Annotated in this window: 57 protein-coding genes (2 of these 57 cut by a window edge); 24 read left to right on the top strand and 33 right to left on the bottom strand. The window is 58.1% G+C overall.

The annotated features are described in order from the left end of the window. On the top strand, positions 1–1,112 hold the 3' portion of the coding sequence (locus RD1_RS12235) for a glutamate-5-semialdehyde dehydrogenase (protein WP_011568822.1). The gene continues 154 nt to the left of window position 1, outside the view; only the last 1,112 of its 1,266 coding nucleotides appear in the window; the start codon falls outside the window, past its left edge; it ends in the stop codon at positions 1,110–1,112. A 99-nt stretch (positions 1,113–1,211) separates the two neighbouring features. Here RD1_RS12235 and RD1_RS12230 read toward each other — a convergent pair whose 3' ends face one another. Beyond that, a complete protein-coding gene (locus tag RD1_RS12230) occupies positions 1,212–1,808 on the bottom strand; it encodes a histidine phosphotransferase family protein (protein WP_011568821.1) in 597 nt (198 codons plus the stop codon). A gap of 27 nt (positions 1,809–1,835) precedes the next feature. Here RD1_RS12230 and RD1_RS20700 point away from each other — a divergent pair, with 27 nt between their 5' ends. The 3 genes from RD1_RS20700 to RD1_RS12220 all read left to right on the top strand — a co-directional run bounded on the left by RD1_RS20700 (position 1,836) and on the right by RD1_RS12220 (position 3,726). Then, positions 1,836–2,018 carry a DUF3553 domain-containing protein gene (locus tag RD1_RS20700; RefSeq protein WP_074958620.1) on the top strand — a complete coding sequence of 61 codons (183 nt, stop codon included), beginning with the start codon at positions 1,836–1,838 and terminating at the stop codon, positions 2,016–2,018. A gap of 125 nt (positions 2,019–2,143) precedes the next feature. Beyond that, positions 2,144–2,908: a GNAT family N-acetyltransferase gene (locus RD1_RS12225; RefSeq protein ID WP_011568820.1), complete on the top strand. Its 765-nt coding sequence runs from the start codon at positions 2,144–2,146 to the stop codon at positions 2,906–2,908. Continuing rightward, positions 2,905–3,726 (top strand): lysophospholipid acyltransferase family protein, encoded by an 822-nt coding sequence (locus RD1_RS12220; RefSeq protein ID WP_011568819.1) that lies wholly within the window; start codon positions 2,905–2,907, stop codon positions 3,724–3,726. Before RD1_RS12225 ends, RD1_RS12220 begins: the two co-directional genes overlap by 4 nt. A 7-nt stretch (positions 3,727–3,733) precedes the next feature. On the opposite strand, the gene RD1_RS12215 is transcribed toward RD1_RS12220, so the two are convergent. Next, on the bottom strand, positions 3,734–4,321 hold the full coding sequence (locus RD1_RS12215; protein ID WP_011568818.1) for a PA14 domain-containing protein: 588 nt from the start codon (positions 4,319–4,321) through the stop codon (positions 3,734–3,736). Positions 4,322–4,600: 279 nt separating this feature from the next. Here RD1_RS12215 and rpsB point away from each other — a divergent pair, with 279 nt between their 5' ends. Both rpsB and tsf read left to right on the top strand, forming a co-directional pair. Beyond that, a complete protein-coding gene (gene rpsB, locus RD1_RS12210; RefSeq protein WP_011568817.1) occupies positions 4,601–5,383 on the top strand; it encodes a 30S ribosomal protein S2 in 783 nt (260 codons plus the stop codon). A gap of 81 nt (positions 5,384–5,464) precedes the next feature. Then, positions 5,465–6,340, top strand: a complete 876-nt coding sequence (tsf, locus tag RD1_RS12205) for a translation elongation factor Ts (protein WP_011568816.1) — start codon at positions 5,465–5,467, stop codon at positions 6,338–6,340. Positions 6,341–6,420: 80 nt separating this feature from the next. Here the strand turns inward: tsf and aroQ are convergent, their stop codons facing one another. Continuing rightward, positions 6,421–6,858: a type II 3-dehydroquinate dehydratase gene (gene aroQ / locus RD1_RS12200; RefSeq protein WP_011568815.1), complete on the bottom strand. Its 438-nt coding sequence runs from the start codon at positions 6,856–6,858 to the stop codon at positions 6,421–6,423. Between the two features lie 177 nt (positions 6,859–7,035). Then, positions 7,036–8,028 carry an IS30 family transposase gene (locus RD1_RS12195; protein WP_011568814.1) on the bottom strand — a complete coding sequence of 331 codons (993 nt, stop codon included), beginning with the start codon at positions 8,026–8,028 and terminating at the stop codon, positions 7,036–7,038. A 242-nt stretch (positions 8,029–8,270) separates the two neighbouring features. On the opposite strand from RD1_RS12195, the gene RD1_RS12190 reads away from it, so the two are divergent. Beyond that, complete coding sequence (locus tag RD1_RS12190) at positions 8,271–9,107, top strand: 3-keto-5-aminohexanoate cleavage protein (RefSeq protein WP_011568813.1); 837 nt, start codon at positions 8,271–8,273, stop codon at positions 9,105–9,107. A gap of 5 nt (positions 9,108–9,112) precedes the next feature. Here the strand turns inward: RD1_RS12190 and phoB are convergent, their stop codons facing one another. From phoB to RD1_RS12135, 11 genes are all read right to left on the bottom strand, one after another. Then, positions 9,113–9,802 carry a phosphate regulon transcriptional regulator PhoB gene (gene phoB / locus RD1_RS12185; protein ID WP_011568812.1) on the bottom strand — a complete coding sequence of 230 codons (690 nt, stop codon included), beginning with the start codon at positions 9,800–9,802 and terminating at the stop codon, positions 9,113–9,115. A 5-nt stretch (positions 9,803–9,807) separates the two neighbouring features. Next, the gene (gene phoU, locus RD1_RS12180; RefSeq protein WP_011568811.1) at positions 9,808–10,518 is read right to left on the bottom strand and encodes a phosphate signaling complex protein PhoU; all 711 of its coding nucleotides are present in this window, start codon (positions 10,516–10,518) and stop codon (positions 9,808–9,810) included. Between the two features lie 4 nt (positions 10,519–10,522). Further along, on the bottom strand, positions 10,523–11,320 hold the full coding sequence (gene pstB, locus RD1_RS12175; RefSeq protein ID WP_011568810.1) for a phosphate ABC transporter ATP-binding protein PstB: 798 nt from the start codon (positions 11,318–11,320) through the stop codon (positions 10,523–10,525). 12 nt (positions 11,321–11,332) lie between these two features. Continuing rightward, on the bottom strand, positions 11,333–12,697 hold the full coding sequence (gene pstA, locus RD1_RS12170) for a phosphate ABC transporter permease PstA (protein WP_011568809.1): 1,365 nt from the start codon (positions 12,695–12,697) through the stop codon (positions 11,333–11,335). After that, entirely contained in the window at positions 12,694–14,181 is a 1,488-nt protein-coding gene (gene pstC, locus RD1_RS12165; RefSeq protein ID WP_044033126.1) for a phosphate ABC transporter permease subunit PstC, read from the bottom strand. Before pstC ends, pstA begins: the two co-directional genes overlap by 4 nt. A gap of 86 nt (positions 14,182–14,267) precedes the next feature. After that, on the bottom strand, positions 14,268–15,308 hold the full coding sequence (locus tag RD1_RS12160; protein ID WP_011568807.1) for a PstS family phosphate ABC transporter substrate-binding protein: 1,041 nt from the start codon (positions 15,306–15,308) through the stop codon (positions 14,268–14,270). Between the two features lie 194 nt (positions 15,309–15,502). After that, positions 15,503–16,546, bottom strand: a complete 1,044-nt coding sequence (locus RD1_RS12155) for a sensor histidine kinase (RefSeq protein WP_011568806.1) — start codon at positions 16,544–16,546, stop codon at positions 15,503–15,505. A gap of 18 nt (positions 16,547–16,564) precedes the next feature. After that, complete coding sequence (locus RD1_RS12150; protein ID WP_011568805.1) at positions 16,565–17,752, bottom strand: trans-sulfuration enzyme family protein; 1,188 nt, start codon at positions 17,750–17,752, stop codon at positions 16,565–16,567. 1 nt (position 17,753) lies between these two features. After that, positions 17,754–18,281 (bottom strand): gamma carbonic anhydrase family protein, encoded by a 528-nt coding sequence (locus RD1_RS12145; protein WP_011568804.1) that lies wholly within the window; start codon positions 18,279–18,281, stop codon positions 17,754–17,756. After that, positions 18,278–18,913 carry a guanylate kinase gene (gmk, locus tag RD1_RS12140; RefSeq protein WP_011568803.1) on the bottom strand — a complete coding sequence of 212 codons (636 nt, stop codon included), beginning with the start codon at positions 18,911–18,913 and terminating at the stop codon, positions 18,278–18,280. The genes RD1_RS12145 and gmk overlap by 4 nt, the downstream gene beginning before the upstream one ends. Positions 18,914–18,925: 12 nt before the next feature. Beyond that, complete coding sequence (locus RD1_RS12135) at positions 18,926–19,816, bottom strand: YicC/YloC family endoribonuclease (protein ID WP_011568802.1); 891 nt, start codon at positions 19,814–19,816, stop codon at positions 18,926–18,928. Between the two features lie 306 nt (positions 19,817–20,122). Here RD1_RS12135 and RD1_RS12130 point away from each other — a divergent pair, with 306 nt between their 5' ends. Beyond that, on the top strand, positions 20,123–20,797 hold the full coding sequence (locus RD1_RS12130; RefSeq protein ID WP_245897283.1) for a PAS domain-containing protein: 675 nt from the start codon (positions 20,123–20,125) through the stop codon (positions 20,795–20,797). 98 nt (positions 20,798–20,895) lie between these two features. On the opposite strand, the gene RD1_RS12125 is transcribed toward RD1_RS12130, so the two are convergent. Then, positions 20,896–22,266: a class II 3-deoxy-7-phosphoheptulonate synthase gene (locus tag RD1_RS12125; RefSeq protein WP_011568800.1), complete on the bottom strand. Its 1,371-nt coding sequence runs from the start codon at positions 22,264–22,266 to the stop codon at positions 20,896–20,898. 199 nt (positions 22,267–22,465) lie between these two features. On the opposite strand from RD1_RS12125, the gene RD1_RS12120 reads away from it, so the two are divergent. After that, a complete protein-coding gene (locus RD1_RS12120) occupies positions 22,466–23,470 on the top strand; it encodes a GlxA family transcriptional regulator (protein ID WP_044033124.1) in 1,005 nt (334 codons plus the stop codon). Positions 23,471–23,543: 73 nt separating this feature from the next. Here the strand turns inward: RD1_RS12120 and RD1_RS12115 are convergent, their stop codons facing one another. Next, entirely contained in the window at positions 23,544–24,632 is a 1,089-nt protein-coding gene (locus RD1_RS12115) for a PQQ-dependent sugar dehydrogenase (protein WP_011568798.1), read from the bottom strand. Between the two features lie 157 nt (positions 24,633–24,789). Here RD1_RS12115 and RD1_RS12110 point away from each other — a divergent pair, with 157 nt between their 5' ends. The 5 genes from RD1_RS12110 (at position 24,790) to RD1_RS12090 (ending at position 30,477) form a co-directional block, all read left to right on the top strand. Next, a complete protein-coding gene (locus tag RD1_RS12110; RefSeq protein WP_011568796.1) occupies positions 24,790–25,980 on the top strand; it encodes an ABC transporter substrate-binding protein in 1,191 nt (396 codons plus the stop codon). Positions 25,981–26,071: 91 nt separating this feature from the next. Continuing rightward, a complete protein-coding gene (locus RD1_RS12105; protein ID WP_044033450.1) occupies positions 26,072–26,854 on the top strand; it encodes an ABC transporter ATP-binding protein in 783 nt (260 codons plus the stop codon). Next, positions 26,851–27,675, top strand: a complete 825-nt coding sequence (locus RD1_RS12100; protein ID WP_011568794.1) for an ABC transporter ATP-binding protein — start codon at positions 26,851–26,853, stop codon at positions 27,673–27,675. The genes RD1_RS12105 and RD1_RS12100 overlap by 4 nt, the downstream gene beginning before the upstream one ends. Before the next feature lie 478 nt (positions 27,676–28,153). After that, on the top strand, positions 28,154–29,164 hold the full coding sequence (locus RD1_RS12095) for a branched-chain amino acid ABC transporter permease (RefSeq protein WP_011568793.1): 1,011 nt from the start codon (positions 28,154–28,156) through the stop codon (positions 29,162–29,164). Further along, positions 29,161–30,477, top strand: a complete 1,317-nt coding sequence (locus RD1_RS12090; RefSeq protein WP_011568792.1) for a branched-chain amino acid ABC transporter permease — start codon at positions 29,161–29,163, stop codon at positions 30,475–30,477. Before RD1_RS12095 ends, RD1_RS12090 begins: the two co-directional genes overlap by 4 nt. Before the next feature lie 10 nt (positions 30,478–30,487). On the opposite strand, the gene RD1_RS12085 is transcribed toward RD1_RS12090, so the two are convergent. After that, positions 30,488–32,059 carry a helicase HerA-like domain-containing protein gene (locus RD1_RS12085; RefSeq protein WP_245897281.1) on the bottom strand — a complete coding sequence of 524 codons (1,572 nt, stop codon included), beginning with the start codon at positions 32,057–32,059 and terminating at the stop codon, positions 30,488–30,490. Between the two features lie 459 nt (positions 32,060–32,518). On the opposite strand from RD1_RS12085, the gene RD1_RS12080 reads away from it, so the two are divergent. After that, positions 32,519–33,058, top strand: coding sequence for an invasion associated locus B family protein (locus tag RD1_RS12080; protein WP_245897279.1), 540 nt, complete (start codon positions 32,519–32,521; stop codon positions 33,056–33,058). A 20-nt stretch (positions 33,059–33,078) separates the two neighbouring features. On the opposite strand, the gene RD1_RS12075 is transcribed toward RD1_RS12080, so the two are convergent. Genes RD1_RS12075 through RD1_RS12060 form a run of 4 tightly spaced genes read right to left on the bottom strand, consistent with a single transcriptional unit; the run spans position 33,079 to position 37,332 of the window. Next, positions 33,079–34,287 carry a beta-ketoacyl-[acyl-carrier-protein] synthase family protein gene (locus RD1_RS12075; RefSeq protein ID WP_011568789.1) on the bottom strand — a complete coding sequence of 403 codons (1,209 nt, stop codon included), beginning with the start codon at positions 34,285–34,287 and terminating at the stop codon, positions 33,079–33,081. Between the two features lie 6 nt (positions 34,288–34,293). Then, positions 34,294–34,551, bottom strand: coding sequence for an acyl carrier protein (locus tag RD1_RS12070; protein WP_044033122.1), 258 nt, complete (start codon positions 34,549–34,551; stop codon positions 34,294–34,296). Between the two features lie 34 nt (positions 34,552–34,585). Further along, positions 34,586–35,686 carry a UDP-3-O-(3-hydroxymyristoyl)glucosamine N-acyltransferase gene (locus RD1_RS12065; protein WP_011568787.1) on the bottom strand — a complete coding sequence of 367 codons (1,101 nt, stop codon included), beginning with the start codon at positions 35,684–35,686 and terminating at the stop codon, positions 34,586–34,588. Positions 35,687–35,718: 32 nt separating this feature from the next. After that, a complete protein-coding gene (locus RD1_RS12060; protein ID WP_011568786.1) occupies positions 35,719–37,332 on the bottom strand; it encodes a L,D-transpeptidase family protein in 1,614 nt (537 codons plus the stop codon). A gap of 312 nt (positions 37,333–37,644) precedes the next feature. On the opposite strand from RD1_RS12060, the gene RD1_RS12055 reads away from it, so the two are divergent. Further along, a complete protein-coding gene (locus tag RD1_RS12055) occupies positions 37,645–38,214 on the top strand; it encodes a YcbK family protein (protein ID WP_011568784.1) in 570 nt (189 codons plus the stop codon). Positions 38,215–38,231: 17 nt separating this feature from the next. Here the strand turns inward: RD1_RS12055 and RD1_RS12050 are convergent, their stop codons facing one another. Genes RD1_RS12050 through RD1_RS12040 form a run of 3 tightly spaced genes read right to left on the bottom strand, consistent with a single transcriptional unit; the run spans position 38,232 to position 40,770 of the window. Next, positions 38,232–38,855 (bottom strand): TadE/TadG family type IV pilus assembly protein, encoded by a 624-nt coding sequence (locus RD1_RS12050; RefSeq protein ID WP_011568783.1) that lies wholly within the window; start codon positions 38,853–38,855, stop codon positions 38,232–38,234. After that, positions 38,852–39,397 (bottom strand): TadE/TadG family type IV pilus assembly protein, encoded by a 546-nt coding sequence (locus tag RD1_RS12045; protein ID WP_011568782.1) that lies wholly within the window; start codon positions 39,395–39,397, stop codon positions 38,852–38,854. The genes RD1_RS12050 and RD1_RS12045 overlap by 4 nt, the downstream gene beginning before the upstream one ends. Continuing rightward, complete coding sequence (locus RD1_RS12040; protein ID WP_245897277.1) at positions 39,394–40,770, bottom strand: pilus assembly protein TadG-related protein; 1,377 nt, start codon at positions 40,768–40,770, stop codon at positions 39,394–39,396. Before RD1_RS12040 ends, RD1_RS12045 begins: the two co-directional genes overlap by 4 nt. Before the next feature lie 664 nt (positions 40,771–41,434). On the opposite strand from RD1_RS12040, the gene rplM reads away from it, so the two are divergent. Together rplM and rpsI are read left to right on the top strand one after the other, a co-directional pair. Beyond that, complete coding sequence (rplM, locus tag RD1_RS12035) at positions 41,435–41,896, top strand: 50S ribosomal protein L13 (protein WP_011568780.1); 462 nt, start codon at positions 41,435–41,437, stop codon at positions 41,894–41,896. A 2-nt stretch (positions 41,897–41,898) separates the two neighbouring features. Next, positions 41,899–42,390: a 30S ribosomal protein S9 gene (gene rpsI, locus RD1_RS12030; protein ID WP_011568779.1), complete on the top strand. Its 492-nt coding sequence runs from the start codon at positions 41,899–41,901 to the stop codon at positions 42,388–42,390. A 170-nt stretch (positions 42,391–42,560) separates the two neighbouring features. Here rpsI and RD1_RS12025 read toward each other — a convergent pair whose 3' ends face one another. Continuing rightward, on the bottom strand, positions 42,561–42,980 hold the full coding sequence (locus tag RD1_RS12025) for a PaaI family thioesterase (protein ID WP_011568778.1): 420 nt from the start codon (positions 42,978–42,980) through the stop codon (positions 42,561–42,563). Between the two features lie 147 nt (positions 42,981–43,127). Here RD1_RS12025 and trmFO point away from each other — a divergent pair, with 147 nt between their 5' ends. Genes trmFO through gluQRS form a run of 3 tightly spaced genes read left to right on the top strand, consistent with a single transcriptional unit; the run spans position 43,128 to position 45,993 of the window. Further along, positions 43,128–44,480 carry a methylenetetrahydrofolate--tRNA-(uracil(54)-C(5))-methyltransferase (FADH(2)-oxidizing) TrmFO gene (gene trmFO / locus RD1_RS12020; protein ID WP_011568777.1) on the top strand — a complete coding sequence of 451 codons (1,353 nt, stop codon included), beginning with the start codon at positions 43,128–43,130 and terminating at the stop codon, positions 44,478–44,480. A gap of 38 nt (positions 44,481–44,518) precedes the next feature. Further along, positions 44,519–45,133: a class I SAM-dependent DNA methyltransferase gene (locus tag RD1_RS12015; protein ID WP_011568776.1), complete on the top strand. Its 615-nt coding sequence runs from the start codon at positions 44,519–44,521 to the stop codon at positions 45,131–45,133. Beyond that, positions 45,130–45,993: a tRNA glutamyl-Q(34) synthetase GluQRS gene (gene gluQRS / locus RD1_RS12010; protein ID WP_011568775.1), complete on the top strand. Its 864-nt coding sequence runs from the start codon at positions 45,130–45,132 to the stop codon at positions 45,991–45,993. Before RD1_RS12015 ends, gluQRS begins: the two co-directional genes overlap by 4 nt. Here gluQRS and hisI read toward each other — a convergent pair. After that, on the bottom strand, positions 45,990–46,376 hold the full coding sequence (gene hisI / locus RD1_RS12005; RefSeq protein ID WP_011568774.1) for a phosphoribosyl-AMP cyclohydrolase: 387 nt from the start codon (positions 46,374–46,376) through the stop codon (positions 45,990–45,992). The genes gluQRS and hisI overlap by 4 nt on opposite strands. A gap of 77 nt (positions 46,377–46,453) precedes the next feature. On the opposite strand from hisI, the gene RD1_RS12000 reads away from it, so the two are divergent. Both RD1_RS12000 and RD1_RS11995 read left to right on the top strand, forming a co-directional pair. After that, on the top strand, positions 46,454–46,906 hold the full coding sequence (locus tag RD1_RS12000; RefSeq protein ID WP_011568773.1) for an iron-sulfur cluster assembly scaffold protein: 453 nt from the start codon (positions 46,454–46,456) through the stop codon (positions 46,904–46,906). 90 nt (positions 46,907–46,996) lie between these two features. Further along, entirely contained in the window at positions 46,997–48,376 is a 1,380-nt protein-coding gene (locus RD1_RS11995) for a methyl-accepting chemotaxis protein (protein ID WP_245897276.1), read from the top strand. A 171-nt stretch (positions 48,377–48,547) separates the two neighbouring features. Here RD1_RS11995 and RD1_RS21390 read toward each other — a convergent pair whose 3' ends face one another. The 5 genes from RD1_RS21390 to RD1_RS11970 all read right to left on the bottom strand — a co-directional run bounded on the left by RD1_RS21390 (position 48,548) and on the right by RD1_RS11970 (position 54,190). Further along, positions 48,548–48,670, bottom strand: coding sequence for a hypothetical protein (locus RD1_RS21390; RefSeq protein ID WP_281259776.1), 123 nt, complete (start codon positions 48,668–48,670; stop codon positions 48,548–48,550). A 90-nt stretch (positions 48,671–48,760) separates the two neighbouring features. Then, entirely contained in the window at positions 48,761–50,851 is a 2,091-nt protein-coding gene (gene recG, locus RD1_RS11985) for an ATP-dependent DNA helicase RecG (RefSeq protein ID WP_011568771.1), read from the bottom strand. After that, the gene (ligA, locus tag RD1_RS11980) at positions 50,848–52,965 is read right to left on the bottom strand and encodes an NAD-dependent DNA ligase LigA (RefSeq protein WP_011568770.1); all 2,118 of its coding nucleotides are present in this window, start codon (positions 52,963–52,965) and stop codon (positions 50,848–50,850) included. Before ligA ends, recG begins: the two co-directional genes overlap by 4 nt. 127 nt (positions 52,966–53,092) lie before the next feature. Next, positions 53,093–53,812: a response regulator transcription factor CtrA gene (gene ctrA / locus RD1_RS11975; protein ID WP_011568769.1), complete on the bottom strand. Its 720-nt coding sequence runs from the start codon at positions 53,810–53,812 to the stop codon at positions 53,093–53,095. A gap of 99 nt (positions 53,813–53,911) precedes the next feature. Continuing rightward, on the bottom strand, positions 53,912–54,190 hold the full coding sequence (locus tag RD1_RS11970; protein ID WP_044033120.1) for a DUF1153 domain-containing protein: 279 nt from the start codon (positions 54,188–54,190) through the stop codon (positions 53,912–53,914). Between the two features lie 123 nt (positions 54,191–54,313). Between RD1_RS11970 and mnmA the strand changes: the two genes are divergently transcribed. Then, positions 54,314–55,456 carry a tRNA 2-thiouridine(34) synthase MnmA gene (mnmA, locus tag RD1_RS11965; protein WP_011568767.1) on the top strand — a complete coding sequence of 381 codons (1,143 nt, stop codon included), beginning with the start codon at positions 54,314–54,316 and terminating at the stop codon, positions 55,454–55,456. A 63-nt stretch (positions 55,457–55,519) separates the two neighbouring features. On the opposite strand, the gene lpxB is transcribed toward mnmA, so the two are convergent. Then, positions 55,520–56,123: the 3' portion of a lipid-A-disaccharide synthase gene (gene lpxB, locus RD1_RS11960; protein ID WP_245897331.1), read on the bottom strand. 497 nt of this gene lie beyond the right edge of the window; 604 of the gene's 1,101 nt are visible here — the last part of the coding sequence; the start codon falls outside the window, past its right edge; it ends in the stop codon at positions 55,520–55,522.

Genomic DNA, 56,123 nt, shown 5'->3' with positions numbered 1-56,123 from the left:
TTGAGGCCAATGCAAAAGACATCGCTTATGGGCGCGACAAGGGGCTGAGCGATGCCATGATGGACCGGCTTTTGCTGGATGAAGAGCGCTTGCGGGGGATCGTCACCAGCCTGCGCTCCGTGGCGGAACAGGCGGATCCGGTCGGCGAAGTGATCGCTGCCTGGGATCAGCCGACGGGCCTGCATATTGAACGGGTGCGCACGCCGCTTGGTGTTATCGGCGTGATTTACGAGAGCCGCCCCAATGTCACGGTGGATGCGGGCGCGCTGTGCCTGAAGGCGGGCAATGCGGTCATTCTGCGCGGCGGTTCGGAGAGTTTTCATTCCTCCAAAGCGCTCCATGCCTGTCTGGTTCAGGGCCTCCGGGATGCCAATCTGCCAGAGGCCGCGATCCAGCTTGTGCCCACCCGGGATCGCGCGGCGGTCAGCGAAATGCTGACGATGACCGATACAATTGATGTAATCGTGCCGCGCGGGGGCAAGGGGCTGGTCGGTCTTGTGCAGCGCGAGGCACGCGTTCCTGTCTTCGCGCATCTTGAGGGGATCGTGCACATCTATATCGACGCGGCAGCGGATGCTGAAAAAACGCTCAAAGTGGTGATGAATGCCAAGACGCGGCGCACCGGTATCTGCGGGGCGGCTGAATGCCTGCTGATCCACAAGGATGTGATGCCTACACTGGGCGCGGATGTCATAAAAGAGTTGATGCGCGCGGGTGTTGAGGTGCGGGGGGACGAAACCCTGTCCGCGATCCAAGGGGTGGTCAAGGCCACGGCCGATGATTGGGGGCGGGAGTACCTTGATATGATCGTCGCGGCCCGCGTCGTTGATGATATTGACGATGCGATGGCGCATATCCGGACCCATGGGTCGAACCACACCGACTGCATCCTGACGGAAGACGCCCGTGCTGCGCGGCGGTTTATGACGGAATTGGATTCAGCCATCGTCATGCATAATGCCTCGACGCAATTTGCAGATGGGGGGGAGTTCGGGATGGGTGCCGAAATTGGGATTGCGACCGGCAAGATGCATGCGCGCGGACCGGTGGGGGCCGCGCAATTGACCAGTTTCAAGTATCTGGTGAGCGGTGACGGGACAACGCGTGCCTGAAGCGTCTGATCAGATACTTGATGTATCAATCATCGCAGTATGCGTTGATATCCATGATGTCAGGCCGCGTTAAGCGTTTCATGTATTTCGCGTGACGCTCTAGAACCGCAGTTTGATTTCGCTTTTGCCGATCTCTGTCACTGTCTGGCGGTTCATATCGCCTGCGATCAGGGGCAGCAGGGCAAACTGCACCTGAGCGGGGCGCAGATCATCCGGCGCCTCCTTCGTGGCAAGAATATCCCAGAGCGCTTCGTCGATGTTGAGCTTGTCTGCGTGCCCATGCAGCAGCCATTGCCCGCCATCCTGACTGATTTCGATACGGCCCCCGTAGGGCATGGCCGTCTCCACACACAGCAGCGCCAGAAAGGCCATGCGCACGTGAGAGCGTGGCTGTGCATCCATGGGGCCCCACGCCACATTGAGGCGCGACCCCTGCATCACATCCTTGATGATCGACACGATTTCAGCGCGCCCCATCATCTGTTCCCCCGCAGCGCCAAAGGCCACGCGGAAATAGCGGATGCGCGCACTGGCATTGCCGACGCTTTCCTGGATGAGGTCCATCTCGGGGCCCGGTGCGCCGCCGGACATATCCAGCAGTTCGAGGCCATTGTTGATCGCGCCGATTGGCGATATCAAGTCATGGCAGATGCGACTGCCGATCAAGGCACCAAGGTTGATATTGCTTTGGCCCATTATTTTCTCCTGCGCGCAAAGGGTACAATGGAAGATACAAACGCTATATTTTCGCCGGGCATGCTGGTCATGCACCCAGAGCACCCGGAATGGGGCACAGGACAAGTGCAAAGTAACATTGGGGGCAAATTAACCGTAAATTTTAGAGATGAAGGTAAGATTGTCATTGATAGCGCTCGCGTTGCATTGCGTGCCGTCTTTGATGGATGAACATCCTTTCCAAAAGGTTAACGGCGGCCTTTATATTGTAAAGCCGTCAAAGGGTCGCGTGGTGCTTTGCACGACCGTGGTATAGGGCGGCATCACCCGACCAACCAAAGGACCAAGACCGCAAAATGAATAAGACTTCTGCGCCTTCCTTTGAGACGAGACTGGCAAGCTGCGAAGAGGATTTGAGGGCTGCGCAGGCGTTAAGATATGAGGTCTTCGTCGAGGAGTTGGGCGGTGGCGGTGCCATGGTGGATCACGAGAACCGTCTGGAGCAGGACAGGTTCGACCCCTATTTCGAACACCTGATTTTAACAGATACCACCAAGGGCAAGGTCGTGGGCGTCTACCGTTTGATGCGACAGGCGCAGGCGCGCAAGGCGGGGGAATTCTATTCGGCCTCCGAATATGATCTGACCGCGCTGGTCAGCTCGGGGAGGCGGATTCTGGAACTTGGGCGTTCCTGTCTGCACCGCGACTATCGCGGCGGCATGGCGCTTTACCATTTGTGGAGCGGGCTGGCGCGATACATCGCGCGCCACGAGATCGAGGTGCTTTTCGGCGTGGCGAGCTTTCATGGTACGGACCCCAAGGCGCTGGCGCAGCCCTTGTCGCTGCTGCACCACCGCCATCTTGCGCCGCCGAAGTTGCGTGTAAGGGCGCGCGAAGAAGCGTATCAGCCGATGGATTTGATTGCCGAAAAAGACCTCGACCGGCGCGCCGCCATGGTGCAGGTGCCGTCGCTGATCAAAGCCTACCTGCGGTTGGGCGGCTTCGTAGGGGAGGGAGCGTTCATCGACCATGCATTCAATACCACCGACGTCTGTCTGGTGCTGGACACCGCGCAGATGAACCAGCGGCAGGCGCGGGTTTATCAGGGGGGCGGCGATTGAGCCCGACCTGGTACAGCACGACCCCACCGCCGCCTGCGCCGAGCATTGGTCCGGTCGGCTGGGTCCGTGTGGGCATCAAGGGAATCTTGTTGGGCGCGCTGGTTTTTGGTGGACTGTTGGTGCTTTTGCTCTTGCGTCTGATCGAAAGACCGCTGTTTGGGGCGCAACGCCCACTGACCCCGTTTATTGCCGTGTTTGTCTGCCGCAATGCGCTGCGCATCATCGGGTTGACACTGCACACGGTTGGCGGCCCTGCAAAAACCGCCGGCGCGCTGGTGGCCAATCATTCCAGTTGGCTGGATATCTTTGTGCTGAACGCGACGACCCGGGCTTATTTTGTCTCCAAGGCCGAGGTGGCAGCATGGCCTGGCATCGGATGGCTCGCCCGCGCCACCGGCACCGTTTTCATCGAACGCAGCCGCGCCAAAGCTGCGCAGCAAGCTTTGGTTTTTGCGCAGCGTCTCGGGGCAGGGCACCGTTTGCTGTTCTTTCCCGAAGGCACCAGCAGCGACGGTTTGCGTGTGCTGCCGTTCAAATCGAGCCTGTTTGCGGCGTTTTTCGTGCCGGAATTGCATCACGTGATTCAGGTGCAGCCGGTATCACTACGCTATACCGCGCCCGAAGGGGCCGACCCGCGGTTTTACGGATGGTGGGGGGATATGGAATTCGGACCGCATCTGTTGATGTTGCTGGCCGCACCGCAACATGGTCAGGTTGAGGTGGTGTATCACACCCCCTTGGCGGTGGCGGCCTGTGCGGATCGTAAAACGCTCGCGCAGATGGCCGAGACGGCGGTGCGCAGCGGGCACACCGCCTGATTTCGCGTCAGGGCTGATGAAAGAAAATGTCATCCGACGCCAGTTCCAGCCCATCGCTGTCCGGTCCGATTTCCATCATCAGGCAGGCGGTGCCCTTGCGCTGAAAATAGGTGGCTTCCACTGCGTAATAACCCGCCTGCGGCACCTCGACCTCGATCTCACCGACATAACCACAAGGGTGGACACCGTCGTAAAACCCGACTTCCTGACCGCCGATTGCGATCTGCAACCCGTCATTGCTGAGGAAATCGAAGGTGTAGCTGCCTGCTGCATCGAACTTGATGAAACCGGAGATATCCGCCGCGACCTGTTCAGCGCGTTCAGAAGTCAAAACCCGGTCGCCTTCATTGGTATCCTCAAAGGACAACCCGGCAATGGGCGGCCCCGCTTCGGCGCGCCGGTCCAGCGATTTGCGCGCCAGTTCGACCGAGCGCACATTTCCCGGAATCGTGGCGTATTTGACCGCAAGGCCCGGCGCCAGCGCGCTTGCGTTTGGTTGCGGGTCCGCAGGTGCCAGCGTGAGGGCCTGTGCAACGGCCGCAACTGGACTGAGCACTGCAAATGATACTGCGGCTGCAATCAGATCGTGTTTCATGAATTCTCCCAAGATTGATGTGACCTGTTCCGGTCCCTTGCCCGCAGTCTAGGGCGCGGCACTTAGGGCATGCAAGGCCTCCCAAAGGTGAAAGGGGGGCGTTTAGACGGAACTGGTCGATAGGCTATTGCGCCGCGCCACGTGCTGGCCTATACGGCCCCCACTGAAACCCGCAGGCGGGGTTTGGGCTTGATGGGGGAGACATCCCTGTCGGTCCGCCGGTTGGCACCAAACGGTGTCATGCCCCCGCCGAGGATTAAACCGGAAAGGTAGACTAACATGGCTCTTCCAGAGTTCTCCATGCGCCAATTGCTTGAAGCAGGCGTTCACTTCGGCCACCAGACGCAGCGTTGGAACCCCCGCATGGGTCCGTTCATCTATGGCGCGCGCAACGGCATCCACATCATGGATCTGACGCAAACCGTACCAATGCTGGATCAGGCATTGCAGGCGATCCGTGACACCGTTGCCAAGGGTGGCAGCATTCTTTTCGTCGGCACCAAGCGTCAGGCGCAACAGCCCATCGCCGACGCCGCAGAGAAATGCGCACAGTATTACATGAATCACCGCTGGCTGGGCGGCACGCTGACAAACTGGCAGACCGTTTCGCAGTCGATCAACCGCCTGAAAGCGATTGATGAGCAATCAGAGCGTGGCTTTGAAGGTCTCACCAAGAAAGAACGCCTCGGCATGGAGCGGGACCAGGGCAAACTGCAAGCGTCCCTGGGCGGTATCCGCGAGATGGGCGGACGCCCCGATCTGATTTTTGTGATCGACGTCAAGAAAGAAGCGCTGGCGGTTGCCGAAGCCAACAAACTGGGCATTCCGGTTGTGGCGGTGGTCGACACGAACTGCGCGCCCGATGGCATTGATTACATCATCCCGGGCAATGACGACGCCTCGCGCGCGATCTCGCTTTATTGCGATCTCGCGGCACGTGCGGCGCTTGACGGCATGTCCGCGCAGCTGGGTGCGGCGGGCGTTGACCTCGGTGCCATGGAAGAGGCCCCGGTCGAAGAGGCTGTTGCCGCCGAAGCACCTGCGGAAGAAGCGCAAGCCTGAGACATAGTCGCAGGCGCGAAACGTGGGGCAGGGTACATACCTGCCCCGAGAACCTGAATAATTCCCAAAGGAGAACCTGAGATGGCGATTACAGCCGCAATGGTGAAAGAGCTGCGCGACAGCACAGGCGCAGGCATGATGGACGCCAAAAAAGCCTTGACCGAGAACAATGGCGATATGGAAGCCGCCGTGGACTGGCTGCGCACCAAGGGCCTTGCCAAGGCCGCCAAGAAATCCGGCCGCACCGCGGCGGAGGGTCTCGTGGCTGTCAAGGTTCAAGGCGGGCACGGGGTTGCTGTGGAAGTGAACTCCGAAACCGATTTTGTCGGCAAAAACGCTGATTTCCAGAAAATGGTTGCAGGCATTGCCGATGTCGCGTTGGGCGCATCCGACATCGACGCGCTGCGCGCGGCAGACATGGGTGGCAAGACTGTCGAACAGGCAGTGATCGATGCGGTTGCGGTAATTGGCGAAAACATGTCCGTGCGTCGGATGTCCAGCATTGATGGCGAAAACGTGGTGTCTTATGTGCACAATGCGGCGGCTCCCGGCATGGGCAAGATCGGCGTGCTGGTTGCCACGAATGGCGGTGACGAAGCCTTCGGTAAGCAGGTTGCGATGCATATCGCCGCCGTGAATCCTGCGTCCTTGTCCGAGGCCGATCTGGACCCGGCAGTTGTCGAGAAGGAAAAGCAGGTGCAGATGGATATCGCACGTGAAAGCGGTAAGCCCGAGCAGGTGATCGAAAAGATGATCATCGGGCGCATGAAAAAATACATGTCCGAAGTGACCCTGTTGAACCAGTCCTTCGTTGTGAACCCTGATCTGACAGTTGGCGACGCCGCGAAAGAGGCGGGGGCGACGATCACAGGATTTGTACGCCTTGAAGTCGGCGAAGGCATTGAAGTTGTCAAAGAGGACTTCGCAGCCGAGGTGGCCAAAGCGGTCAAAGGCTAGGGTCTTCGCAAGAATGCGCGGAAGGACGCTCCTGACGGGGCGTCCTTTTTTGTTTAAAGTCAGACACTAGAGATCAACACTTAAAGCTTTAAGTGAGCTTTCATTGCGTCCATCGCCAACAGATACCCTTGTGCGCCAAAGCCGCAGATCACACCAATACATACTTTGGCGATATAGGATGTATGGCGAAACTCCTCGCGGGCATGCACATTGCTGAGATGCAGCTCGATGGAGGGCAGTTCAACTGAGGCGATCGCATCCATCAAGGCAATAGAAGTATGCGTATACGCGCCTGCATTCAGGATGATACCTGCATGCGTACCACGCGCGGCATGAATTGCGTCAATCAGCGCACCCTCATGATTGGACTGACTGAAAGTTACTTCAAGATCAGTATTTTGCCCATGCGCCCGGCACATACCTTCAATATCAGCCAAAGTGGTTTTGCCATAAACCTCAGGCTGACGGCTTCCCAGCAGATTGAGGTTTGGACCGTTGAGAATGAGAACTGAAACCATGATATCTCGCTCGCTTGCTGTATAGGACGTGAAGTGACAGGTCCCAAACACCCTGTCCAGCAACGACGCAGGGGCGTGCGTCATCATTTTGACACTGCGACATGACCGTCACATCTGTCGTGCACTTCGTTTTTGATCCCACGCGTGATGGCTCAAGAGTCGTTGCGACGTTTTCCGCTATCTCAGTTTCATCATCTCTTCTCTGAAGGCCTCTGTCGGTGTTCGCCATCCAAGGCACTTTCTTGGTGTCCCGTTCAGGCGGTCACAAATCGCCTTCATATTGCGATTTGAGAGCGCCGCGAGCTGGGTGTCTCGGGGCAGATATCGGCGGGCCCGCTTGTTCAGGTTCTCGACCGATCCTTTCTGCCAGGGTGCCTGTGGGTCGCAGAACCAGCTGTCGGTGCCGATGCCGGATTTCAGTTTGCGCCATGCGCGGAACTCAAAGCCCCGATCAAAGGTGATTGAGCGCCATGCAGGCTGAGGCAGGGGTTCCATTACATCCATCAGCTTGTTGATGAAGTGTGTCGAGCTGCGGTCGTTGTTACGGAACAGGACAGCGAACCGGGTCTTGCGTTCGACCAATGAGGCTACGTTCATTGTGCCTTGAGAGCGTTCAAAGATCATCAAATCGCCTTCCCATTCGCCGAACGTCTCGCGCGTCTTCACGTAGTCAGGGCGTTCATGGATGGACCGATCCGGCGGGAAAACCTGGCCACTGGGTCGTCTGGCATAGCGCGGCCGCCGTTTCTTGCGTCTGCTGGGGAGATGACGCGCCAGTTGTTCGGACTGGCCCTCAGGGCTGTAGACGTAAGCGTAAATCGTTTCGTGGCTGACCCGAACAGGCTGGTCATCGTGTCCCAAACGACCCGCGATCTGCTCGGGCGTCCAGCCGATCTTCAACTGAGCGACGACATGGTCGCGAAGGTCCTCCAGCCGGATCAGCTTGCGTCTTCGAGCGCGGCGTTTGGAGGCTTCACGCTGCGCGACGATCCCGTAGTAGCCGCTCAGTTCCGGCAACTCTTCATCTTCAAAACCATTGCGTTTGATCTCGCGATAGATCGACGAGCGGTGCCTGCCGATCTCGGCCGCGATCTTGCTCACAGGCACTTTTGCATTCAGCATGTCTTCGATTGCGCGTCTTTCACGCAAATCCAGCTCTGTGTGGGCCATGTCCGTTCTCCTTGCTTTTCAGCAAGATAGGGGAATTGTCGCAACCCAGTTTAGAATTTGCCGCAGCTTGGATGCGGTTATTTATAATCAACATTATGTTAAATAAATATTGCCCATCATATCTGGTGCTCAATATTGCGCGATTTTATCATTGGCGTGTTGGTGTGCAATATGATGTGTCACCCGTTGCTCAGATATGATTTTGTCCGGTTTAGCGAATTCTCGGTTAAAGGAGCTGAAACGTGACAAGCCCATGTATTCTGTGTGTGGCGATCACCGGCAGTGTGCCAATCAAGGCGGTGAACCCGGCGGTCCCAATCACCGTTAGTGAACAGATAGAAAGCACGCATGCGGCCTTTGAGGCTGGTGCCAGCATTTGTCATGCTCATGTACGAAACGCCGATGAAACCCCATCGTCTGATCCGGAGAAATTCGCGGCGCTCAAAGAAGGCATTGAAAAGCACTGTCCGGGCATGATTATTCAGTTTTCGACCGGAGGTCGATCCGGTGCAGGTCGTGAGCGTGGCGGCATGTTGAAACTGCGTCCGGATATGGCCTCTCTCTCAGTCGGGTCAAACAATTTCCCGACGCGCGTTTACGAAAATCCGCCGGATCTCGTAGCCTGGCTCGCCGGCGAAATGCAGCGCTATGAAGTGACACCTGAGATCGAGGCGTTTGATCTCAGTCACATTCTGCAAGCAATGGCGATGCACCGCGCCGGTAAACTGTTCGGTCGTTTGTATGTGCAGTTCGTTATGGGCGTCAAAAATGCGATGCCTGCAGACAAGCGGGTTTTCGACTTTTACGTCGAGACGATGCACTCAAGAGCGCCCGATGGGGCATGGTGTGCTGCCGGGATTGGTGCTGCACAGATTGAGGTTAACGAGTGGGCCATCGCCGCCGGCGGTCATACCCGCGCAGGCCTTGAGGACAACGTGCGCCTTGACCGCAACACGCTTGCGCCCTCGAATGCGGCGCTGATCAAACGGGCCGCTGAATTATGTGAAAAATACGAACGCCCCGTCGCGACCTGCGCCGAAGCGCGCGCCATTCTCGGGCTGAGACCGACGCGCGTCTGACGTCCCTACCCCAGCGCGTATCCCGCGCCGCGCACCGTGCGCAGCGGATCCGAACCGCCAAACTGTGTCAGCGCCTTGCGCAACCGTCCGATATGAACGTCCACGGTGCGCGTATCCACGTAAATATCGCGACCCCACACACGGTCGAGCAATTGTTCGCGTGAAAACACACGGCCCGGTTTTTCCATGAAGGTGGACAAGAGGCGAAACTCGGTCGGGCCAAGTTTCAGTTCGTTTTCGCCGCGGCTCACGCGATGGCTTGCGGCATTCAGAACAATATCCTCATATTCCAACTGCCCGCCGGTGGCCGCCGGTCGCACGCGGCGCAACTGGCTGCGCACCCGCGCCATCAGTTCGACGATGGAATAGGGTTTGATCACATAGTCATCCGCGCCTGTCTCCAGTCCACGCACGCGATCCACTTCCTCCGAGCGCGCAGACAGCATGATGATCGGAATCGCGCGGGTTTCAGACCTTGTCTTCAACCGACGACACACCTCGATGCCCGACAGGTTTGGCATCATCCAATCCAGCACGATCAGATCAGGTGCTGTTTCATCCACCAGCATCATCGCTTCTTCGCCGTTTTCCGCGCGGCTGACGGCAAAGCCTTCAGCCTCCAGATTATAGGCCAGCACCTCGCGCTGCGCAGGCTCATCTTCGACAACTAAAACAAGAGGTTGATCAGCCGACATCCGCCTTACCCCTTGGCGACCACGGAGGTTTGATCCGCCTTTGGGCGCGGATCTTCCGGATGCTCGCCGGTCACAAGATACACAACTTGTTCGGCGATCGACGTCACGTGATCCCCCATACGCTCGATGTTCTTGGCGATGAAATGCAAATGCATGCAGGCTGTAATGTTGCGCGGGTCTTCCATCATGAAGGTCAGGAATTCGCGAAACAGCGCGTTGTACATCTGATCGACTTCCTTGTCGCGGGCGATCACATCCATCGCCAGTTCCGCATCGCGCTGCACATAGGCGTCGAGCGCATCCTTGAGCATATGTTCGACCTCGCGCGCCATCCGGCGCAAGGCGGCACTGCTGTCATCCACCGGCGCCATCTGGGCCAGAACACCGGTCCGCTTGGCCATGTTTTTCGCGTAATCTCCGATCCGCTCAAGGTTCGCGCTGATCTTGATTACGCTGAGGATCAGCCGCAAGTCCCGCGCCGTAGGGGCGCGCAGGGCAATGACGCGCGCCGCCTCTTCGTTGATTGTCTCTTCAAGCGCATCGACGGTTTTATCTGCCTCGCGCACCTCTTCGGCAAGTTCTTCGTCACGGGTATCCAGCGATTGTGCACCGTTGCGAATGGCGGCTTCAACCAGTCCACCCATCTTCATGATCTGGGCCTGTATCGCCTCAAGGTCACGATCAAAGGCCGATGCGATGTGTTGATGTTCAATCATGATTTTATCCAATCCGCCCGGTGATATAGCTTTCGGTGCGCGGGTCTTCGGGGTTTGTGAAAATCGTCCCTGTTTCCCCATACTCCACGAGGTTGCCGAGGTGGAAGAAGGCGGTTTTCTGACTGACGCGCGCGGCCTGTTGCATCGAATGCGTCACGATGACGACCGAATAGTTCTGACGCAGATCGTCGATCAATTCCTCAACCTGTGCGGTTGCAATCGGGTCCAGCGCGGAACAGGGCTCATCCATCAGCAGGACTTCGGGCTGCGTTGCCACGGCGCGGGCGATGCACAGCCGCTGTTGCTGACCACCCGACAAGCCGGTGCCCGGCGCGCCAAGACGATCCTTGACTTCCCCCCAGAGGGCTGCACGGCGCAGCGAGTTTTCAACGAGGTTGTCCAGCTCCGCCTTGTTCTGCGCCAGCCCATGGATGCGCGGCCCATAGGCCACATTGTCATAGATGGATTTGGGAAAGGGGTTCGGCTTTTGAAACACCATTCCGACCTTTGCCCGCAATTGGACCGGGTCGACACGCTTGTCATAGATGTCTTCGCCGTCGATCGTGATGCGCCCCTGCACACGGCACACGTCAATCGTGTCATTCATGCGGTTGAGACAGCGCAGGAACGTGGACTTGCCGCATCCGGACGGGCCGATAAAGGCAGTGACGGTCTTGTCCTGTATCTCTACATTGACGTCCTTGATCGCGTGGTTGTCGCCATAAAAGACCTGCACGTCCCTTGCCGAAATCTTGATGGCCTTCGCATCCACATCTCTCTCCAGTATTCTCATATCATTCATAACAGTGTTCCTTTACCAGCGCCGCTCGAACCGGCGACGCAGGATGACAGCAAGGGTGTTCATGCTCACAAGGAACCCCAGCAGTATGATAATGCCACCCCAGGCGCGTTCGTAAAATGCCGGGTCGGAGCGTTTGGCCCATTCGTAGATCTGCGCAGGCATGGCGGAATTTGGATCCATCAACCCTGCGGCAATACTGTCAGGCGGGTTGGAGGCAATGAAGCCGACCATGCCGATCAACAACAAGGGTGCCGTCTCTCCCAAAGCCTGTGCCAGTCCGATGATGGTCCCGGTCAGGATGCCGGGCGCGGCAAGGGGCAGGACGTGGTGAAACACGGATTGCATCTTGGACGCCCCTACCCCGAGGGCCGCATCCCGGATGGAGGGCGGTACGGCTTTCAACGATGCGCGCGTCGAGATGATGATCGTGGGCAAGGTCATCAACGTCAGCACCAGCCCGCCCACCAAGGGGGCGGAGTTTGGCAAATGCATGTAGTTGATAAAGACCGCCAGACCCAGAATGCCAAAGACAATCGAAGGCACCGCCGCGAGGTTCGAGATATTGACCTCGATCACATCCGTGATCCAGTTTTTCGGCGCGAATTCCTCAAGATAGATCGAGGCAGCGACGCCAATCGGCAGGGCGAGCACCAGCACCACCAGCATCATGACCAGCGAGCCGATCATCGACACGCCGATCCCGGCCGCTTCGGGACGCGCGCCCGAACTGTCGGCACCGGTGATGAAGGCGAGGTTGAAACGCTTCTCGATGGTCCCCGCCTCGACAAGCTGATCCACCAGATCCAGTTGCGCAGGGCTGATGTTCTTGTCGTTCTCGATGCTGTCGCGGCTCACGCGGCCTTTCAGATAGCCATCCACCCGGCCAGAGGCGAGAAATTCGAACGCCACCCGTTGCCCGACAACCGAAGGGTCCGCCAGCACGAAATTCCGCAACTGCGCCTGCGCGCCGCCGGAAAGAATTCCGGCCATTTCCTTGGGGCTGAGGTCGGTTTCATAGCCTTGTTCCGCCACATGCTCTTCGAATGCGGTGCGCAACAAAGGGGCATAGCCAAAGGTTGACACCTTACGCATCTCGTCCGGGTTGCGGTTGCCGGCCTTGTCCAGCTTGTCCGCCGGCAGGCTCACCTCCAGCGTGACAAAGGTTTGCTGAAACGCGCCGGTGCCACGCGACACGATATTGAAAATCAGCGTGATGAGCATCAGCAAGCCAATCGAAATCGCAATCAAACCATAGGCTTTGAACCGCGTCTCCGCCGCGTTGCGCTTTTTGGTGCGCGCATCCTGCGTCAGCAGCGATCCTTTGCGTGGTGGGGCGGAGGGACTGGATGGTATTGCAGTGGTTGTCGCGTCGCTCATTCGTACTGCTCCCGATATCTGCGCACGATATAGAGCGCGATCACATTCAAGCCCAAGGTCAGCACAAAGAGGGTGAGGCCAAGGGCAAAGGCGACAAGGGTTTCCGCGCTGGCAAAATCCGTGTCACCGGTCAACTGGCTGACGATCCGTGTGGTAATGGTCGTCATTGCATCCAGCGGGTTGAGCGAGAATTTGGCGATGGCCCCTGCCCCCAGCACGACGATCATCGTTTCGCCAATCGCGCGGGACGCCGCCAAAAGAACCGCGCCAACGATGCCGGGCAAGGCTGCGGGCAGAACGACCTGACGGATCGTTTCGGATTTTGTGGACCCCAACCCCAATGAGCCGTCGCGCAATGCCTGCGGCACCGCGTTGATGATATCATCTGAAAGGGACGACACGAAAGGGATCAGCATGATCCCCATGACCAGCCCCGCAGTCAGCACAGCCGTTGCGCCGCTCATCCATTCGACACCGAGCAGGCCCGCATCCCCGCGTCCAAAGATGCTCACCAGAAACGGCCCGACCGTCAGCAGCGCAAAGAGGCCGTACACAATCGTAGGAATACCGGCGAGGATTTCGAGCAGCGGCTTGGCAAAGGAGCGCACGCGCGGACTTGCATATTCTGACAGGTAAATCGCCGCAAAAAGCCCGATCGGCACCGCAACCAGCAAGGCAACAATCGAGATATACAGCGTCCCCCAGAGCAGCGGCAGGATGGAAAGATCGCTGTCACCCCGGAAATTCGGCGCCCACGTGCCGCCGAAAAAGAAATCCGTCCACGGGTGCATGCGAAAGAAATTCATGCTCTCAAACAGCATCGACAGGACGATCCCCACCGTGGTCAGAATCGCGAGCGATGCCGCAAGCATCAACATCCCGAGCGCAAAGCGTTCGACGACGTTTCGCGCCCTGAAATCGGCCTTGCTGGCAAAAATGCTCGCGGCGGCCCCCACCAGGGCGGCAGCAAGGACAATCACTGCCATCCAGGCCGACCCGGTAGAGGATTTGTCGCGATACTGCTGTGCTGCGGCCAAAACCTCGGGCGCAACATCTGATCCGAGCGCGACGCCGACACCGCCGAGTATGGCGCGGATGTCGGCCGTACCGGTGGTGATCTGATCGGCTTCATCTTTCGTCAAGGCGCCGGCCGCCACGGCGATATCAAGCCCTTCGGCCACCCGGCGCACATCACTCATGACGAGGCTCCGGCTCGAACCTTCGGCGATGATACTCTCCGGCAGCAGGTTATAGACCGTGTTTTCGATCATCATCGGCTGCGCCAGCAGCCAGATGACCAACATGCCAAAGGCGGGAACAGCCGCAAACATCGCAGCGTTGTAGCCGTAGTAATTCGGCAAGGAATGCAAAAGCCGGATGTCGCCCCCCGCGGCGGACGTCGCGCGCGTCTTTGCCATCATGAAGGAAGCGATTGTCAGGGCCAGAATGGCCAGAACAATAAATCCCGTAAGCCCGATCGTCATGCACCCAACCTTTTCGCATGCCACTTCAAGTAAAGCGAAAGGCCGCAGGAAATTGCCGCCTTTCGCCGCTTTTGTCTCTGTTCAGGTCAGGAGTTGCTGCCCAACACGTCTTCATCTGCGACAGCGGCCTGTGTCTCGGCCAGCGCCGGATCGGACACCAGACCATATTCAGCCAACGGACCATCCGGCCCCGCAATGTCGTCGGAAACGAAAAACTCGGCAAAGTCCTTCAGTCCCGGGATCACACCGATGTGCGCCTTCTTGATGTAAAAGAACAGCGGACGCGACACGGGGTATTCACCGGTCGAAATCGTCTCTGTCGTCGGCTCCACACCACCCATGGTGGCCACTTTCAGCTTGTCGGTGTTGTTTTCATAAAACGCCAGCCCGAAAACGCCGATGCCGTTGGCATTGCTTTCGATCCGCGCCAGAGTCTCGGTGTAATCACCGTCGATATCCACTGATTTGCCGTCTGTGCGCACGGCCATGCAGGCGCTTTCGGCCGCGTCTTCATCCATGCCCATGTCCATCATGGCTTGCATCGCACCTGTATCCTCGCAGCCCTGCAGCAGAACCTTTTCCTCGAATACTTCGCGGGTGCCGTGTTTGGTGCCGGGAATGAAGGCCGCGATATCCACCGCTGGCAGCGCCGGGTTGACTGCGTCCCATGTCATGTTTGGGTTCGCGACCATCTCACCGTCAACCGGCAGGTTTGCGGCCAGTGCCGTGTACCAGTCCGAAGGCTGGAATTCGGTAAAGGCAGGGCCGGTCTGCTGGCTGGCAAAGACGATCCCGTCATAACCGATGCGCACTTCGATGATGTCCGTCACACCGTTTTCGGCGCAGGCCGCGATTTCGCGCTCGCGAATGGGACGGGACGAGTTGGCGATATCGACTGTATTTTCGCCAACGCCCTCACAAAAGCGCTTGAGACCCGCCGAGGATCCCCCGGACTCAACGACGGGCGTCGGAAACTCGAAGTTTTCGCCGAATGCTTCAGCCACAATGGCGGCATAGGGCAAAACCGTGGATGATCCGGCAACCTGCACCTGATCGCGCGCCGTAGCAGATGTTGCGGCAACGACGGCAATCGCCAGCGCGGAGGAAGATATTTTTACAAACGTCATGATAGCTCCTGTCATGAAACGAATCTGCGGATGACCGTATGCACAACCGCTTGCCGGATAGCTAAGGATTGGACGCTATCCTTTTGTGACAGTTTTGTAACGGTTTTATGACATGGCAGAAAATAACATATCTATCTGATTTTATGACGAAAATAAACTGCGATGTTGCTGCGCGGACCCGAAGTGGGTTCGTTTCAGGCGCTGTTAAGGTCAAGCGGCAGGACAACGGTGAACGTGGACCCCTGCCCCAGTTCGCTGTCGATGCGCAAACGCCCGCGATGCCGGTTTATGATGTGTTTGACGATGGCCAGCCCCAGGCCCGTGCCCCCCAAAGCCCTGCTGCGGTGGCTGTCAGCGCGGTAAAACCGTTCGGTCAGGCGCGGCAGATGCACCGGATCAATGCCGGGTCCGAAATCGGTTACGCTGATCAGAACGCCCGGCGCGCGCAGCGATGTATCCCGTGCAACTTCGGTCAGTTTGATTGCAACCCGCCCACCGGACCCGCCGTATTTGACGGCATTTTCCACAAGGTTCGTGATGACTTGCATCAGCTGGTCAGCATCTCCGATCAGGATCACCGGTTGCTGCGGAAGGTCGCATTCGAGCACCACCGACGTATCATTCGCCAGCGGTGCCAGGGTGCGCGCCACAGATTGCACCACATCGCTGAGGTTCACGCGATCTTGCGGGCGCACCCGCTGGTTTCCCTCGACCCGGCTGAGGGAGAGCAGATCCCCCACGAGCCGGTTCATCCGTCCGGCTTCGCCCTCCATGATGTCAAGAAACCTGTCCCGTGCGGCCGCATCCTCGCGCGCAGGCCCGCGCAGGGTTTCGATGAACCCCATCAGTGCGGTAAGCGGCGTGCGCAACTCGTGACTGACATTGGCAACGAAGTCCCGGCGCATCTGATCCGCCTGTTCCAGATGACTGACGTCCTGAAAACTCAGCAACACAACGCGCATGTTCGCCAGCACCCCAACGGTGACACGAAAGGTGGTATCCTCGATTCCGTCGCTGGAGAAATACTGCGACACGCGCGGCTGGCTGTCCTGCAACACGGCGGCAATGGTTTCAATCAGCTGTGGCTGGCGCAAAAAGGTGACGTAATGGCGCCCGGAAACCCCCTGCCCGAGCAGCGCCTTGGCCGCATCATTTGCCGACACGATGCGTTCGCTGCCACCTATGGCCAAAACCGGCATCGGCAGGGCCGCGAGCACCTCGTGAATTGCCTCTGCCATGGGTGTTTTTAATCCTTGCTAGGGGGCCACAGCCGCGCTGACCGCTTCCGTAAAGATCGCGCAGAGATTATCGGGGTCTTCGAGCCCGACAGAGACACGAAAAAACCCTTCCGATATCCCAAGGGCGGCGCGTTGCTCGGGGCTCAGTGCCCGGTGCGACGAGGACGCAGGATGCGACAGCGTCGTGCCCACATCCCCGAGGGTTGGCGCAAAAGACAACCCCTCTGCCGCACGGGTAAAGGCATTCGCCGCGTGCCGCGCGCCATCCAGTTCAAAGCTGACCATATTGCAGTTCCTGCCCTTCAGCAGCGCCTTTGCCCGCAGGGTGTCCGGGTGGTCGGCGCGCCCGGGATAAAGCACCCGTTTGACACCCGGAAGACCGGCAAGATGATCGGCCAGAAGAGCCGCCGTGCGTTGCGCCCGCTCGAACCGCAACTCAAGAGTTAGCAAACCGCGCTCCGCCAGCCAGCAGTCAAACGGACTGGCCGAGAGCCCCATGGTCACGGCAAAGACGCGCAAGCGGTCGTTCAACGCTTTGTCCCGCGCCGCAACATAGCCCAGCATCACATCGGAATGACCTGCCAGCAGCTTGGTCACCGAATGGATCACCACATCCGCACCCGCATCCAGCGCCTTGAAGGCCATCGGAGTGGTAAATGTGTTGTCCACCACCAGCAGCACACCAGATTCACGCGCCAGATCAACAAGACCCGCGATATCCGCAAGCCGCAGTGTCGGGTTTGAAACAACTTCGACGAGGATCATCCGGGTCGTGGGACGCAAGGCTGCGCGCACAGCGTCGATGTCGCCCGCGTCCACCAAAGTCGTGGCAATGCCAAGCCGGGGCAGGTCTTCGCTCGTCATGCGCAGCGAGCGACCATATAGCTGATTGCCGCCGATCACATGGTCCCCGGAGCGTGTCAGCCCCAGCAAAACCGCGGACACAGCCCCCATGCCGGACCCGGTCATCACCCCCGGAAAGGGCGCATTTTCCATTCGGTCGAGCCGTTTGGCCACCACATCCGCATTCGGGTGCCCTTCGCGCGAATAGGTATAGCCCTGCAACCCGCCTTCATACTGCTGGTCCAGCATGTCCGGTGTGTCCGAGGCGTAAACAACCGACGGGCTCAGCGGTGTGACCACAGGTCTTGAGGCGGAATGCGGGAGGGCATCAGGCCGTATCACCGACGCTTTTTCGTTTTTCATATCAAATCTCTATAGCGCGAATCTCATGTTTGAAGCGACGCATGTTTTTCTGGTAGTGCAGCGCCGAGTTCCTCAGCCCCTCAATCGCAGCCGCATCCAGTTCACGCACGACTTTGCCCGGCACACCCATCACCAGAGAATTATCCGGTATCACCTTGTTTTCAGTGATCAATGCCCCTGCACCGATCAGGCAGTTCGCGCCGATCCGGGCACCGTTCAGCACCGTTGCCCCCATGCCAATCAGGGAGTTATCCCCGATGGTGCAGCCATGCAGCATCACCTTGTGCCCGATCGTGCAACCCGCCCCGATGCGCAGCGGATACCCGGCATCAATGTGAAAGACGCAGTTTTCCTGCACGTTCGATCCCGCACCGACACGGATTTCCTCGTGATCCGCGCGGATGGTTGTCCCGAACCAGACAGACGCCCCCGCTTCCAGTACAACCTTGCCAATCAGGTTCGCACCCGGTGCGACCCATGTGTCCTCATGCAGTTGAGGTATATCCTCACCTAAAGCGTATAACGTCATGATAACCTTTCGAATTCGGATTGCAGGTGGCGCACGTGTTCGGTCAGTCCCGGCTGTTGGCTGCGCCGCAGGCGCGTGGCCGTTACGATGGTTTTCAGATGCGCCTCGGTGGTGTCCAGATCGTCATTCACCAGCACATAATCGTAGCTGCCCCAATGACTGATCTCATCCCAACTCTTGTCCATGCGGCGCGCGATGGTTGCGGCATCATCCTGTGCGCGTTTCTCCAGACGGTTGCGCAACTCGCGGATCGAGGGCGGCAACAGGAAAATGGACAGCGTATGCGCGCTGAGGGCCGAATTGGTGATTTGCTGCGCCCCTTGCCAGTCGATGTCGAACAACACATCGCGACCGGCGTTGATGGCCTCCTGAACAGGGCCGCTTGGCGAGCCATAGAAGTTGCCGAAAACATGCGCATGCTCCAGCATACCCCCATTGCTCACCTGCGATTTGAAGGCAGCCTCATCCACGAAATGGTACTCACGCCCGTCAACCTCGCCCGGACGCGCGGCACGGGTCGTGGCGGACACTGAGAATTCGATGTCCGTGTCCCAGTCCCGCAACCGCCGCGCCAAGGTGGATTTGCCAGCGCCCGAGGGTGAGCTGAGGATAATCAGAAGTCCGCGGCGCATGGGTTTCATCGGTTACTCCACATTCTGTACTTGCTCCCGCATCTGATCGATCACTGCCTTCAGTGCAAGACCGCAGCGTGTCAATTCGGTGTTTTGCGCCTTGGCGCAAAGCGTATTGGCCTCCCGGTTGAATTCCTGCATCAGAAAATCCAGCTTGCGCCCGACTGGGCCACCCTGTCTGATCAGGTCTCGCGCGGCGGTGACATGCGCCGCAAGGCGGTCAACCTCTTCGGTGACATCCGATTTGACGGCAATCATCGCCAGTTCCTGCGCAAGGCGGTCCTCATCCACAGTCTCGATATTGTCGAGCACGCGCCGCAGATTGCGCCGCAGGATGTCGCCTGCCTCGGCACTGCGCGTTTTTGCATGTTCCTTTGCCTGCGACGTCAGCTGCGCAACCTCATCCAGTTGAGACAGCAGCACCTTTTCGAGGGCTGCCCCTTCGGCTCGGCGCATGTCATTGAACGCGCTGATCAGCGTCTTTGCCTCTTCCAACAGATGCTTGGTGAGCGGTGCCGGGTCATCCTCCACCGATCCGGCCTCCAGAACGCCGCGCATGGCAACGATGTCAGAGGCTTTTGACGGCGTCAGACCAACGCCCATCGCTGCGGCTTCGGCTTCGACCTGATCAATGGCCCGGAGGACGCAGCGCAGCTGTTCATGGTTAATTTTCAGCGTGGTGGCGTTCTCGTCCCGCGTCAGTCGCAGAGAAAGCGTGATCGTGCCGCGCGCGGTCTGGGCTGCCAGCATCTTGCGCAGGCCGATCTCAAGCCCGTCAATCCAGTCAGGCACCCGCAGGCGCAGATCCTGCCCCTTGCCGTTCACCGAACGCAGTTCCCAATTCCACGCATGGGGGGCAAGGCCGCCGGTTGCCGAGGCAAATCCGGTCATAGATCGCAGCATCCGCATTTCCTTTCGTACAGCCAGTATTGCCTTGCTTTATGGCAGTTTAGGCGGTCAGAGCAACCCCGTGCGCAGGGCGGCGCGCAGCGCAAATGAGCGCGCTGCGGTTAACCATTCCGCAAATTAGCCACCCATTTTGTGAAAATTGTTGATATTAACGTTTCAGTAATCAATTTTCGGCAGGAAGCAGTGTTTCCTGCTTGTAACAAGTACCACCGACCGGCTGCCGGTGACCTCAAAGCTGGTCAGAAACAGAAGGCGCAAGCAATGGACAATGGCGGTAAAAACACGCACAATGTGGTTAACATGACACAGCACGTTACAGAAACAGGATTTACCCCACTCTCTCAGGTCGAGGCCTATTGGGAAGCGCTGCGCGGCACGCGGCTGATGCCCAGCCGGTCCGAAATTGACCCGCGCGGCATTGAACAGGCGTTGGAGTATGCCTTCATCGTGGAGCGGATCGCGCCGGGTATCGCGCGCCTTCGGATCGCCGGAAGCCATCTGAGTGATCTGATGGGGATGGAAGTGCGCGGGATGCCCCTGACGGCCTTCATCACACCGGCTTCACGGCGTCAGTTGAGCGACACCCTTGAAGAGGTTTTCGAAACACCTGCCACATGCACGATGATGCTGCACTCAGAAAAAGGGCCGGGCATGCCGCCGCTTGATGCGCGATTGACCCTCATGCCGCTGAAAAGCGATCTGGGTGATGTCAGCCGTGTTCTTGGCGCGCTGGTCGCGGTGGGTGACATGGGCCGCAGCCCGCGGCGGTTTGATGTGACGGCGACTGCGCTGCGCCCCATCGTGACAAACCAAACCCCGCCCTTGCTGGCAAAGCGCGAGCCAAGAAAACCCTTGCCGGCCCCAAAGCCGAGGGCCGAAGTGCCCGGATTTGCCGAAGCTAAGGCCGAATTTCGGACCGAAACGCCGCGTCGTGATGCGCCTTATCTCAGACTTGTGAAGACGGACGACGATTAGAGCGTTCGACGGCAAGAGGGCCGCAGCACAAGGTCGGTTCAGACACAACAAAAACGCCCGCCGGTTTGAAACCAGCGGGCGTTTTTTAATGCCGTGCCTTAACTTACGGCGGCGTTTTGATGTTGCGTGCGGCGCGCCGAAAGCTCTTCCGCCACGAGGAAGGCCAGTTCCAACGATTGGCTGGCATTCAGGCGCGGATCGCAGGCAGTGTGATAGCGCGATGACAGATCTTCATCGCTGACGGCGCGCACGCCCCCGGTGCATTCCGTGACATCCTGACCGGTCATCTCAAAGTGAACGCCACCGGGCACCGTGCCTTCGGATGCGTGAACCGCAAAGAACTCGCGCACCTCGCGCAGGACCGATTCAAACGGCCGGGTCTTGTACCCGGTCGAGGACTTGATCGTATTGCCATGCATCGCGTCACACACCCAGGTCACATTTGCCCCTTCTTCGCGCACCGTCTTGATCAGGCGCGGCAGATGTTCCGCCACCGACCCCGCGCCAAAGCGCGCGATCAGGGTCAGGCGACCTTCTTCGTTTTCGGGGTTCAGCTTGGCCATCAACTTCTTGAGGTCATCCGAGGTCATGCTGGGACCGGCCTTGAGGCCGATCGGGTTCTGGACACCGCTGGCAAATTCCACATGCGCCCCGTCCGGCTGGCGTGTGCGATCACCGATCCAGATCATATGACCCGAGCCCGCCAGCCACTTGCCTGTGGTGCTGTCAACGCGGGTCAGCGCTTCTTCGTATTCCAGCAGCAGCGATTCATGGCTGGTGTAGAACTCAACCGATTGCAGCGTATGCGCCGTATCCGCATTGATCCCCGCAGCTGTCATGAAGTCCAGCGTGTCGGAAATACGGTTCGCAACCTCGCGGTAGGCCTCTGCCTTTTCACCTTCGGTAAAGCCCTGCGTCCAGGCATGCACCTGATGAACATCGGCATAACCACCCGTGGAAAACGCCCGCAACAGGTTCAGCGTCGCCGCTGCCTGCGTGTAGGCACGCAGCATGTTCTGCGGGTCCGGAATGCGCGCATCGGCCGTGAAATCCAGCTTGTTGATGATGTCACCGCGATAGCTGGGCAGTTCCACCCCGTCGACCGTTTCCGTTGCAGCCGAACGCGGCTTGGCGAATTGACCCGCCATACGGCCGACCTTGACCACCGGAACCTTGGCACCATGGGTCAGCACAATCGCCATCTGCAACATGACCTTGAACGTGTCGCGGATCGCATCCGAACTGAACTGATCAAAGCTCTCCGCACAATCACCGCCCTGCAACAGGAACGCATCGCCACGACCGGCAGCCCCCAGATGCTTTTTCAGGCGGCGGGCTTCACCGGCAAAAACCAGCAGCGGATAGCGCGAAAGCTGTGCCTCGACTTCGTTCAGGGCAGCCTGATCGGGGTAGTCCGGCATCTGGATGCGCGGCTTTGCACGCCAGCTTGATTTTGTCCATTCGCTCATGTTTTTCGTCTCCGCTTCTGGCCCGCGCACTGCGAGCGCTCACATGTCGTTCATCTCTATACAAAAGCGCGGCGCGAGTGACCATATCACAAATTCGTCCTCTTGACGTCGCTTTCGTGCCGTGAGCAGAGTTAAAATACAGTCCGGTGTCCGCGTGCGATCGTCTACCGGGTGGCATGACGACCAGCAAGAGGCAGGAATGTCCGACATCTCACGATCATCCCGCGCGGATCCAAATGCGTCCAAGCCAAAACGGTTTGTGTTCCTTCTGCTCGATAACTTTACCCTGCTGTGTTTTTCTGCCGCGGTGGAGAGCCTGCGCATCGCCAATCGGATGGCCAATGAGACGCTGTATGAGTGGCGCATTATTGGCGAAGGCGGCGACATCGTGAGTTGCTCCGCCGGAAGCGGTTTCAAGCTGGATGGCGATCTCGAAGACTTGCAGCGCGACGATATTCTGCTGGTCTGTGGCGGCATCGACGTGCAGGCGGCGACCACCAAACGTGTGCTTGGCTGGCTGCGGCGCGAATCCCGCAAGGGTGTCGTGCTAGGTGGTCTTTGCACTGCCGCCTACACATTGGCCAAGGCGGGTTTGCTGGATGGTAAAAAGGCCACGATCCATTGGGAAAACCAGGACAGTTTTGCCGAGGACTTCGAGGATGTGACGCTGACAAAATCCGTCTTTGTGGTGGATGGCAATCGGATCACGACGGCGGGGGGGACATCGTCGATTGACTTGATGCTCAAACTCATCGCGGAACAACAGGGCGAGGATCTCGCCAATCTGGTGGCAGATCAGTTGATCTATACCTCGATCCGGACGGATCAGGATACACAGCGCCTGTCGGTTCCGACCCGCATCGGCGTGCGCCATCCCAAGTTGAGCCTTGTGATCCAGATGATGGAAAGCAACATCGAAGAGCCGATCAGCCCCTCAACCCTCGCCCGAGACGTCGGCATGAGCACGCGCCAGCTTGAGCGGTTGTTCCGGCGCTACTTGAACCGCAGCCCGAAGCGCTATTACATGGAGTTGCGACTGCAAAAAGCGCGCAATCTCTTGATGCAAACCGATATGAGCGTGATCAATGTGGCGCTGGCTTGCGGCTTTGCTTCCCCGTCGCATTTTTCCAAATGCTACCGCGCACATTACGACACGACGCCCTACCGGGAGCGCGGCAGCCACGCAGCGCGGTTGTCTTTTTAACCAAAGCGAACCATCCATCAGGACACCCGGGTGTAAAATTATCGCATTAATTTCGACTTTCAAAATCTTGAAACTAGTCAGATATCCTGTAGATCGCACCGTTTCCGACGGATATGAACCAGATGCTGCCATCTGCGGCGTCGGCAACGTCGCGCACACGCGTGGTTGCCTCATTCTGGATCCGCTCAACCTCGCGCGTTGTCTCGCCGGATATTGTCAGCCGCGCGATGTAGTCATCCTTGAGCGAGCCGACGAACATATGCCCACGCCAGTCGGGAAACATATCGCCCTGATAGACCAATAAGCCCGATGGCGCGATGGACGGATCCCAATAGGATGCGGGCTGCTCCATCCCGGCGCGCGCCGTACCCTCGCCGATTTTACCCCCAGTGTAATGCCGTCCGTATGAAATCACCGGCCAGCCGTAGTTCGCACCCTTGCGCACCAGATTGATTTCATCGCCACCGCGCGCGCCATGCTCCGCCGTCCAGAGCCTGCCTTGCGCATCCAGCCCGGCACCTTGCGGATTGCGGTGCCCGAACGACCAGATTTCCGGCTGCACGCCGGGCGTATTCACGAAGGGGTTGTCCGAGGGGATGCTGCCATCCCGATTGATCCGGATCACGCTGCCGGCGTGGTTCTCCCTATCCTGCGCCGACGGTCTGTCACCGCGATCACCGATGGCCAGGAAGAGGGTGCCGTCGGTATTCTCGACAATGCGCGAGCCAAAATGCCTGCCCCCCGAAGAGCCCGGCGCCATCACGAAGATATCGCGCAGGTCTTCCAGCCGACGGCCATCCTGCGACAGGGTTGCAGCGGCCAGCGCCGTCCCGGCACCACCGCGCTGTCGCTTGCTGTAGCTCAGAAACACGGTGCGGCTGCGCGCGAAATCACGTGCCACAGTGACATCCATCAACCCGCCCTGCCCGCGATCAACAACCTGCGGTGCGCCCTCAACCTCGCGCAGCGTGCCGGCGCTCCACAAGAGCACCCGCCCGTCTTTTTCAGTGATCAGCACCTGCCCGTCCGGCAAATGCGCAATCGCCCAAGGCGTGTCCAATCCGGTGACGACGGGCGTGAACACGATATCCGCGCGCCCCGTTGCGGGCGAGACGGCCAACACGAAGACAAAGAGTGCCGACATGTACAGTAGTCTGAGCATGTATTTTCTCCTGAACTGACAACGGTTTCTACCCCAGAGCGTAAAACGCGATCCTTTTGCAGGAACGTCGGGCGATCCGGCCAAAACCGCTTTCAATTGGAAAATAGGGCGCATAATCTGCAAGGCGAACGCCAAGTTCCAACATGGGAGATGAACAATGAAAAAGTTGCTTATGGCCACAACGGCTGCAGCACTGATTGCCACCACTGCGCTGGCGGATGATACGAAAAGTGAAGTAACGCTCGGGGTGCTCTTCGGGTTCACCGGTCCGATCGAATCGCTGACTGGCCCGATGGCCGCCGGTGCCGAACTTGCCATGGCGGAAGCGACCGAAAGCGGCAAATTTCTCGACTCTGCGACCGTGACATCAATCCGGGCTGACACCGGTTGCATCGACAACGGTCTGAGCACATCCAATGGCGAGCGGTTGATCGCGGAAGGCATCAACGGGTTGATCGGCGGGGATTGCTCCGGTGTCACGGGTGCGATTTTGCAAAACGTGGCGATCCCGAACGGCATGGTGATGATTTCACCCTCGGCCACATCGCCGGGCCTGACCACGGTTGAAGACAACGACCTGTTTTTCCGCACCGCCCCGTCGGACGCGCGCGAAGGTCAGGTGATGGCTGAAATCCTGCAGGAACGTGGGGTGAAATCCATCGCGCTGACCTATACCAACAACGACTACGGCAAAGGTCTCGCGGACGCGATCCAGAGCAATTTCGAAAGCATCGGCGGGGAAGTCACGATCGTTGCCGCGCATGAAGACGGCAAGGCGGATTACTCCGCTGAAATGGGCGCGCTGGCCTCGGCGGGTGGCGATATCCTCGTGGTTGCGGGCTATCTCGATCAAGGCGGCCTCGGTATCATCAACGCAGCACTGGACACGGGCGCATTTGACACCTTCGGTCTGCCCGGCGGCATGATCGGCGACAGCCTGCCTGCCAATGTCGGCTCTGCGCTGAACGGGTCCTACGGTCAGATCGCGGGGTCCGGTGGTGAAGGCATCGAAAAGCTCAAGGCGCTTTCGGGCGACGCATTTGATGCCACATCGCCCTATACGCCCGAAAGCTATGATGCCGCCGCGCTTTTCATGCTGGCGATGCAGGCGGCGGATAGTGTCGATCCGGCGGACTATGGCAAGCACATTCTCGATGTGGCCAATGCACCGGGCGAAAAGATCTATCCCGGCGATCTGGCCAAAGCCTTTGACATCCTGCGCGAAGGTGGCGAGATCGACTATGTCGGCGCGTCTGCGGTTGAATTGATCGGACCGGGTGAGTCCGCCGGAACCTACCGCATGATCGAAGTACAGGACGGCGAAAACGTCACCATCGGCTTCAAGTAAAAATCCGTTTGATATGAAAACAGCCCGGTGTCGCTGATGCCGGGCTGTTTTTGAACGCTGCAGGAAAGCTGGGAAGATGCAAGGCACAGGCATGATCGTCGTTCAGGACCTTCATAAACACTTCGGCGGTTTTCGCGCTGTGGATGGGGCATCGCTGGAAATTGCGCAGGGGTCGATCACGGGGTTGATCGGGCCAAACGGTGCTGGAAAAACAACACTTTTCAATGTGATCGCGGGCGTTCTTAAACCAACTTCGGGCCGTGTGTTCATGGCGGGCGAAGACATCACGGGCCTGCCGCCACATGATCTGTTTCACAAGGGGTTGCTGCGCACCTTTCAGATTGCGCATGAGTTTTCATCCATGTCCTGTCGCGAAAACCTCATGATGGTCCCCGGTGATCAGGCGGGTGAGACGCTTTGGAACACATGGTTTGGCCGCAAACGCATCGCCGATCAGGAACGCGCGCTGCGCGCCAAGGCCGATGAGGTTCTGGAGTTTCTGACAATCGAACATCTGGCCGATCACAAGGCTGGACAGATTTCGGGTGGGCAGAAAAAACTGCTGGAACTGGGCCGCACAATGATGGTGGATGCGCGGATCGTGTTCTTGGATGAGGTTGGCGCGGGGGTCAATCGCACGCTGCTCAATACCATCGGAGACGCGATTTTGCGCCTCAACAAGGAGCGCGGATATACATTCGTCGTGATCGAACACGACATGGATTTCATCGGGCGTTTGTGTGATCCGGTCATCTGCATGGCCGAGGGTAAAGTGCTGGCCCAAGGGACGTTGCCCGAGATCAAGGCGAATGAGCAGGTTATTGAGGCGTACCTCGGTACAGGCCTGAAAAACAAGGATAAAATAGGCGCATGAGCGGTGATCCTTACGATGCACGCGGCAATCGCGACCTTTCCTTGGGCAATGCTGCGGGTATGGGCAAGGCCTACCCGGTGAAAAAGGGCGGCACAGCACATGCAGCACCCCCCGGCCCTTTTCTGATCGGGGAGGCCATGACCGGCGGGTATGGTGCGGGGCCTGACATCCTGCATGATTGCACGATAGCCGTGGATCGCGGAGAGATCGCCGTGATCGTCGGCCCGAATGGTGCAGGGAAATCCACGGGTATGAAGGCTGTGTTCGGCATGCTGAACCTGCGGAAGGGACATGTGCGCCTTGATGGGGAGGATATCACGGCCCTCACGCCGCAGGCACGGGTCACAAAAGGCATGGGGTTTGTGCCGCAGACGTCGAACATCTTTACTTCCATGACGGTCGAGGAAAACCTCGAGATGGGCGCGTTCATTCGGACGGATGACATCCGCCCGACGATGGAACAGATCTATGAACTTTTCCCGATCCTGCGCGACAAACGCTATCAGGCCGCAGGCGAGCTTTCGGGCGGGCAGCGCCAGCAGGTCGCCGTCGGCCGCGCGCTGATGACGAAGCCCAAGGTGCTGATGCTGGATGAACCCACCGCAGGCGTCAGCCCCATCGTGATGGACGAGCTTTTCGACCGGATCATCGAAGTCGCGCGAACCGGCATCCCGATCCTGATGGTCGAGCAAAACGCGCGCCAAGCCCTTGAGATCGCCGACAAGGGCTATGTGCTGGTGCAGGGTCGGAATGCATACACGGGAACGGGCAAAGAATTGCTAGCCGATCCGGACGTGCGCAAGAGTTTTTTGGGTGGATGAGGATGGATTGCAGAATTATCGCTTACTGCTCAATCGTTGCAGGCGCGACACTGACGGCTTGTACACCAGCAGGTACGTCCATAACCGAATTGACGACCAACGAAATGCTACGCTGCGAGCTGTATGACACCATTGTCGCGACAGGAGGTCAACCAAACACCACAGTTAACATTAGTGATGTCTCACCTTTCGCTCTCGTCAGGTTGAATGATTCGAGTGTCGGCACCGGATTTGGATACGGGTCACCGAGCGGGAACACTATCGGTGTCGGCACTCGCAGGGGAGATGGCAGTTGGAGCGTTAGCGGGTGGCGCGCTGACCCGGAACGTGGCGGACCCGACGTCAGTCTACTGTCTCTCTTCCCAAACGGCGATGTTTTGGTGTCATTCTGGACCGGCAATGGCTCACACACGACCTACGCAGCACAATGCAGGAAACAATGACGTTGTTAGTATCAATTATTCGGGGCTAGAAAAACTTGGACCTTCTCAACGCCATCATCGCCCTTCTGAATTTCGTGATCGTCCCCGGCATGGCCTATGGCGCGCAGCTTGCGCTCGGGGCGCTCGGGGTCACGCTGATCTATGGCATCCTGCGGTTTTCGAACTTTGCCCATGGCGACACGATGGCGTTCGGGGCCATGGTCACCGTGCTGTTTACATGGCTGTTTCAAAACTGGGGCCTTTCACTGGGGCCGCTGCCAACCGCTCTGCTCGCCCTGCCCTTCGGCATCTTGGCCTGCATGGGTTTGCTGCTGCTCACCGACCGCATGGTCTATCGCTTTTACCGCGAACAAAAGGCCAAGCCGGTGATCCTCGTGATTGTCAGCCTTGGCGTCACCTTCATCCTCAATGGCATCGTGCGTTTCATCATCGGGCCGGACGATCAGCGCTTTACCGATGGGGAACGCTTCATCATCTCGGCGCGCACATTCCGTGAGATGACGGGCCTGCGCGAGGGGCTGGCGATCAAGACGACACAAGGTATTACCGTGCTCGTCGCCGTCATCTGCGTGATCCTGCTGTTCTGGTTTCTCAACCGCACGCGCACAGGCAAATCCATGCGCGCCTATTCCGACAACGAAGACCTCGCCTTGCTGTCCGGGATCAACCCCGAACGTGTCGTAATGATTACCTGGCTGATCGTCGCGGGCCTCGCCACCATCGCGGGCGTGCTTTACGGGCTGGATAAGTCGTTCAAACCCTTCACCTATTTCCAACTGCTTCTGCCGATCTTCGCCTCCGCCATTGTGGGCGGCCTCGGCAATCCGCTTGGGGCAATTGCGGGCGGGTTCGTCATTGCCTTTTCCGAAGTGACCGTGACCTACGCGTGGAAAAAAGTGCTGACGTACCTCATGCCCGAAAACCTTGAACCCAGCGGCCTCGTGCAGCTTTTGTCGACCGATTACAAACTGGCGGTGAGCTTTCTGATCCTGCTGATCGTGCTGTTGTTCAAGCCGACCGGATTGTTCAAAGGGAAATCCGTATGAACCCGGTGCTGAAAAATACCATGCTGTTTGCGATCGTGGGCGCAATGATCCTCTATACCGGTTTCACGCAAAGCTGGAACACGGCGCTTGTGATCGTCAACATGGGGCTGATTTCGGCGATCATGGCGCTGGGTGTGAACCTGCAATGGGGGTTTGCGGGGCTGTTCAACGTCGGCATCATGGGTTTTGTGGCCCTTGGCGGTCTGGCGGCGGTTCTCATCGGTGCGCCGCCAACACCCGGCGCATGGAGCGCGGGGGGATGGAATATCCTGAGCGCATTCGTCTTTGCCCTTGTGATGGTGGTAGTGGTCGTCAGCGTGCGCCGGCGCATGGCCGCTGGCTGGCCGCGTAAAATCGTCGTGCTGGCGCTGCTGATCGTTGGTTTCTTCATCTATCGCGCCTTGTTCGATCCCGGTGTTGAGGCAATCGAGTCGATAAATCCCGCGGCGACGGGCAATATCGGCGGGCTGGGCATTGATCGCGGGCTTTGGGTGACGCTGGCCTGGCCCGTTGGGGGGCTGTTTGCGGCGGCTGCGGCGTGGGTCATTGGCAAAACCGCGCTGGGATTACGTTCAGATTATCTGGCGATTGCCACGCTTGGCATTGCGGAGATCATCATTGCCGTTCTCAAGAACGAAGACTGGCTCGCGCGCGGTGTTAAGAACGTCGTGGGCCTGCCGCGCCCCACGCCCAATGAAATCGATCTGCAAAACGACCCGGCCTTCGTGGAGCGCGCCGCAGGCTTTGGGGTGGATGCGGTCACTGCGTCGACACTTTATGTCAAGCTGATGTACGCGGGGCTCTTTACGGTTGTGCTCGTGGTCCTGCTGGTGCTGGCGCAGCGCGCGCTGCACAGCCCATGGGGCCGGATGATGCGCGCCATTCGCGACAATGAAGTGGCAGCCGAAGCCATGGGCAAGGACGTCACCGCGCGGCATTTGCAAATCTTTGTTCTCGGGTCTGCCATTTGCGGCATTGCTGGGGCGATGATGACGACATTGGATGGCCAGTTGACGCCCGGCACCTATCAACCCTTGCGCTTTACCTTTCTGGTCTGGGTGATGGTCATCGTAGGCGGGTCCGGCAACAACTTTGGCGCGATCCTCGGCGGTTTCCTGATCTGGTTTCTATGGGTGCAGGTTGAACCGATGGGCCTTTGGTTGATGGAATTGATCACATCCGGCATGCCTGATGGGTCCGCGCTCAAGGCGCATCTGATCGACTCTGCGGCGCATATGCGGCTGTTTACCATGGGCATGGTCCTGCTCTTGGTATTGCGGTTCAGCCCGCGCGGGCTGATCCCGGAAAAGTAAAAGCGGTAAACTAGCGCCCTTTGAACAGACTGCCGAGGATCCCGCGCACCATGCGCCGCCCCGTTGTCCCGCTCAACTCCTTGAGGACGGCATTGGTGAGCGCCGAACCGATCGTTTCAGGTTGCTTGCGCGCGCGCGTGCTGCGCCGTGATGTGGATCGCGCAACCCGTTGACCGCTGTAGCGGCGCGCGGCGTTGAACTCGCGCTCAAGCGCTGAGGCCTGTTCCGCCAGATCCTCTGAATGCGCCGCTTCCTTTGCGGCGGTCTCCGCGCGCTGTTTCAGGATTTCATAGGCGGATTTGCGATCAATCGGCGTGTCATAGCGCGCCGCCATGTCCGAGCGCACCATGAGATCTGCGCGCTCTGCTGGCGTGATCGGACCCAACTGCGAGGACGGAGGACGGATCAACGTTCGCCGCACGATGCCGGGGATGCCCTTCTTTTCCAGCATGGAGGTGACGGCCTCACCGACACCGACCTCTCGGATCGCCGCTTCGGTATCAAAGTCAGGGTTTTCGCGATAGGTATCCGCCGCCATGCGCAGTTCTTTCTTGTCTTTTGCCGTAAAAGCACGCAGCGCATGCTGTATGCGGTTGCCGAGCTGCCCGAGAATGTCTTCGGGCACATCCGCCGGGTTCTGGGTAATGAAATAGACACCAACCCCCTTGGAGCGGATCAGCCGCGCGACCTGTTCAACCTTGTCCACCAACGCCTTGGGCGCATCATCAAAAAGCAGATGTGCCTCATCAAAGAAGAACACCAGCTTGGGCTGATCGGGGTCCCCGACTTCGGGCAATTCTTCAAAGAGTTCGGACAGCAGCCACAGCAGGAAAGTTGCATAAAGCGCGGGCGCCCCCATCAGCTTGTCTGCTGCAAGAATATTGATCTGCCCGCGCCCTTGTGCATCCCTGCGCATCAGGTCAGAAAGCTGCAATGCCGGTTCCCCAAAGAGGCCGGTGCCACCCTGGTTTTCCAACACCAGCAACCGCCGCTGGATTGCCCCGATGGAGTTGGCGGATACATTTCCATATCGCAAGGACAAGGCTTTGGCATTTTCGCCGATCCAGACCAACAGCGACTGTAAATCCTTCAGATCAAGCAGTGGCAAGCCTTCTTCATCCGCGAGCCGGAAGGCGATATTGATGATGCCTTCCTGCGCTTCACTCAGATTGAGCAGGCGGGCCAACAGCAGGGGGCCCATCTCCGAGACGGTGGTGCGCACCGGGTGTCCCTGCTCCGCAAAAACGTCCCAGAATGTGACCGGAAACGCCTCATAGGAAAAGTTTGCAAACCCAATCTTTGCAGCGCGTTCACTAAACGGCGCGTGCAGCTTATGGCTGGGGCTTCCCGCCTTGGCCAACCCGGACAAATCCCCTTTGACATCTGACAAAAACACAGGAACACCCGCATTTGCAAACCCCTCAGCCAGAATTTGCAAAGTCACCGTTTTACCCGTGCCTGTGGCTCCGGCGATCAAACCGTGCCGGTTTGCATACCCAAGTTTGAGGAATTGCTGGGTTGCATACTCCGGCCCGCCGCCACCGATAAAGATGTCTGATGTCACGCTGCTTTTTCCCATCATGTTTATTTTCGTAGAATGACCATACGTTTTTAACCTTTCAGGGCCATAGTAAATGTGGCCAACGCCTCTTCTTGTCCTTTTGGCGTTGGTTTCCTCCCTGTTAGACTGGCCGTGCCAACTTCTGGTACGGCCTTTTTTTAAAACTGGGTTCTTATATGGATAATCAGAGTTTTAGCTGTTGACGGGCAGACCCTTGTTTCGTAGCGTTGCGTCAATAAGTCGGCCAGTCCGACGGGGAGAAAAAAATACGGAAAAGGGAATGCGGTTTCGCGTTCCTTTTTTCGATTTAAGACCCTCGAAAAACTGAGTTTTGACGCAAAAATGAAGGCAGGTCGCCTGACAGGCTTTTGCGATCATGCTAGAGCATTGGCAAACATCCAAGACGGAGCCACCATGTCCAGAACTTCCAGATCGCCTTTTGCACGCGCTCTTTTGATAGCCGCTTTTTTGACGGCGCCCATGACCCTTTTTGCGCAGGACGCAAAGGAAGGTGGCCTCACCGGCGAAGGGCTCGCATTGGGCACTGAAATCGATGATACACCCCGTCCGGGCGACACCTACATTAAAGAGACCTTTCAGGATTGGTCGCTGCGCTGCGTGGTCGTGGCGGACGCGGATGATCTGTGCCAGATGTACCAGCTTCTGTCCGATTCCAACGGCTCTCCTGTTGCGGAATTTACGGCGTTCCGCCTGCCGGAAGGCGGTCAGGCCGCAGCGGGCGCAACCATCGTTGTCCCCCTTGAAACTGCGCTGGTGGAACAGCTGGCAATCAAGGTCGATGACGCAGCCGGTCGCAAATACCCATACGCCTATTGCAACACCATTGGCTGTTACGCGCGGATCGGTCTCACCCAGGCAGATGTCGAGGCCTATAAACGCGGCGCTGAGGCTGTGTTATCCATCGTTCCCATCGCGGCCCCCGATCAGCGTGTCAATGTGACCTTGTCACTGAAAGGGTTTACCGCCGCGTTCGAGGCATCCTCCTACCTCACGCAATAGAGGCGAGCGCGCAGCGCGGCTCATACCTTGCGCAGGGCCAGCACCGCGTTCATGCCGCCAAAGGCAAAAGCGTTGGACAGTGCGACGGTGACATCGGCATCGCGCGCCTCATTGGGCACCACATCGAGCGCACATTCCGGATCGGGTTCCTGATAGCCGATGGTCGGGGCGATCACACCGTCCCGAACCGCCATGATACAGGCCAGCAGTTCGACAGCACCCGTGCCCCCGATCAGATGCCCGTGCATTGATTTGGTCGAGGATATCATCAACTTGTCCGCATGCGGCCCAAAGACATCCGCGACAGCAGCGCATTCGGTCTTGTCGTTGGCAGCGGTGCCTGTGCCATGGGCATTGATGTATCCCACCTCGTCCCGGTTCAGCCCCGCATCGCTCAACGCGCCGGCCATGGCGCGTGCGGCACCATTCTTGGAGGGCATGACGATATCGGCTGCATCAGACGACATGGCAAACCCCACGACTTCGCACAAGATATCTGCGCCGCGCTTTTTGGCTGCGTCATACTCTTCAAAGACAAAGACTCCCGCCCCTTCGCCCTGCACCATCCCGTTACGATTGGCCGAGAACGGGCGGCAGGCATCGCGCGACATCACCCGCAGCCCTTCCCAGGCCTTGACGCCGCCAAAACAGAGCATGGATTCCGACCCGCCAGTGATCATGACAGGTGCCAAACCGGATCTCACCATCATAAAGGCCTGCGCCATGGCGTGATTGGATGAGGCGCAGGCCGTCGATACGGTAAACGACGGACCCTTGAGGTTATGTTCCATGCTCACATGCGATGCGGCCGCATTGTTCATCAATTTCGGCACGACAAAGGGGTGAACCCGGTTTTTTCCGTCCTCATAGACCGAGCGATAGTTGTCATCCCACGTGCTGACACCGCCGCCCGCTGTGCCCAGCACAACGCCGGAGCGGGCCGAAAGCGCGCCCGAAAAGCTCAGCCCGGATTGCGCGATCGCCTCATTGGCGGCGGCCAGTGTGAACTGCGTGAAACGGTCATAAAGCGACATCTGCTGACGGTTATAGCGCCCTTCGGCTTCAAAATCGCGCACCTGCCCGCCGATCTGGATCGACAGCCGCTCGACATCACGCAAGGCCAAGGGTCCGATACCACAGACACCGTCGCGCATCGCGGCCAGTGTCGTGGGTACGTCATGGCCCAAGGCATTGATGGTGCCTGCCCCGGTGATCACAACACGTTTCATGCAGCGTCAGCCCTGTTCTGCCTGCAGGCGCGTGATTCCTTCCACGATGGACGCGACAGAGGAGATGTCGAAATCACTTTCGGTCGGGTTGTTGGCGTTGAATGGCACGGAAATGTCAAAGCTCTCCTCAATCGCAAAGATGCATTCCACCAGTCCCAGACTGTCGATGCCCAACTCTTCCAATGTGCTGTCCGCGGACACATCCGCAGGGTCGAGGACGGCATGCTCTGCGATGATTGCGATGACCTGATCCAATGTGCTCATCGGTCTGCCCTTATACTGTACGCCTGCGCAGGATTTAGTCACTGCCACCAGATTTGAAAACCGCTTTCTTCAATTCGGCGACGTCCATGACCAGACGCGGCAAGCGCCGGACCGCCTTGAAGATGTCGATTTGCTTGTCCATTCGGGTGGCCGGGTAGCCCAGAACAACGCGGCCCGCCGGGATGGAGGATAAAACCTTGGTCCCGCCGCCTGTGATGACGCGATCCCCGATAAAGATGTTGTCGCTGACACCTGTCATCCCGCCCAGCACCACATTGTCCCCCACGACCGTTGACCCGGCAACGCCGGAGTGGCCACAGATCAGGCAATCCTTGCCGATGATCACGTTATGCCCGATGTGCACGAAGTTATCCATTTTGCAGCCATCGCCAATCCGCGTGTCACGGATGGTGCCGTTGTCGATATTGACGCAAGCCCCCAGATCGACGTGATCGCCGATTGTCACCGCCCCGAGCGAGTGAATGCGCGTCCAGCCCTGAGCCTGCGTATCCTGCGGATCCCCCAGCGTTTCGCGCACGGCTTCGATGCCCGATTTGTCTTCGGTCACGAAGGAAAAACCGTCCCCCCCGATGCGCACACCGGGCTGCGCATGAAAATGCGCGCCAATGGTCACACGCGCACCGATGCTGACCTGTTCACGCAGCATCGCGTTTGACCCCAAACGCGCGTTCCAGCCGATAAAACACTGCGGACCAATGGTGCTATTCGCCCCGATGACAGCACCAGGGCCAATCACCGTCAAGGCGCCGATGGCCACATTTGCACCGATCTCGGCGCTGGGGTCGATGATCGCGCTTGGGTGAATGCCGGGCGCAAACCCCTGCCCGGGATCGAGCAGTTGTGTGAGCCCCGACATCGCATACCGGGGTCGCGTCGGTATGATCGCAGCCTTCAATCCCAGCGCGGACCAATCCGCACCGGGCCATAGTACCGCCGCGACGGCCTGTCCCTGTCCGAGTTTTTCCGCGTATTCGGCATTGGTTGCCATCGCCAGCTGCGTGGGCGCGGCGGATTGCGGTTCCGCCACACCGTCGATTTTCAGCGCAGTCTCGCCAAAGGCTTCTGCGCCAAGGGCTTTCGCGATGTCTGCAACGCTGAATTCCTGACGCGCCATGCTGATGCTCCCGGTGATGCCACGGGTGTGACTTAGCCCTGAACGCCGCGCAACGCCACCCCTGCCTGTGAGAGCGCTTCCCAAATCCGACCATCGCGACCATAGACGTCGCGTCGGTATTGGATCCGCCCTTTGGAATCCGCCACCGCTGTGCGGTAAATGATATGTACCGGAACAGGCTTTTTCAGATTAAGCTGCGTTTCCTTCCCGGTCGCCAGTGTTTTCTGGAACAAACCCTCGGGATCGCCCGATTGCTTGGCCAGCAGCGCATAGGCAAATTCAAACGGATCAGCCAGCCGGATGCAGCCGTGACTGTACGCACGGGTTTCGCGCCCAAAGAGATTTTTTGCAGGCGTATCATGTAGATATATGTTGTACTTATTGGGAAACATGAACTTTACCAACCCCAGCGCATTGCTGCGGCTTGGCGGTTGGCGCATGGCGTAAGGAAACGTGCGTTCGGTATATTTCGTGAAATCGACATTTGCACGGTCGATTTGCCGCCCGCTGCGATCCGTGATGATCAGATGGTTCACCGCATTCGGATCCTGCTGAAGTTCCGGCAGGTATTCGCCGGTTGCAATCGAACGCGGGACGAACCAGCTGGGGTTGATCACCATGAATTCCATCACGTCGGAAAACTCGGGAGACTGACGTTTGGCATCGCGGGCGCCAATCACGGAGCGCGTACTGAAGGTGACCTTGCCTTTGTCGATGATCTTGGCCGTGAAATCCGTCAGATTCACTTCGATATGACGTGTGCCGCGCTCCTTGTTGACCCAGCGCTCGCGCTCCATCGCGACAATCACGGCCTGCAGGCGTTTGCGAACTGAGGTGTTGATTTCCGCCAGCGTGCCCCGCCCGACGATTCCGTCTTGCGCGAGACCGTGATCGGCCTGAAACCGCACAACCGCCGCTGTCATGGCGGCATCATATGTACTGGCGGCACTGCGTTTGAGATACCCCATCCGGATCAGCCGGTCCCGCAGCGCTACGACCGATGCGCCTTGATCGCCGGGTTCGAGTTTCTTGGCTTTGACCGTCGGACCCCAGCCGCCCTTTGCAACCAGCCCTTCAAGGACAAGCTTTTGCTTCATCAACGCGTTATACTCGCCGGTTTGCGGTGGCAGCGCTTTGAAAAACCCCTTTGGCGACGACTTTGCAAAGTTGGTGAGATAGGATTTTCGATCCCGGTAAGGCACTTGCCGCACGATGTTCTTATCCACCCGGGAGGGCACCAGCGCACCGGTCTGTATGTCGCGCGCATATTGCAGGAATGCCCGGCTCATCGCGACCTCAACCAAACCCAGGTCACGTGGGGTGCGCGCGGTTTTCATTTTCTGCTCAAGCGCGCCAAGACCATAGCGTTCACTCGGAAGACCATGATCATCCGCCGCGGCCAGCGCATCTATGAGTGCTGCGCGCCGATTGCGTTCGCGACCACTTGTCCCGGTCCAGATCGCATCATACCCCGTTTCCCTGTAAAACGCCGCGATATCCTGATCCTGCGCGGCCGCCTCTGCGACGGCTTGCTTGAACGCGACGGTCTCTGTGCCAGCCGACCCGGAAGACGGTAAAATTGACCACAGTAAAAGTGTGATGACGTGCACTGCGGTGGGTAAACGGCTGCTGACAGCAGAAATCATGAAGGTACCTCTCAATAAACAATATCGCGCGTTTAATGGTTAACGATGCAGGCGGGCGTGCCGGGTGTCCATGAAAAATTCGCCCCCTACGCGACCGAACACAAAGGTGATGCAGGAACACATCGCTGTGCGGCGATGCGTTCACATTCTGCTGATGCGCAAGAAATTGCCTAAAATTGCGCATAAAAGACCCATTTGCCGTTCAGGACTTGGTTAATATTACGCCATATGACATAAATCGGGAACATCTGGGGAAGAGATGAAACGCCTGTGTAACATCATGGGCCAGGCAGGAATAGCGACGGACAGGTTATGACCATCGAAAATCCAACGGGTTTTTCCCGACGCGCCCTATTGGGCGCATTTGCAGCGACAATGGTAACTGCAGCTCCAACTTTCTCAAACGCCGCAGGTTTCCTGCGAGGCTCCGGCGATATTCGCCGCATCCGCATGTATTCCGGGCGCACGGGCGAACGCATCGACATGATCTACTGGATCGAGGGCGAATACGTCCCCGAAGCGGTTAAAGAGGTCAATCACTTCATGCGCGACTGGCGCACGGACGGTGTGAAGTCCATGGATCTGCGCACCATCGACATCATGTCGGCGGCGCATAATCTGATGGACGCGGATGAGCCCTATATGCTGTTGTCTGGCTATCGCAGCCCGCAGACAAACGCCATGCTGCGATCGCGCAGCAGAGGCGTTGCAAAGAATTCGCTGCACGTCAAAGGTCAGGCAGCAGATTTGCGCCTCTCCACCCGCACTGTCAGCCAGATGGCCCGCGCGGCGGCGGCCTGCAAAGGCGGCGGCGTTGGAAAATACAGCCGATCCAATTTTGTTCATATGGATTGCGGCGTCGTGCGCACCTGGGGCCGCTGAGGCCGCGCAGGACTAAATCATGCCTGATCCGCGTTGGTAACGACCGGCGTGGGCGCACCCGGCAAATCGCAAATCTCTTCGGACCCGGTAAAAAAGCAGACCTGCCCTGCATATCGTGGTCGCGTAAAGACGAAATTGTTGATCCGTTGCCGATCAAGCCCGATGTTGAACACCGGCGCGAATTCGGATGTGGTTTCCACAATGATGATCTGATCTCCCTGCGGCATGACCGGCAGCCTGTTTGACCAATCGGCTATATCCGTGCTGCCCAAAGCCACCATCCCCCCGCGCGTGCGAGACCAGATGACCTGATATTCCGCCAGTGTCTGGTCAAATCGCGCGACAGTAATCCGGATGCCGGTTTGGCCCACAGCCCGCGTCAAAGTCTCGAACAGATCGTGCGTGCCATCCAGAAACCCGGCGTCCAGCGGCGTGGCCTGACGCGAAATCAGGTCAGAAATGGTATATGCCGCCTTTTGTTGCGCGGTGTATTGGCGGTACGTGTCGAAAATCGTGAACATCGCCAGATATGCCCAGATCATGATGGGCAGAATGATCACCGCTTCGATCGCAACATTCCCATGCTGGTCGCGACGGAAGCGGCGCAGACGTGCTGTGATCGCGGTGCAGATGCTCCTCAACTCCCCGGCTCCTGCACAAAGGCGGACATCGCGGTCATGACGGCATCGCGCCCGTTGTCCCTGGCAAACTGAAAACCCAACCCGGTTGTGGGAAAGATCGGGTTGAATCTGACGCAGGCCCGCAACACCATCAGATCATGCTCATTGCCAGATTGGTAGTTGGGCGCATCCTGGCTGGAAATCGGCAGGCTCAGATCAATACAATCGGCAATCGGGTCCAGCGGGGTAAAAACGCGCGGGTCAATGCGGACCATCTCCAGCTTGAGGTTGTTCCCGCAGTCGGGAATAAAGCCCGCATTCTCGCATATCGTTTGTTTCAGCGCGTCGTGAGAGGGAATGCTGGACGTGTTCAGCCGCACCTCACGCACAGCGATGTCCAAGCCACGATCCAGCCACATCTGGCGCATGGAGTAGATACCAAGCTCCATTGCGGTCATGAAAATCGTGAACACCAAAGGGACAAGGATGACAAACTCAACCGCAATCTGGCCATCTTCCTCACGGCGAAATCGCCGCAGATATGTGCGAAAACAGAAGGTCACTGGGTCAGCCTCAACTCGTTGATCTGGCGTGCGATCGACTTGAAGGCGGTTTTGATCTCGACGCCTTCGACCTTGTAGAAAAAGGCAGGCGATGTCGCGCAGGTGCGCATTTGGGTGATCGCGTTCGCCGGTGCCTCAAAAGCGATTGTGTAAACGGTAATGCCTGCCGCCTTCGCCTTGTTGCAAATGGAATAAAAGTTGGCGACGTTCGTACTTTGCGTCGCATAGGTATCGCGGTCTCCGATGCGCTGGTTCAAAGCAATTTCATCATTCTTGGGGTCGTTCTTATCCTCGGGTCGGAACTGATCGGTAATCTGCCCGTCAGTCATCAGGACAATGAACTTACGCGTGTCGGTCGTGCCGAAATCGGCGGGCCGGTCCTTGAAACCATCCGGCACCAGACCGGCCGCGTTGAGCGCAACAAACGTGTCGCGCGAACTCGGGTTCAGCAAGGCGACACCGTATTTCATGCCGTATTGTGTTCCGGTGCCGTCATGCAGACGCATGTCATCAATGAAATCCTGTAACTGGCCTGCGTTGTTTTGCGCATAGCGGATGGAGGATTTGTTTTGCGGGCACCAACCCCAATCCATGGTCGGCGCATCAATGGGCCAGTTCATGAAGTATGGCGTCTGATCATACCCACCGCTTGGCAGGTCAATGTTGTCGAAATCGCCATTGGTGAGGTCAAGACAGGACGACATCGTGTTATAAGGCACATCGATTGAATTGCCCTCGTCATCGACGAACGTCTGACCGTAGAGGATTTCGTTCCCATCGGAATCTTCTATGAATGTCGCGAAGGGCCGCCCGCCTGCCCGTTGAAAAACGATCGGTCCCGGATTCGTCTGACCTGCATATGGCACGATGTTCAAAGAGGTGGTATTGGCGGCATTGCCTTCAAGAACCGCCCCGATGAAGTCTTTTGCGGCAGTGCGCAGATTGCCGATCTTGCCATTGTTGCGCATGGAGCCGGAAATATCCAAAACCAAAGATATTTCCGTGTTTTCAATGGTTTCTTCTGCTGTACCAGCCACATATACCGGTAGTGAGCGCACACCCGTCATCGCCATGTAGATCGACGGGGTGCGCGTGCGGGCCTCGGCCTGCACGACCCTGAAATTCGTTGTAGGAAGGTGAGCCCCGGGCGTGATCTGAACATCATCGAGAAACTCGGTCATGCCTGCCTTGGCAAAGTAATCGTCGACAACTTCATCCGCTGGTAAGGGTTGATCCAAGTCAGACGCCGCCAAAATTGCCCGGTCCAGAGTGTTCTGCACCCGCGTGCGCATCATTTCATTTTGCATCAAATCGACCGCGATCCCGCAGACCAACAGCATCATGAGCACCATCATCGTGGCGAAAATCGTCATTGCGCCATCTTCTTCGCGCCTGAACCCCATGAGCCGCCGACAAAAGCCGCGCAAGGAGAACGGACTGCGATGTTTTGGAAGATTTCGCATGATATTCAACCGATCCAAACCCGGCGAACGCACATGATTCGCCACTTCCGCCGTCTTGTTTGCCAGACGAATGTGGCAAAAACGCGAAACGGGTCGCGACGCGCCCCTGACAGAGAGGGGGATAGGCCGCAATGCACCCTTTCCCGTTTTCCGTTCTGAGAGTTTCGGAAAGCAGATGATGCCAATCCGCAGCGCATGCATGCTGTGCGCGCACAGGAAAGCGCATTGGGATCATGAAGCACTGGACCTTAGATTCTCAGGTTTAACGCGAGGCGCTGCATATCACTGGTCGCGCTCGACTGCGGGGAGAGGCAGCGCGATTTTTTCTGTTGTTCGGCTTGCATTACTGGTTGGGCTCGCCGGTAAATCCCAGTGGCCGGCCCGCCACCATATGCGGCGTGATTGACGGCCATGAACGTGGGGTATAATATTACCGTATTTCTAGATATCTGTTTTGTAACGATATTATCGGAACAACTATAGTTGACCTTGCTGAGAACTCATTTATACAACGCCAATCAAATTCGGTCTGGTCCCAAAAGACGAGACGTCACATTTAAACGGGGAACCGTACATGAAAACCTTTTCTGCAACACCCGCAGATATCGACAAGAAATGGATCCTGATCGACGCCGAAGGTGTCGTTCTGGGTCGTCTCGCGTCGATCGTTGCCACGCGCCTGCGCGGCAAGCACAAGCCTTCGTTCACACCGCATATGGATTGCGGGGACAATGTCGTCATCATAAACGCAGATAAAGTGCAACTGACCGGCAAGAAGCGTGAAGAAAGCCATTACTGGCACACAGGCCACCCCGGTGGCATCAAATCACGGACCAAGGCGCAAATCCTCGAGGGCAAACACCCCGAGCGGATCGTGACACTTGCCGTCAAGCGCATGCTGCCCGGCAACCGCCTGTCGCGTCAGATCATGACGAACCTGCGCGTCTATGCAGGCAGTGAGCACCCTCACGAGGCGCAAAGCCCTGAGGTTCTGGATGTGACATCCATGAACAGTAAAAACACCCGGAGCGCATGATCATGGCCGAAGAAATCAACACACTCGAAGAACTGGGTGCAGTCGCCGGCGTCGAAGCTGCGGCACCGCAAGTGGAAGCGGTCGTGCGCGAGCCTGTGCGTGACGATCTGGGTCGCTCCTATGCGACGGGCAAGCGGAAAGATGCGATCGCACGCGTCTGGATCAAACCCGGCTCCGGCAAGGTGACGGTCAACGGCAAGCCGCAAAACGAGTATTTCGCGCGCCCGGTTTTGCAAATGATCCTGGCTCAGCCGTTTTCGGTTTCCGGCACAGATGGTCAGTTCGACGTTGTTGCAACCGTCAAAGGCGGCGGCCTGTCCGGTCAGGCCGGTGCGGTAAAACACGGTATCTCCAAAGCGCTGCAGCTTTACGATCCGTCCTTGCGCGGCGCGCTCAAAGCTGCGGGCTTCCTGACCCGCGACAGCCGCGTGGTTGAGCGTAAGAAATACGGTAAGGCCAAGGCGCGTAAGAGCTTCCAGTTCTCCAAGCGCTAGTACCGAACGGTCAAAAGCCGAAAAATTTCAAACGCCTGCTTGTCAAAGCGGGCGTTTTTTTGTGCCTGAATTCTCTGAGCAGAGATTTGACGCAGCGGATGATAACAGCAAGATCGCGAGCGTGAACCGGCGCGTGCAAACCCGCGATCAGGCCATCCGCTCATGCAGTTTTATTGCGGCGGGATGGAATAGGTCAGGCTTGCGCGCGCCACGGGTTTCGGCTGCCCGTCCGAAAACAGCAACACATCCGTGACCGCAAGCTGTCGACCAAGTTTCAAAAGCCGCGCATGGGCAATAAGATCAGCGCCAGCCGCCGGTTTGCGCATGAAATCAATGGCGCAATTCGTTGTAACCGTCAGAGCCTCGGGCCCGATACGCGCGAGGGTCATATAGTATGCGGCCATATCGGCCAGCGCAAACATCGACGGTCCAGATACCGTGCCGCCGGGGCGAAGGTGCTTGTCAGTCACGTTCAATCTGACCCGCAGGCTGTCTTCGCTCAGGTCTTCGACCGTGAAATCACCTTTGACCTGCTCAAAAACCTGCTCCACAAATTCGCTGAGCGTCTTGATGTCCATCTTCAGTGTCATGCGCCTGCCCTCCCTGCTCTCTTCATTGATTGATTTGGGACGGGGCGCAAGGTCACACCTCATCAAGGACCACAAATTTGCGCGCGAAAAGCCGGGCGTTGCAGGCTTTAGGTTGCGGTGGCTGGGCGCCTCGCTTACATCCGCATCATGACACAGACATTACATATCGTTGGGGGCGGCATGGCCGGGTCCGAAGCCGCCTGGCAGGCGGCTGAAATGGGCGTGGACGTGGTGCTGCATGAGATGCGGCCAAAAGTGGGCACATTTGCCCATCAAACCGGGTTATTGGGCGAGATGGTGTGCTCCAACTCTTTCCGCTCAGACGATGATGAGCAGAACGCCGTGGGCTTGCTGCATTGGGAAATGCGGGCGGCGGGCGGTCTGATCATGCGGATGGCCGACAAACACCGGCTGCCTGCGGGCGGCGCCCTTGCGGTTGACCGGGACCTTTTCGCGCAATCAGTCACGGACACGCTGACCGCCCACCCGCGGATCACCATTGAATACGGCGAAATCTCGGAATTGCCCGCGTCCGGACAGTGGATTTTTGCGACAGGGCCTTTGACATCCTCGAAACTGAGCGATGCAATCGCTGCGCAAACCGGTGGTGCGGCGCTCGCCTTTTTCGACGCAATCGCGCCCATTGTGTATTTCGACAGTATCGACATGAGCCGTGCCTGGATGCAGTCGCGCTATGACAAGGGCGAGACCGAAGAGGAGCGCACCGCCTATCTGAATTGCCCGATGGACAAGGACCAATACGAGGCCTTCATCGACGCCCTTCTGGCAGCAGACAAAACCGAGTTCAAAGAGGGTGAGACGGCGGATTACTTCGATGGCTGCCTGCCCATCGAAGTCATGGCCGAACGGGGGCGCGAAACCTTGCGCTTTGGCCCGATGAAGCCGGTTGGTCTGACCAATCCACATCAGCCGGATGTGAAACCCTATGCTGTTGTGCAGCTGCGCCGGGATAACAAGCTGGGCACGCTCTATAATATCGTCGGGTTTCAGACCAAGATGAAGTACGGTGCGCAAGCGGCTGTTTTCAAAACCATTCCCGGACTTGAGAATGCGAGTTTTGCGCGGCTTGGCGGCATTCATCGCAATACGTTTTTGAATGCGCCGACCTTGCTGGATGAACAGATGCGGTTGCGCTCAAGGCCCAATATCCGCTTTGCCGGTCAGATCACAGGTGTCGAAGGCTATGTTGAATCCGCTGCGATGGGATTGCTGGCCGGACGTTTGGCAGCGGCCGAGATACTGGGCATTTCCCTGTCGGCCCCGGCGGATACGACCGCAACGGGCGCCTTGATCACCCACATCTCGGGTGGTGCCGAGGCCAAGACCTTTCAGCCGATGAACGTCAACTTCGGGCTTTTCCCGCCGGTTGAGGGTTTGAAAGGCGGGCGTCGCGGGCGCAAGGACCGGTACAAAGCCTATACGGACCGGGCAAAAAGGGACTGGCAGAACTGGCTCGAAGCCGTGAAGGAACCGGCGTAAGGCTGGACGCTCGGCGCAAAGCACTCTACTTTTGCGATATGACGGATGGATTTCTGACGAAGGCCTATGCTGCGCGTGACGCAGGCGACACCCGCGCGCTTTATGATGACTGGTCCGCCACTTACGAGGCAGAGGTGGTGCAAAACGGCTATGCAACACCGGGCCGTTGCGCCGAGGCCCTCGCGCAGTTTTCATCGGATATGACCGCGCCCATTCTGGATTTTGGCTGTGGCACCGGGCTTTCGGGATTGGCGCTCAAACTGGCGGGCTTCCGCGTGATTGACGGCGTTGATATCTCATCCGACATGCTTGAGAAAGCGCGGGAAAAGAACCTCTACCGCACTCTCAGCGTCATTGAGGCGGGGGCCGCCCTGCCCCGGCGACCTGCTTCCTACACCGCAATCTGTGCAATCGGTGTGATTGGCGCGGGCGCCGCCCCGATATCGGTCTTTCATACTCTCATGATGCAGTTGGAATCGGGCGGGCTGTGCGTCTTGTCGCTGAATGATCATGCGCTATCAGATCCGAAGAATGAGGCGGCCCTTTCGGAATGGCTCGATTGTGGTGCCGCACGGCTCTTGTTCAAGGAACACGGGCCGCATTTGCCCGGGATCGACTTGAAGGCCACCGTTTATGTCATTGAGAAAACGTGACATTCACAACCCGGTTTGCTCCATCCCCAACTGGCCCTCTGCATCTGGGGCATGCCTATTCCGCGCTTCTGGCCTGGGATATGGCGGCGGCTGCGGGGGGCGCTTTCCTGCTCAGGATTGAGGATATTGACCAATCCCGCGCGCGACCGACCTGGGAAGCGCAGATCTATAAGGACCTTGCGTGGTTGGGCCTGCGCTGGCCCGAGCCTGTTATGCGCCAGTCGGACCGCTTTGATGTTTATCGGGCTGCGCTGACGCGGCTCGAAAGGCTGGGCGTGACGTATCCCTGCACCTGTTCACGCAAGGACATCCAACTGGCCGCCAGCGCGCCACAAGAAGGAAGCACGCCAGTTTTTGGACCTGACGGGCTGGTCTATCCCGGCACCTGCCGCGCAGGGAGCCAGGCTGTCAGTGGGCCCCCCGCGCCCGCGATACGGCTGAATATGGCCAAGGCGCTGGATCTGATCGCGGACAGCCCCCTTACCTATCAGGAGACCGGATCAGGGACGCATAAGGTGGTTTCAATTGAGCCCGCGACCGCGTTGACGCGCATCGGGGATATCGTTCTGGCGCGCCGCGATATGGGCACCTCCTATCACCTGTCGGTGGTCGTCGATGATTCCGCCCAGAATGTCAGCACCGTCGTGCGCGGCGCAGATCTGGCCGAGGCGACGCAGATCCACGTGATCCTGCAACGCCTGCTTGATGTGCCGACACCCGACTATTACCACCATCGACTGATCCGCGACGATGCCGGCAAGCGGTTGGCCAAACGTGATGATGCGCGGGCTTTGGCAAAATTCCGCGACGAGGGGTGCGCGCCGCAGGACATCAGGGCCATGGTCGGGCTTGCGGTCTAGTCCTGCGGGGTCATCAGTTCCTGTTCATGCCCGTCACGCACCCCGGTGTAAAAACAGCTGCGACGCCCGGTGTGGCAGGCAGGACCCGTCTGACGCAGCAGCACAAGCAGGCAGTCGCGGTCGCAGTCTATCCGCAAATCAACAAGTTCCTGAACATGGCCGCTGGTTTCACCCTTGACCCAGAACGCCTGCCGTGACCGGCTCCAGTAGGTCACTCGCCCCGTGCGAAGCGTGCGCGCAATGCTCTCGGCGTTCATCCAAGCCAACATCAAAACCTCAGAGGTTTCAGCATCTTGCGCAATAGCCGGCACCAAACCGGCCTCATTGAAGGTAAGCCTCTCAGGATCAAAACGGACCTTGGTATCATTTGCTGCGTCAGACATGCCGAAAAACCTTTTTGCATCTTCTTCCTTGCCCCTTATGTATGGAGGGGCAGACAAACGAAACCGAGAATACAGCCATGGCCACGGATACTGATCTAATAAAGCTTTACTCAGGGCGGATCCTGGCGCTTGCGTCAGAGATACCACATCATGAGCGCCTGAGCGACCCGATGGCGAGTGTCAAAAAACGCTCACCACTGTGCGGGTCGGCCGTAACCGTTGATGTTGCGTTGACGGATGGGCGCGTGTCTGCGTTCGGACAGGACGTGAAGGCCTGCGCATTGGGACAGGCGGCAGCGGCTGTGACCGGCGCGGCAGTCATGGGCCGCACCCTTGCCGAGATGACACAGGCGCGCGATGCGTTGCGGGCCATGCTGAAAGAGGGCGGCCCGGTGCCACAAGCGCCGTTTGATGGTTTCGAGGTGCTCGAGCCTGCGCGCGAGTACAAGAACCGCCATGCCTCCATCCTGTTGTGCATCGAGGCGACATGCGAGGCGATGGCGCAAATTGCGCAATCAGATTGTGCGTGAACCTCGGTTATGGTTAGCACTTTTTAAGGAAAATCCTGCCAAAACCTCACCACAGCCCTATTGTGAGGTCCTATGCAAGTCCCCCAACATTTGTCTGCACAAACTGATGTTAATCGCCTTTCATCCGCCGCCGCCGCTCTCGGATATGAGATCGTAGACATCGCCGGTTTTCTTGATCTGGTTGAGGCCCACGCCCATGCCCAGACCAGCGGGCTGAAGATCGTCACCGCACGGGCGCGGGACATGTCGGCGGCCAACGCAGATGTGCGCGAAGCCGTGCAAGCGATGGCCGAACAGACTGAAACGACCGTTACTGATGTGGTCGCTTCTGCCGAGATGGTACGCCAGACCGGTGAAAAATCACGTGCGGTCGCAGGGTGGGTTCAGCAGGTATCAAGCCGAACACAAGATGTGGCCGATACCCTGGATGCGGTGAAGCGGAACAACCAGCAAATCGCCAGTATCGCAACGCAGGTAAATACGCTTGCCATCAATGCCAAGATCGAAGCGGCGCGTGCCGGCGAATCCGGGCGCGGTTTCGCGGTCGTGGCAGAGGCAATCAACGAGTTGTCACGCCAGACGCGCGGTGCCGCCGTGCAAATCACGGAGAATGTCGAAACGCTCACTGACTGGATTTTCACATTGGGTCAGGAGGCAAACGGCATCGCCGAACAGGCGTCCGATGTTCTGGAAGCCACCGGGGACACTGACGCCGCTCTGGGGCGCGTCGAAGCCTCGGTTTCGGCGGCCGATACGCAGGCAAAGCGCATTTCCGAACAGGCACACCGAGTGGACAGGGCGATTTCGGAGTTTACACCAGCTCTGGCCGAGATCGAAAGCGCTGTGAAGGATACGACCTCCGGCGTTGAAGAGACCCATGTCCGTATCCTCAACTTGATTGACACATCGGAAACAATTGTACAGTCGACCGCCTTGCTGGGAAATGAAACTGCGGATGCCCGTTTCATCCATGAGGTCACCAGACTGGCCGGCGAAGTGGCTTCGCAAATGGAAACCGCGCTGAGCCGGGGTGAGATCTCCATGTCCCGCCTGTTCGACCGAAGTTACCGCCCCATACCGGACACGAATCCCGAGCAGTTCATGACCGAATCGACGCGGCTTATGGATCAGATCATGCCGGCCATTCAGGAACCGGCATTGGGCTTTGACCCGAAAATCGTATTCTGCGCCGCGGTCGACGTGAACGGGTATCTGCCCTCACATAACAAGAAATTCTCCCAGCCACAGACGAATGATCCGGTTTGGAACACGGCCAATTGCCGCAACCGTCGCATTTTTGATGACCGGGTAGGTCTGAAGGCGGGCCGCAATACTGAACCCTTCCTTTTGCAGGTTTATCGCCGCGACATGGGTGGTGGCGCATTCAAAATGATGAAAGACCTTTCTGCTCCGATTTTTGTACAGGGTCGTCATTGGGGCGGGCTCAGGCTTGCCTATAGTTTCGAATAAAAAAATGCCGCGCACCCTGCGGGCGGCGGCATAGTTAAGCATTCTCATGTGGGGATCGGGCCAGCTGCCAAAACGAACCTAGTGAGATGTGAAACAGGCAGTGGTCATCTCAGGACACCTGATTGGGGAAGAGGTGTGACAGCCTTAACGACATGGGAATGCAGGCAGAAATCAGATAAACGTGGGAAGATGAAGCGCGACAATCAGCATCACAACCAAGGCGCTGAGGCCGAGCGCGTCCTGCACCAGCGTTCCCTGTGATTGCAGTGCGATTTTTTTCAGTTGAGTAAACATCTTGCCTCCGCCTCTCGTATGTTGCCTATTTGTTCTCATTTTATTTACGGTCTGTAAAGAACTTTTTAAGAACATTTGGGAGCAAAAGTGTTAACCCACTGTAATCAAACGGATTGATTCATCTTTGCGCAGGAGCCACAAAAGCATGCGGGCGGCCTGCCCTCTTGGCGTCGCAAGGCCCGGATCATCCGCAAGCAGCTTGCGCGCGTCCGACTGTGCGATCTGCATCAACCCGGCCTGTCGCTCCAGATCCGCTATCCAGAACCGCGGCAGCCCCGATTGCGCCGTGCCGATGACGTCACCTGCACCGCGCATCTTCAGGTCAGTTTCAGCGATCATAAACCCGTCTTCCGTTTCACGCAGCACCTCCAGCCGCCGCTGACCGCTTTCTGAAAGAGGCGGTTGGTACAAAAGCAAACAGGTCGATGCCGCCGTGCCGCGCCCGACCCTCCCTCTGAGTTGATGCAACTGTGCAAGCCCAAAAAACTCTGCCCGCTCAATCACCATGATCGTCGCATTCGGCACGTTCACGCCCACTTCGATGACAGTCGTGGCAACCAACACCTTGGTTTGGCCCGACTCAAAGCCCGCCATCGCGGCATCTTTCTCCGCCGCCGGCATCTGTCCGTGCACAAGACCCACTACGCCTTCGCCAAGTGCCGCACGCAACTTCTTGAACCGGTCCTCGGCCGCCGTCAGGTCGACCACTTCACTTTCTTCCACCAGCGGACACACCCAATAGCATTGACGCCCGCCCTCTACCACGGCGCACAGGCGCGACACGACCTCCTCCATACGATCAACGCTCACGAGCGCGGTCTTGATCGGCATCCGGCCCGGCGGTTTCTCATCCAATACAGACACATCCATGTCCCCGAATTGCGCCAATGCCAAGGATCGCGGGATCGGTGTCGCGGTCATAACCAGAACATCAACCGCTGCGCCCTTTTGCCCAAGCGCCATCCTTTGCTGGACACCAAAACGGTGTTGCTCATCAATCACCGCCAGCCGCAGATCACTGAATGTCACGCCCTTTTGGAAAACAGCATGGGTGCCAACCAAAACCCCGATGTTGCCATTTGCGAGGTCCTCCAGTTTTGCAGTACGCTCTTTCCCCGTGTCCCGCCCGGTCAATATATCCAGCCTGACGCCAACATGCTCGGCCATGGGTTTCAGGCTTTGCAGGTGTTGACGCGCCAGAATTTCCGTTGGGGCCATCAAAACCCCCTGCCCGCCTCCTTCAACCGCGCGCAGCAGGGCCAAAAACGCAACAAGCGTTTTGCCAGCACCCACGTCCCCTTGAAGCAGACGGTTCATGCGGACCGCTTCCGCCATATCACGGTTCACATCCGCGATGGCACGTTGCTGCGCTCCGGTCAGCGGATAGGGCAAGGATTCAATCAATCGCATTTGCAAATCGCCCGTGCCATGGGTCGCGCGGCCTTTCTTCTGACGTTCTGTCAAACGCGCAAGGGCAAGCGTCATTTGATGTGCAAACATTTCATCGTAGGCCAGACGCTCGCGCGCGGCGGCAGTGATCGAGATATCCTGAGGCGCCTGAGGTCGATGTGCAAGGGTAAAAGCCTCCCTGACATCAGGCCACCCGGCCTTGCGTATCTGGCCGGGATCGATCCATTCGGTCAAATCAGGGAGCAGTTTCAATGCCGCCCGCGTGGCCTTGAACATCACCTTTTGCGTGATCCCGGAGGTCAAGGGGTACACAGGTTCAAAAGGCGGGATCGTGTCGACCTCGGTCTCTGACAAGATGTAGTCGGGATGCACCATCTGGTACACCCCGTCAAAACGCTCCAACTTGCCCGATACGACCCGGCGACTGCCCTGCGGCAAGATACGTGCGAGGTAGTCGCCCCGCGCATGGAAGAAAACCAGTTGAAACGCAGCTTCCGCGTCGACAACAGAAATACGGTAGGCCGCTCCCTTTGTGCGGGGTGGCCGATGCGCGCCGATGGTGACCGCAACGGTTGTTATCGTCGGGCAATCAAGCCCTTCAATCGTATTGCGGTGTCGCCGGTCGAGGACGTTTATCGGCAAGGTGAAAAGCAGATCCCGCGGCGCATGAACGCCCAGACCGGCAAAATTCGCAGCTGTTTTGGGTCCAACTCCGTCAAGGGTTTCAAGAGATGAAAACAGGCCAAACAGAGCTTCCGGACGACCGCTCATAAGCCCTCGATAAGTGCCAGCCAGCCGTCTTCGTCGAGGGTTTGAACACCGAGTTCGGCGGCTTTCTTGGCCTTTGAACCTGCGCCGGGTCCTGCAACAAGGAAGTCGGTTTTGGCTGACACGGAACCGGCAACCCTTGCCCCAAGGCTTTCGGCCCGTGATTTGGCTTCCGCGCGGGTCATTTTGCTCAGCGTGCCCGTAAACACCACGGTCTTTCCCGCCACCGGGCTGCCGTCCGTCACGACAGCTTCTGACGGCTGCACGTCCAATTGGGCCACGAGGCGGTCGATGGATGCACGTTCGGCCGCTTGGCCCATCGCATGAATGACCGATTGCGCCATGACCGTCCCGACACCGTCGATGCTGAGCAGGTCATCCCATGCCTCGCCGTCCTTGTCTTGCGCGGCCAGCATCGATTTCTCGAAGGCATCAAAGGTAGAATAGTGTTGCGCGATCAGATTGGACGCCGCTTCGCCCACATGGCGAATCCCAAGGGCGAAAATGAGCCGCGCCAAAGGAATCTGTCGCTTGTCATCAATGGCATCGAAGAGGTTGTTTGCCGATTTCTCCCCCCAGCCATCACGGTTTTTCAATTGCTGAATGCCGGATCCGAATCGGTCGCGCAGCGTGAAGATGTCAGCCGGTTCCGATATCCAACCATCTTTGTAAAACTGCTCGATCTGCTTGGCACCCAGACCGTCTATGTCGAATGCCGCGCGTGATACGAAATGCTTGAGCCGTTCCACCGCCTGCGCCGGGCAAATCAAGCCTCCGGTGCATCTGCGCACCGCATCGCCTGCCTCGCGCAGCGCGTCACTGCCACATTCCGGACAGGTTGCCGGAAAGACATATGGGATTGCATCCGCAGGTCGCTTTTTAAGGTCAACGTCAGCCACTTTCGGAATGACGTCCCCCGCACGGTACACCTGCACAAAATCACCCACGCGGATATCCTTGCCACCGCGGATAACATCGCCCTTATTGTCGCGCCCTGCGATGTAGTCTTCGTTGTGCAGCGTGGCATTTGACACGACGACACCGCCGACAGTGACAGGTTTCAAGCGCGCGACCGGGGATAACGCACCGGTGCGACCGACCTGAATGTCGATACCCTGCAACTCGGTCCAGGCAAGCTCAGCAGGAAATTTATGTGCGATGGCCCATCTGGGCGTGGTGGAGCGAAAGCCCAGCCGACGTTGCAAGTCCAGATCATCCACTTTGTAGACGACCCCATCAATGTCATAATCCAAGGAGGCGCGGCGCTCTTCGATGCGGCGGTATTGCGCCAGCAACTCTTCTGGTCCATTGCATTTTTCGGTCAAGTCATTCGTTTGAAACCCAAAGCTTTGCAGGCGTTCGATCGACTGCATTTGCGTCTTCCCCAAAGGCTCGGAGAGTGTTCCCCAGGCATATGCAAAAAACCTGAGCGGTCTGCTCTGGGTGATACGCGCGTCAAGCTGGCGCAAGGACCCGGCCGCTGCATTCCGGGGATTTGCAAACAGTTTTGCGCCTGCCGAAGCTTGCCTGGCATTCAACGCTTCGAAATCGGCGTGAGACATATAGACTTCACCACGAACTTCGAGAACATCGGGGGCATTTGAGATCTGTTCGGGGATATCCGGTATTGTTCGCGCGTTTTCGGTGACGTTTTCACCAATCGCCCCATCGCCACGGGTGGCGGCCTGAACGAGAGTACCATTTTCATATCTGAGAGACAGTGATAGGCCATCAATCTTTGGCTCTGATGTGAAGCTCAACGCCTCTATATCGCTCAACCCAAGGTGTTTGCGAATGCGCTGAACGAAATCTGAAACATCTGCCTCGTCAAAGGCATTGGCCAGTGACAGCATGGCGATCGAATGAACCACCTTGGAAAAACCGGCTGACGGCGCTGCGCCGACGCGATCGGTCGGGCTGTCGGCGCGTTTCAGGTGGGGAAAGCGTTCTTCAATCGCAAGGTTGCGACGCTTGTATGCGTCAAAATCAGCGTCAGATATAATCGGTGCGTCGTTTGCGTGATACGCGGTATTCGCCTGATCCAGAAGATCTGCGAGCTTGGACAGCTCTTTCTTCGCCGCTTTTTCGGTCAGACTGTCAAGGGGGGCGAAATCCATGGGACCTGTTCGATTGCCATTTGCTCACACGTAGTTAGGCATAGGTCGCACAGAGGTCCAGTTGTTTTGCGAAATGACTGATCTGACAAAACAGACGCGAAATTGCTGTCGCGCCTGTCGGTATTGTTCAGGCCCCTACAGCCAGTCGTTGCGTGTCATCAATCTGCGAGGGTTCAGGGTCTCGCAGGACATAACCGCGCCCCCAGACAGTCTCGATGTAGTTTTCACCATTTGTGGCATTGCTCAGCTTTTTGCGCAGCTTGCAGATGAAAACATCAATGATCTTGAGTTCCGGTTCATCCATGCCGCCATAAAGGTGGTTGAGGAACATTTCCTTGGTCAGCGTCGTACCTTTGCGCAGCGACAACAACTCCAGCATCTGGTATTCCTTGCCGGTCAGATGCACTGTCTTGTTGTCTACACTGACGGTTTTGGCGTCCAGGTTTACCGAGATCAGCCCAGTCTCGATCACCGATTGGGAATGCCCTTTCGAGCGGCGAATAATGGCATGGATGCGCGCCACGAGTTCCTCGCGGTGGAACGGTTTGGTGAGGTAGTCATCCGCGCCGAACCCGAAACCCTTGATCTTGTTTTCGGTATCATCGGCGCCCGACAGAATCAGGATCGGGGTCTCGATGCGCGCAAGGCGCAACTGACGCAGAACCTCGTGACCATTCATATCGGGCAAATCAAGGTCCAGCAGGATCAGGTCGTAGTCATACAACTTGGCAAGATCGATCCCCTCTTCTCCCAGGTCTGTTGCATATACATTCAGATTTGCATGGGTCAGCATCAACTCGACACTCTTCGACGTTGTGGGGTCATCTTCCACGAGCAGTACGCGCATATTAATCTCCGCAAAGGCCTATCATTTTATCTTCGCGTTAACCGTGAACTTAAAAGGTTAACTGCACGTTACCGTGATACCAAAAACTAGCTTATCAACTTAAGGTTGTCTATATTTTTGTAAAGTTGTTGCTTTCAGAGCATCTTCACCATGTTCAGAGACCGCTTTCACCCACTCATGGAATTCATCTTCACTGATCCGGTAGCGCGACAGTGCCTCTTTCTGGGGAATCAGCCCATAGGCCACCCCGCGCACAACAGCCGCTTTACGTGAGGCCACCCACCGCCTTGTGGTCACTGGTGGCAGATCCGCTTGAGTCATGACTGTTCCATCCGCAAGGGTGACGGAGCGCGGACCATCGACTTTCTTGAGATACATACACTTACCTATATTCAACTCGTTTGCCACAGCTTGACGAATTCACCTTAAAGACCGATGAAGCGCGCTCTTGAGAGTAATTAGGATTTTCCTATATTCCCTCGTATATCCCGGAGACGACATATGCCCCTCGACCCATCGCCGACGCTAAATTCGCTTGGCTTTGCCAAACCACCCGCTGAAACGCGCGTGGTCGTGGCCATGTCAGGGGGTGTGGACAGTTCTGTCGTGGCTGCAATGCTGGCAGAAGAAGGTTATGATGTGGTGGGCGTCACCCTGCAGCTTTATGATCACGGCGCAGCGCTTGCCAAGAAAGGTGCGTGCTGTGCGGGGCTCGATATCCATGACGCGCGGCGTGTCTCCGAGAAAATGGGCTTTCCGCACTACGTTCTGGATTATGAAAACATCTTCAAGGACGCGGTGATCGACGAATTCGCAGAGAGCTATCTCGGCGGTGCGACGCCGGTTCCCTGCATCCGCTGTAATGAACGCGTCAAATTCAAGGATCTGCTGGAAACCGCCAAGGACCTTGATGCGGACTGCATGGCGACTGGACACTATATTCAACGCAAATCGGGCCCATACGGCGCCGAACTTCATTCAGCCGCGGATGCAAACCGCGACCAGAGCTATTTCCTGTTTTCGACAACCCCGGAACAACTCGCCTTTTTGAGGTTTCCGCTGGGCCACCTGCCCTCGAAAGAAGACACGCGTGCGCTCGCCGAAAAATATGGGCTCAGCGTGGCCAACAAACCCGACAGTCAGGATATCTGTTTCGTACCAGACGGGGATTACGCGAGCGTCATCCGAAAACTGCGCCCCGAAGCAGCGGCACCGGGCGATATCGTGGATACCGATGGTCGCGTTCTGGCGCGACATGACGGTGTGGTCAACTACACCATCGGCCAGCGGCGCGGCTTGGGCATCGGCGGGCTTGCCACACCGCTTTACGTGATCAAACTCGACGCAGAGGCGCGCCAGGTCGTCGTGGGCCCCAAATCCATGCTCTCCACACGCACCGTGCCCGTGCGCGAAATCAACTGGCTTGGCGATGAACCCTTCCAATCCCGGGATGCATGGCACCTCGCCGTTAAGGTGCGCTCCACGCGCCCGCCGACCGACGCCATCATCCGCCCGATCAGCGACACCGAAGCAACCGTCGAACTGACCTCACCCGAAGAAGGCATTTCCCCGGGCCAGGCCTGCGTCTTCTATGACACGGACAGCAGCCGGATCTACGGCGGCGGATGGATTCACAAGGGATGAACCGGCGCCAATCCCGCCCGTGAGGGCGGCTCAGATCGTGTCACGCGCAGCGTGTCCTTGGGATTACACCCCCGCTCGATGAAGGATCGCGCGGGCGGCCCGCAGCCCGGGTGCCTCCCCCCGATGACCCAACCGCTCCATGGTAATCTGCATGGCCTCCACCTGATCAGACGGGGTTTTCAGCACATCTATCAAAGCCTGTCCGATAGCAGAACTCTCACAGTCCGGACCAAGAAATTCAGGCACGAAACGCGTGTCCGATACCAGATTGACCAAGGTCACCGTATCCACCAAAGCCATCGCGCGGATCAGCCTGTAGCTGAGCCAATGCATGCGGTAGGCCACGACCATCGGCGTGCGTGACGCGGCCAGTTCCAGCGACACGGTACCCGAGGCCGCAAGGGCAATATCGGCAGCACGAAACGCGGCACTTTTCGCACAAGCTGCATCTTCTGAGGCCATGTCGCGAGGATCAATCACAACCGGCGCCACCGGCCACTGTGCGACGGCTTCCTTGACCTGCTGCGCCACGGGTCTGGCGGCGGGCACGACCACTTTCAGTCCCGGGTGCCGCGCCAGAACGGGTGAGATCGCACCCCCGAAAACATCCGCCAGACGCGCAACCTCCCCCCGCCTTGAGCCAGGCAAAACCATCAAAAGCGGCGCG

Origin of the sequence: Roseobacter denitrificans OCh 114 (assembly GCF_000014045.1) — a bacterium.
In the GTDB taxonomy this organism is placed as follows: domain Bacteria; phylum Pseudomonadota; class Alphaproteobacteria; order Rhodobacterales; family Rhodobacteraceae; genus Roseobacter; species Roseobacter denitrificans.
The sequence above is the reverse complement of the archived record's forward strand: the minus strand, read 5'-3'. Positions and strand labels throughout refer to the sequence as shown.

Bases quoted from the DNA above. Each gene is read 5' to 3' on its own strand.
- ctrA (WP_011568769.1), bottom strand. From the start codon at position 53,812: ATGCGCGTACTGCTCGTGGAAGATGACCCCACAACGTCGAAGAGTGTC.
- RD1_RS12225 (WP_011568820.1), top strand. From the start codon at position 2,144: ATGAATAAGACTTCTGCGCCTTCCTTTGAGACGAGACTGGCAAGCTGC.
- RD1_RS11970 (WP_044033120.1), bottom strand. From the start codon at position 54,190: ATGTATCTCAAGAAAGTCGATGGTCCGCGCTCCGTCACCCTTGCGGAT.
- pstB (WP_011568810.1), bottom strand. From the start codon at position 11,320: ATGAATGATATGAGAATACTGGAGAGAGATGTGGATGCGAAGGCCATC.
- RD1_RS12150 (WP_011568805.1), bottom strand. From the start codon at position 17,752: ATGAAAAACGAAAAAGCGTCGGTGATACGGCCTGATGCCCTCCCGCAT.
- pstA (WP_011568809.1), bottom strand. From the start codon at position 12,697: ATGAGCGACGCGACAACCACTGCAATACCATCCAGTCCCTCCGCCCCA.
- RD1_RS12145 (WP_011568804.1), bottom strand. From the start codon at position 18,281: ATGACGTTATACGCTTTAGGTGAGGATATACCTCAACTGCATGAGGAC.
- mnmA (WP_011568767.1), top strand. From the start codon at position 54,314: ATGCCCCTCGACCCATCGCCGACGCTAAATTCGCTTGGCTTTGCCAAA.
- gmk (WP_011568803.1), bottom strand. From the start codon at position 18,913: ATGCGCCGCGGACTTCTGATTATCCTCAGCTCACCCTCGGGCGCTGGC.
- RD1_RS12115 (WP_011568798.1), bottom strand. From the start codon at position 24,632: ATGCTCAGACTACTGTACATGTCGGCACTCTTTGTCTTCGTGTTGGCC.
- RD1_RS12160 (WP_011568807.1), bottom strand. From the start codon at position 15,308: ATGACGTTTGTAAAAATATCTTCCTCCGCGCTGGCGATTGCCGTCGTT.
- ligA (WP_011568770.1), bottom strand. From the start codon at position 52,965: ATGGATTTCGCCCCCCTTGACAGTCTGACCGAAAAAGCGGCGAAGAAA.
- RD1_RS12025 (WP_011568778.1), bottom strand. From the start codon at position 42,980: ATGACACTGAAGATGGACATCAAGACGCTCAGCGAATTTGTGGAGCAG.
- RD1_RS12070 (WP_044033122.1), bottom strand. From the start codon at position 34,551: ATGAGCACATTGGATCAGGTCATCGCAATCATCGCAGAGCATGCCGTC.
- RD1_RS12015 (WP_011568776.1), top strand. From the start codon at position 44,519: ATGACGGATGGATTTCTGACGAAGGCCTATGCTGCGCGTGACGCAGGC.
- RD1_RS12080 (WP_245897279.1), top strand. From the start codon at position 32,519: ATGACCCTTTTTGCGCAGGACGCAAAGGAAGGTGGCCTCACCGGCGAA.
- RD1_RS12100 (WP_011568794.1), top strand. From the start codon at position 26,851: ATGAGCGGTGATCCTTACGATGCACGCGGCAATCGCGACCTTTCCTTG.
- RD1_RS12215 (WP_011568818.1), bottom strand. From the start codon at position 4,321: ATGAAACACGATCTGATTGCAGCCGCAGTATCATTTGCAGTGCTCAGT.
- aroQ (WP_011568815.1), bottom strand. From the start codon at position 6,858: ATGGTTTCAGTTCTCATTCTCAACGGTCCAAACCTCAATCTGCTGGGA.
- RD1_RS12155 (WP_011568806.1), bottom strand. From the start codon at position 16,546: ATGGCAGAGGCAATTCACGAGGTGCTCGCGGCCCTGCCGATGCCGGTT.
- RD1_RS12060 (WP_011568786.1), bottom strand. From the start codon at position 37,332: ATGATTTCTGCTGTCAGCAGCCGTTTACCCACCGCAGTGCACGTCATC.
- rpsB (WP_011568817.1), top strand. From the start codon at position 4,601: ATGGCTCTTCCAGAGTTCTCCATGCGCCAATTGCTTGAAGCAGGCGTT.
- phoB (WP_011568812.1), bottom strand. From the start codon at position 9,802: ATGTCGGCTGATCAACCTCTTGTTTTAGTTGTCGAAGATGAGCCTGCG.
- RD1_RS12125 (WP_011568800.1), bottom strand. From the start codon at position 22,266: ATGAGCGAATGGACAAAATCAAGCTGGCGTGCAAAGCCGCGCATCCAG.
- RD1_RS12085 (WP_245897281.1), bottom strand. From the start codon at position 32,059: ATGATGGGAAAAAGCAGCGTGACATCAGACATCTTTATCGGTGGCGGC.
- RD1_RS12105 (WP_044033450.1), top strand. From the start codon at position 26,072: ATGATCGTCGTTCAGGACCTTCATAAACACTTCGGCGGTTTTCGCGCT.
- RD1_RS12110 (WP_011568796.1), top strand. From the start codon at position 24,790: ATGAAAAAGTTGCTTATGGCCACAACGGCTGCAGCACTGATTGCCACC.
- RD1_RS12065 (WP_011568787.1), bottom strand. From the start codon at position 35,686: ATGGCGCGTCAGGAATTCAGCGTTGCAGACATCGCGAAAGCCCTTGGC.
- trmFO (WP_011568777.1), top strand. From the start codon at position 43,128: ATGACACAGACATTACATATCGTTGGGGGCGGCATGGCCGGGTCCGAA.
- RD1_RS12090 (WP_011568792.1), top strand. From the start codon at position 29,161: ATGAACCCGGTGCTGAAAAATACCATGCTGTTTGCGATCGTGGGCGCA.
- RD1_RS12055 (WP_011568784.1), top strand. From the start codon at position 37,645: ATGACCATCGAAAATCCAACGGGTTTTTCCCGACGCGCCCTATTGGGC.
- hisI (WP_011568774.1), bottom strand. From the start codon at position 46,376: ATGTCTGACGCAGCAAATGATACCAAGGTCCGTTTTGATCCTGAGAGG.
- RD1_RS21390 (WP_281259776.1), bottom strand. From the start codon at position 48,670: ATGTTTACTCAACTGAAAAAAATCGCACTGCAATCACAGGGAACGCTG.
- pstC (WP_044033126.1), bottom strand. From the start codon at position 14,181: ATGACGATCGGGCTTACGGGATTTATTGTTCTGGCCATTCTGGCCCTG.
- RD1_RS12230 (WP_011568821.1), bottom strand. From the start codon at position 1,808: ATGGGCCAAAGCAATATCAACCTTGGTGCCTTGATCGGCAGTCGCATC.
- recG (WP_011568771.1), bottom strand. From the start codon at position 50,851: ATGAGCGGTCGTCCGGAAGCTCTGTTTGGCCTGTTTTCATCTCTTGAA.
- phoU (WP_011568811.1), bottom strand. From the start codon at position 10,518: ATGATTGAACATCAACACATCGCATCGGCCTTTGATCGTGACCTTGAG.
- RD1_RS12130 (WP_245897283.1), top strand. From the start codon at position 20,123: ATGACACAGCACGTTACAGAAACAGGATTTACCCCACTCTCTCAGGTC.
- tsf (WP_011568816.1), top strand. From the start codon at position 5,465: ATGGCGATTACAGCCGCAATGGTGAAAGAGCTGCGCGACAGCACAGGC.
- rplM (WP_011568780.1), top strand. From the start codon at position 41,435: ATGAAAACCTTTTCTGCAACACCCGCAGATATCGACAAGAAATGGATC.
- rpsI (WP_011568779.1), top strand. From the start codon at position 41,899: ATGGCCGAAGAAATCAACACACTCGAAGAACTGGGTGCAGTCGCCGGC.
- RD1_RS12075 (WP_011568789.1), bottom strand. From the start codon at position 34,287: ATGAAACGTGTTGTGATCACCGGGGCAGGCACCATCAATGCCTTGGGC.
- RD1_RS12120 (WP_044033124.1), top strand. From the start codon at position 22,466: ATGTCCGACATCTCACGATCATCCCGCGCGGATCCAAATGCGTCCAAG.
- RD1_RS12135 (WP_011568802.1), bottom strand. From the start codon at position 19,816: ATGCTGCGATCTATGACCGGATTTGCCTCGGCAACCGGCGGCCTTGCC.
- RD1_RS20700 (WP_074958620.1), top strand. From the start codon at position 1,836: ATGGAAGATACAAACGCTATATTTTCGCCGGGCATGCTGGTCATGCAC.
- RD1_RS12040 (WP_245897277.1), bottom strand. From the start codon at position 40,770: ATGACGATTTTCGCCACGATGATGGTGCTCATGATGCTGTTGGTCTGC.
- RD1_RS12195 (WP_011568814.1), bottom strand. From the start codon at position 8,028: ATGGCCCACACAGAGCTGGATTTGCGTGAAAGACGCGCAATCGAAGAC.
- RD1_RS12000 (WP_011568773.1), top strand. From the start codon at position 46,454: ATGGCCACGGATACTGATCTAATAAAGCTTTACTCAGGGCGGATCCTG.